Below are 57,671 nucleotides of genomic sequence, written 5' to 3'. Positions count from 1 at the left end.
TATGGCTCGTAAGATCAAAGCTATGGGCATAAAAATGGTTTTATCCGGTGAAGGTGCCGATGAAATCTTTGGTGGTTACCTTTACTTCCACAAAGCGCCTAATGCTCAGGAATTTCATGAAGAGACAGTACGTAAGCTAAGCAAACTGCATATGTTTGATTGTTTACGTGCCAATAAAGCCATGTCGGCATGGGGTGTTGAAGCTAGGGTGCCATTCCTGGATAAAACTTTTATGGACACGGCAATGCGCCTGAACCCGCAAGCGAAAATGTGTGTAGATGGCAAAATCGAGAAGCACATATTGCGCGCCGCATTTGAAGGGTATTTGCCAGAAGAAATCCTATGGCGTCAGAAAGAACAATTCTCAGATGGTGTTGGCTATTCCTGGATTGATAGTTTGAAAGAGCACGTTGAAGCTTTGGTGAGCGATCAACAGCTGGAAAATGCTCGTTTTAAGTTTGAGCACAACACACCAGATACCAAGGAAGCATACTTTTATCGCAGTATCTTTGAAGAGCACTTCCCGCTGGAGTCGGCCGCTAAATGTGTGCCTGGTGGCAAATCTGTTGCATGTTCAACGGAGGCCGCCCTTGCCTGGGATGAAAGCTTTAAGAACAACGCCGATCCATCTGGTCGAGCGGTATTGAGCGTGCATAACGAAAGCTACTAATTAACACGCTTGATGGATAATCGTAAAAAAGCCTGCGATTGCAGGCTTTTTTGTGTGCGTCGCGTGATGATTATGGTTAACCCTCATCATCATCTGGCTTTTGATCGAGTACACAATGTTCGGCGTAATCGGCCGCTTCATTGGCACTCCAGTCAGCTTTTGGCTTTTCTTTCATCTTTGCACACCACTCGTCCGAGCCCACTTTAGGCTGACAACCAACGATGAATAAGCCAGCAACCATTGCTAAAAGAATCTTTTTCATAATTAACCCTGTATCTCACAATTTGACGGTACGACAAACACTGCAATTTTCCAAATGTACGACAAAATCAATTAACAAAATTCACAGCCCTGATAAAACCTTAGCAGAATATATTTATAACGCTTTAATTCTGCTCACATTTAATTGCATATCAATAATCAAAAACCTCGTTACTTCCAGTCTTTTGGCGCATTCAAATCGCATTTTTTACAATTAATCCGAAAGCCAATTTTCCGCTTTCGTCCTTCATCGGTTATCACCCATGAACGATTTTGCCAAGGCGGATTATGCCTGACATGCTGATTATGGCCACAAGCAAGCTTAGCTAACCAGTGCTCTTCTTCATCAAGCAAAAAACCAACAATTGGTTGTTTCATTTACTACGTCTCTTCAATTGTTATTAACTTGGATAAATCAACGAAACCTATCCTCAAGATATTTTTTGGTCCCGTTTGACCCCTATAAGCTTAGTAAGCAAATTACAGAAATGTCGATAAAATGGAGGCAATTGTGATCTCAAGCCATAATTGAACCCATAGTGATGTTAAGACGCCCGATTGCTGGACCCTTGTTTTGAAAATCCTGTTAATTTTAGTCAGTTTGTTATTTCCCTGGGCAATCTATGCTGAAAACATTTCCCTGACCACGGAAAATATTGATGCGCAGCAGGCACAAAAAGTGACTACCTGGCTAAACACAGGTGTTATGGCGGTAGAAACGACGCTTACACCTATCCCCCACTCTCAGGTCAAAATCACCGTCAAAGGTTACCCCGATGCGATGGAGCCGGTGCCCTGGGGGCAAATATTGCGGGAGCAACCTATTGAAGTGTTGCTGTACGTGAATCCTAATATGCCATTAACCAGTTTCGTCGATGACTGGACCCTCTACCACGAGCTTTCTCACCTGTATTTTCCGTACCTGGATTACCAAAACTTCTGGCTAAGCGAAGGCTTCGCGACTTACATGCAGTATCTTTCTATGTTTCAGGGTCGGATCATCAACCAAAGTCAGTTTGTTGAACGCATCAAGCAAGGATTATTGCGTGGTGAGATGAAGACTCGGGAAAAGCCAGGAAAACTCAACGAAGTAAGTGCCGATATGTGGCAACAACGTGCCTTTAAACGAGTTTACTGGAGTGGCGCCGCATTTTTTATGGAAGCGGATTTACATCTGATAGCCGATGGCAACGACCTGACTGAAATCATTGGAAATTTTAGCCATTGTTGCTTGCAGCAAAGAATGACAGGGGAAGAGCTTGTCAACACGTTAGACAAGCTAAGCGACACTGATATTTTCAGCCAACTTCATCAACGGTATCGACATCGTTTGGATTTTCCAGCCATCAATCAGCAACAGCTAAGAGCGCTCGCCAAACACTATCAAAACAAACAACCTGTATCGGTCATGCGACAGCATTCGAAGGTTATTGCTGATTAAACCAATAGTGCGTTGGCTGGCTTTGCAACATAGCGTCAAACTGTTGGTAAAACACTTCCCATAGTGGCTGTTCATTTGGCGTTTGCACGAAACGGCCTCGCTCGATGATATCGTTTAACGGTACCCAAGTGATTTCACTGGTTTCATAATAGCCTGGATCGTTTGGTAAGTCGGCGCTGTAATAGCGTTGTAAATCAGGTAGTTCCTGTAACTCCACCAAAAAGGTGATGTAATCGCCCCTTGGAGTCGGATTAGTGTAGGATTTTGCGGATTGCACCTGAGTTAACAAAGAATCGGCATCTAATAGCATTCTCGACTCTTCAACGCTTTCACGCACCGCCGTTTGCTGTGGTGTTTCACATCCTGATGCCGATTCACTTAAATCCAGCTTTTTAGGACCACCACCAAAAGTACTCCAACCACGCCCTCTTTCGTAAGCCAGAAGCAGTGAAACGTTACCTTCAGCGTCCTTTTTAAAGACTGTGGTACCAGCGCCAATAAACCCGGGTGAGGAGCATTCGTCGCCATGCATCACATACCAGCCAATACCAGATGCGAGTAGTAAAAACGCTAGAGTGATGGAAGCTAATTTCATGATTCCTTTCCTTTAAAATCCTTTTAAGAGGTTCGCAAACAAAAACGGCTTCCTGAAATGAGAAAGCTGTTTTATATACCAATCCACATAAATATGTGAGCTAGTCAGAATGTCAGCCGGGGGAATTCTACAAGGCGTCGATATTTAGAAATGGCCATTCCATTTCAAATAGCGAGTACGCAGTAGAATTGCTTCACGGGCATTCCCGCATGGGCAAATTTGAATAAACGGCCTGTTCCATTAACCCAGTTTTGTACTAATAATATCTCATCAATTCGTTCATGACTTATAGCCTTCAGAAAATTTGCTGAGTGTTCAGAAATTAATGTGGCTTGGTATTTCATTAAAGTTCGTCAACGATACGTTTGATTAACTCCGGACCTTCATAAATAAATCCGGTATATACCTGAACCAGGGAAGCGCCAGCGGCCAATTTGGCCTTAGCAGCTGTTGCGCTGTTGATCCCACCAACACCGATAATCGGCATTTTGCCATCTAGCCGTTCAGATAAGAGCTTAATCACTTCCAGGCTTTTCTCTTGTACTGGAATACCACTTAAGCCACCCATTTCACCGCCGTGCTCAAGGTTTTCCACGCCTTCACGACTTAATGTGGTGTTAGTGGCGATCACCGCATCGATTTCATTTGTCATCAGACAATCGGCAATGCCCTGCACTTCTTCAGCAGTTAAATCAGGAGCGATTTTTACCGCTAATGGAATATATTTACCGTGCTTTTTGGAAAGCTCTGCCTGCTCAGCTTTTAAAGCCGCTAACAACTCGTTTAGTGCGTCACCATATTGCAAAGCACGTAAGCCAGGAGTGTTTGGAGAAGAAATATTTACGGTGATGTAATCGGCGTATTCATAGACTTTACGCATACAGTGGATGTAATCATCTTTGGCATTTTCTTCGGCAGTATCTTTATTCTTACCGATGTTAATGCCAAGAACGCCATTGAAACCGGCTTGTTTAGCTTTTCGCACTCGCTCAACCAAGTAATCAACGCCATGGTTATTAAAGCCCATGCGATTGATAATGGCATCCGCTTCAGGTAATCGGAAAATACGTGGCTTATCATTGCCAGGTTGTGGCCTAGGCGTAACCGTGCCAACTTCTACGAAACCAAAGCCTAATGCTGAGAAACCGCGAATACATTCGCCATTTTTATCCAGACCCGCCGCCAGCCCCACCGGATTGGGAAAATCGATACCCATCACATTAACCGGTTTGTCGGCAACTTTCGCACCATACAGGCCTTTCACGGCAGTCGCCGCTGGCGATTTAAACATGTTAATTACAACGTCATGAGCCTGTTCAGCATCTAGCTTAAATAAAAATTTGCGGGCGATGGAGTAAAGCATAATTCCTCGGATATAAAAAACTCACCTTAAAAAAGGTGAGTTTAACACTAATAGCAATTCTCACAAAGATTTGCGATGGATAGGGCTCATTATCCTGCTGATAATGAGCCCTACTTAAGTTATAGGTTTGGATCGCAGTGATGTGCCAGAAGCATCAATTCACGAAGCCCTACCGAGAACTTGGCAAATTCATGTACTTTGCTGGTTCTGAAATCTGCCAAGATCTGGTGCCAGCGCTCCAGGGGTTGCTCAGAACGTTTCTCCCAGTTATCAATCATGGCTTCAATATCAGACATGTCTGGGTTCATTTTCAGCACTACCGACGACAACGAACGTTGCTGCCAATCCAACTCTTCCCGGAATGACGCACGGGCCAATGCCTGCCAGTGGTTGTTAACCGGCTGCATGGTGATTTGCTCCAGGAACCAGTGCAAGTCTAAACGCACACCTAACGAGAAGTATAATTCCGCTACCAATTCGATATCCCGGGCATCCTGACAGGCTACCTGAGCAATATCCATGGTTGAGAACAAGGTACTCAATTGCGAAATACGTATTGCCAATTCAGCCGGAACATTCTCTTTCAATAGTTTTGACTGCAGGTCATTTAACTCACGAGCTTCTTTATCAACCAGGAAGGTTTCCAGCTTATCGCTCAACACATTGAACGTAGGCTGGTAGAAATCCAGTGCCTGCTCAATGCTCAGGTTTTTATTACGATGACGCAGGAACCAGCGTGTTGCACGACGTATGGTGCGACGCAGTTCAAATAACATTTCGCTCTGAACTTTTGCAGATACTTTATTATCAAGGGCTTCAATATTTTCCCAGGTAGCTTCCATTTCAAAAATGGCGCTTGCCATGGCAAAGCATTTGGCAATCTCAGCGACACCAGAGCCAGTTTCTTCCTGCATGCGATACACGAAGTTGGCGCCCATAAAGTTACACAACAAGTTTGCGAGCTGAGTCGCGATAATTTCTGCTTTTAGCGGATGCGATTGCATATGCTCAACATAACGGCTCTGTAATTGCTCAGGGAAGGCATCAATCAACAACTGGCTCAGATAGGAGTCATTGGTAATTTGTGGGTGTACAAGCTGTTCCTTTAACACCATCTTACCATAGGCAACCATAACCGATAATTCCGGACGGGTTAAACCGCGACCTTGGGCTAAGCGATCATTGATTTCTTCATCACTAGGCATAAATTCTAAGCCACGGTCTAGCTTATCTTCGCGCTCAAGATACTGGATGAAACGCTGATGCTCTTTTAACTTGCTACCACCACGCGATTCTGAAATTGAAATCGAGTTGGTTTGACGGTAACAATCTTCCAGTACAATTTTTTCAACGTCATCGGTCATATCGTAAAGCAGCTGATTACGCTGCTTCAGGGTCAAATCACCGTTGGTGACTAAACCATTCAGAAGAATCTTGATATTCACTTCGTTATCGGAGCAATCTACACCACCAACATTATCAACGAAGTCAGTATTCATGCGACCACCATTTGCGGTGTATTCGATACGACCCAATTGCGTACAACCCAGGTTACCACCTTCACCGATGATACGCGCACGGACTTCATTACCGTTTACCCGTAACACATCGTTGGCACGGTCACCCACTTCCAGGTGGCTTTCTTCGCTACCCTTAATGTAAGTACCAATACCGCCGTTCCAAATCAGATCTACCTGCATCTTCAAAGCCGTTTGAATGAGCTCATTAGGTGCCATTGATGCTTTTTTGGTGCCAAGCATTTTCTTCATTTGTGGCGTCAGTTTAATGGATTTCGCTGCTCTTGAGAAAACACCACCACCTTCGGAAATGAGGTCTGCGTTGTAATCTTCCCAACTAGAACCTGCTAGTTCGAACAAGCGCTGACGCTCTACATAACTGCTCGCTGCATCTGGTGTCGGGTCAATAAAGATATGCATGTGGTTGAATGCCACTTGCAAGCAAGTGTGTTTAGACAACAACATACCGTTACCAAATACGTCACCGGCCATATCACCTACCGCTAAACAAGTGAAATCTGTGTTCTGACAATCAATACCGATTTCACGGAAATGACGTTTAACCGATTCCCACGCGCCTTTTGCGGTGATCCCCATTTGCTTGTGGTCATAGCCAACGCTGCCACCTGAGGCAAACGCATCACCTAACCAGAAGTTGTATTCGTCAGAGATGGCATTAGCGATATCAGAGAATGTTGCGGTACCTTTGTCCGCAGCAACAACCAGATAAGTGTCATCTTCGTCATGGCGGACAACGTGCTCTGGATGAACAATTTCACCACCAACAATGTTATCGGTAATATCCAGAAGACCACGAATGAAGGTGCGATAACATTCTTTACCGGCTTCAAAAATTTCCGCTCGGGTGCCCCCAACCGGCAAACGTTTGCAGTAGAAACCACCTTTGGCGCCCACCGGAACGATTACGGTGTTTTTCACTTGCTGGGCTTTTACCAGGCCGAGTACTTCGGTACGGAAATCTTCACGTCTGTCAGACCAGCGAAGACCACCACGAGCGACTTTACCGCCACGCAGGTGAACACCCTCAACGTCTGGTGAATAAACGAAAATTTCAAATTTAGGTAATGGTTTTGGCATCTCAGGGATAAGCTCTGGCATCAGCTTAAACGAGATATACGGCTTTGTATTGCCTTGTGCATCCGGCTGGAAGTAATTGGTTCTCACCGTTGCGTTAATAATTTCTACATAACGGCGAATAATACGGTCATCATCAAGGCTGGCAACGTTATCCAAAGACGACTCGATTGTCTCCAGGACTTTGTTCAATGCTCGCTCTTTCGACTTATCGCTCGGTGTGAACTTCAATTCAAAGAGTTTAATCAATAGTTCCGCAAAGCTTGGATAACGGGAGAACGCATCTTCGATATAGCTCTGACTGAACGTAGAACCGATTTGTTGCTGATATTTCGCAAGCGCACGAAGAATAGATACTTCACGGCCGTCAATGCCGGCGCCAAGGATCAAGCGGTTAAAACCATCGTCTTCCAACTCACCATGCCAGACTTTGGCAAATGCATCCTGGAACAGATTTTGAACTTGCTCTAAATCGAACGCTTTTTCTGATGTAAGAAGCATCGAGAAATCAAGGATCCAACACATTTCGCCATCGGTGTTGATCACCGAGTATGGGCTTTCTCCGATGACACGAAGACCAAAGTTCTCAAGCATAGGCAGAACATCAGAAAGATGCAGTGGCTCACCTTTGTGGAATAACTTCAGCTTAACAAAACGGCTTTCGGCTTTTTCTTCAAGCGGTTGATAGAAAAGCATTTCCAATGGGTTATCAACGGTAACTTTTTCCAGTTTGTCGATATCAACGATTGCCGTACCCGGCAATACTTCATCTTTATATGCCTGAGGGAAATCTGCATACTTACGACGCAACATTTTACCTTTAGCTTCCCCTTTGTTTAAGTTCAGGGCGCTGGCCAGCTTGTCATCCCAACCGCGCGCTGCGGCGTTTAAGTTACGCTCTATTTCCTTCACATCTATATCCGCTTTGGTATCTTTTACTCTTACTATGTAGTGGGTGCGAGCCTGCACTGACTCAGAGAAGAAGGTAGTAAATTCTACTTCTTCATTGCTGCCAAACGCTTCTTTTAAAATCCGTTGAGTTTCAAGGCGCAACTGCGTGTTATAGCGATCACGAGGCACATAAACCATACAGGAATAGAAACGGTTAAATGCATCACGACGAACGAACAATCCAGTAATGTCACGCTCCTGCATTTGCAGAACGCCACGCACTGTATTTAATAATTCCCTTTCGCTCGATTGCAGGATCTCATCACGAGGATAAGTTTCCATAATATTAATCAGGGTTTTGTATGCGTGTGAGCTTGGCGCGTATCCAGATTGGTCACAAACCCGTTTTACCTTATCGCCGATTAGAGGCAGGTTTAAAGCACTATCGTTGTAAAATGCCGAACCGAACAAGCCAAGGAAACGCTCTTCACGAACGATATTGCCATCTTTGTCAAATTTTTTGATACCAATGTAATCAAGATGCGCCGGACGATGCACGCGCGAGCGAGAATTGGTTTTCGTTAAAATCAATAGACTTTGACCAACTGCGACTTCACGAGCGGTTTCGCTAAGGTCGGATAATAGCATTGGCTTGATTGACTTCGACTTGCGTAACAAACCTAATGATGAATCTAAATCGCCATCGATAGATACGTTGCCTTCAACACGGTTAATGTCATAAGCACGATACCCCATGAAAGTAAAATGGTCATTGGCGAGCCAGGATAACAATGCTTTTGATTCACGATAATCCTGAGCCGAAACTACGTCTTTAGAATCCGCCATTTCTTTGATACAGGCATCGAAACGCGTTTTCATTGGCTGCCAATCATCAACGGTTAACGATACATCCTGATATACCGAATGTAATTCTTCAGTCAACTGATCAATTTGTGCCTGTTCAGTAAGACGATCGATTTCGATAAAGAATACCGTCTCGGTGATGCTGTTTTTCAGCTTTTTAGCACTGGCATCGATATCGATAACCTGCCCCTTGTCATCACGGACAATGTTCATCGGACAGTTAAGTACCAGATGCGGGAACATATTAAGACGATTCAAAGCAATACGGGTGGAGTCAACCAGAAACGGCATATCCTTGATGATAACTTCAATTACGGTATGGCTGGATTTCCAACCATGCTGGGATACCTGAGGATTAAGAACACGAATGAACGCCTGGTCATCGACCTGGGCATTTAACGCTTTCCAAAGACTCAGTGTGGCACCGTACACGTCGCTTTCGTTGCGGCCTGCCAAATCTTCCTTGGAGATATTGGCATACAGCAAACTCGTAAATTTCTCTAGCAACGGGGCGGTATCGGATGGAACTTTGTCATGAATTAACGCTGACACATTTTTAAAAAGCACAGAAGATTTATTATCTAATGACGCCATGCTCAAGTACCCTCTGGTTTGACGAATGAAATTGACCACTAAAACTTACAGTAAAGTTGTCAATTCTCTTCTTATTTTTGTATTTAGAATAGTCTATTGCGCGGATTCTATTAGGAAAAAGAAGGGATTGCGAGTACTTTTTTAGAGTAAAAATACCAATTTAGACGGGGGCTGTAGGGCAAATCAGAGAATTATTCAGTCGCTATAAATAGAAAATGGCCCTAAGGCCATTTTCATGATTATTTATGCAACAAAATAAATTTGTCGGTTTTTATTTTTTCAGCTCATCTCGCCATAGGTAAGCGGAGATTGCCGGCAACAGGATAATCGCAGCTAACATATTGACCAGGAACATAAAGGTTAACATGATACCCATGTCTACCTGGAACTTAAGTGCCGAGAAAAACCAGGTGGAAACACCAATTGCCAGGGTCAGACCGGTGATCAATACCGCAGAACCTCGTTCTTTCAATGCTGCAAGATAAGCTTGAGGAACATTGTCCCCTGCCCGTATCCGCTGACTCATGGTGGACAAGATATAAATACCATAATCGACACCAATACCGACACCTAGCGCAATTACCGGTAGTGTAGAAACCGTCAGGCCGATATCCAGGAAGGTCATTAACGCCTGAGCTAGTGTCGAAACCACATACAGAGGTACAATTACCGCGATTGTTGCTTTTACGGAACGGAATGAAATCAGACACAGTAAAATTACGGCGCCGTAAACATAAAGCATCATTGGCGTTTGTGCTTCAGCTACTGCTTCGTTAGTTGCTGCCATAACCCCTACAGGACCAGATGCCAGTTTAAACTGGATCTTATCGGTACCAAGTTCGGCACGATACTCTTTAACGGCGGCAACAACACGATCGATGGTTTCGGCTTTGTGGTCTTCCAGGAACAGGATGATTGGCATCGCCGAACAATCACGGTTTAACAGACCACTGGTGGTTGGAACCCGGGCAATGGACTGCACTAATGATTGTTGGTTACGGGACAATACTTTCCACTTCTGGTTACCTTCGTTATAACCGGAGTTAACCACTTTAGCGATACTCGCTAACGATACCGCAGACTGAACTCCTGGAATGTTTTCCATGCGCCATTGCATGGTATCAACTACATCCAAGACATCATGATAAATACAAGAGTCTTCAAAGGTTTCCACGACAACCGACATATAATCGACACTGATTGCATATTTATCGGTGATCAGGAAGGTGTCCTGATTGTAACGAGAATCTTCATGTAACGATGGTGCACCAGCATGTAATTCACCAATCTTGAGTTTTTGCCCCTGATACTGACCCCAGAAGAATAACACCGCGGCAATCGCGATAATGATCGCTGCAGGTTTTTGCGAGGTTACGATTTCTGCTTTCTTCCATAACATGCGCGCCATTAATTTATGGTCTGCAGTTTCGACGATTTGCTTTTGCTCTTCCTGGTTAAAGCGAACAAACGAAACCAATACCGGCAGCAGGAATAAGTTGGTGAAGATGATGAGCGCTACACCCAGAGATGCCGCGATAGCTAATTCACGAATAATACCGATATCAATGGCTAATAACGTTAAGAAGCCCACAGTATCTGATAGCAATGCAATACCACCCGGGACCAATAGGCGCCTGAAGCTCAATTGCGCGGCTTGTTTCGGATTATTACCTTTGGCAACTTCCCGCGAAACCGAGTTGATCATCTGCACGCCGTGGCTCACCCCGATAGCAAAGACCAAAAACGGTACCAGAATCGACATTGGATCCAGACCAAAGCCTAACCAGGACAGCACCCCCATTTGCCAGACAACCGCGATAAGCGAGGTGGCAATTGGCAATATAGTTAAGGTGAATGAGCGACAGAATAGATAAACCATTATCGCGGTAATTGCGATAGCAATGGCGAAGAAGGTGACAACCCCTTTGGCTCCATCGGCGATGTCACCGACCATTTTCGCAAAGCCAATGATGTGGATGCTAATGCCATCTTTTTCATAAACGGTGCGAATTTCATCTTCAAGCTGTTTCGCAAGTTTCAGTGTATCCAGCTTTTCACCGGTTTGTGGATCAATTTCTAATAGTGACGTTTTCACCATAGAACAGGTGTAATCATCCGATACGATGCTACCAACAATACCGGCTTTTTCGATATTACCTTTGACAACCTGCAGGTCTTCTTTGCTACCACTGAAATCCGCTGGAATTACCGGACCACCGGCAAAACCATCTTCAACCACTTCAACAAAGCGTGTCGACGGTGAAAATAGTGAATTTACCTGAATACGGTCAACGCCAGGAATAAAGAATAACTGGTCGTGTACGCCGCGTAAGCTGGTAAAAAAGTCAGAAGTAAATATCTCCCCTTCGGTGTTACAGACAGAGATCAGAACATTGTTGGCACCACCAAAGTTTTTCTGGTGCTTAAGATAAGTCTGCATGTATTCATGTTGCAGAGGGATGTTTTTCTCAAACGACGCATCAAGGCGAATTTGGGTTGCGTAAACAAACAGGTAGGCAGTGATTACCAGAAACAGGCCAATTACCAGGAATCGGAATCGAAAGATATTTCTTTCTAAATGGTTATATAAGCTCTTCATTATAATTATTGACCTTGTACTACTTTAAACCCGACTTCCGTTGCCAAGATTAATTGTCCATTAAACCAAACCCCTGATATCAGGGCTTTACCATCTGGCTGAGTGGATTTTTCAAACCCATTGCCCCGGTCTTTGTTGGTTAACATCACACCTGAGTTGGCTAACACATAAATCGCATTATCCGGCCCGACAACAACGGCATTGAGCAATGCTTTGGTATCCAGCGGCACGCGTTCCCAGTTATTACCGGCATCATCGGAGACAAACAAGTTACCGCGTAATCCTGCTACAACAAGGCGGTCATCATTAGTAACATTAATATCAAAAAATGAACCCTGATAGATTTCATCAAGGATCTGCCATTGCTGGCCGCGATCACGACTTTTTGCCATCAAACCCAGTTCACCCACTAAGAACCATTCATCACCGATGATTTTTACACGGTTGAAGTGCGGTAAGATACTGCTAATCTCATCAAGGTAAAGCTCTTCGTCTTCTTGTTTTAGCTCTTCGAGATAAATTTGATCGTCTTCATATAACAGTTCGCCATGAAATTCCTGCTCCCAGGTTTTTCCGCCATCTGTGGTGCGAAGGAAGCGACCATAAGCGCCAACCGCAACACCTTCGGTCGCGCTGGTAAATAATATGTCGAATAACGGACGTTCCAACTCTGGTGCGAACATCTGGACTTCCCAGTTGTCGCCACCGTCTGTGGTATTTAATATCACCGAATCATGACCAACGGCCCAACCCAGGTTTTCATCGAGAAAAAACACTCGGGTTAATGTTGATACGGTAGGAACCAGCTTTTGTTGCCAGTCGATGCCATCTGTTGAGGTCAGAATATGACCGCGTTCGCCTACAGCGATAAGTTTGTTGTCACTGACTTTGGCGATATCCAAAATCAAGGATTGACTCGCTAAAGGGAGAATTTCAGAGAATTGAGAAGATTCTGGTTGACTTGAAGAATTTGATTGCGCCGTACTGGTTGCAGATATGGCCAACAAAGAAAACAAAATTAGTATAGTTCGCAACATGCGGTTTCCAATGGATCAAAATGAAAACGGTTGGCCTAAGCCAACCGTTGTTTACGTCGAAAAGAACGGTTAGCGGCGACCTTCACGTCTAAGTGCAGACGCAGTAAAGTCTTTCTCCCGTAATGGTGTTTGGAAGTCATACATTTTGTGTTCATTATCCAAACCCATAGCGATATAGCGACGGGATTGTAGATCGTGGAACACTTCAAGTGTAGACCATTGCGTTGGTACTTCGTAGTAGTTGATAGCATGTGCCATACCTACGCGGTATAACTCATTACGGTTATCATAAATATCTACCACAGAAACCTGCCATGAATCTTCATCAATGAAGAATGTACGCTTCTTATAAATGTGGCTGGTGCCAGACTTAAGGTTTGCCTCTACAACCCAAACACGGTGTTTCTCATAACGAACCAATTCTGGGTTGATATGACCTGGTTGCAGGATGTCTTTGTACTTAACCGAATCCGAGTGCAACTTGTAGTCATTGTAAGGAATCAACAACTCCTGCTTACCAACCAAAGTCCAGTTGTAACGATCCGGAGCACCGTTGAACATATCGAAGTCATCGGTAGTACGCAGGCCATCAGACGCTGTACCTGGTGCATCATACGCCACATTAGGTGCACGACGTACACGACGTTGACCCGTGTTATATGTCCATGCCTGACGAGGTGTTTTTACCTGGTCCATAGTCTCATGTACCAATAGCGCCGTACCTGCAAGACGAGCTGGAGACGTTACTTTCTGCTTGAATTTGAACAGAATGTTTGTCTTCTCAAGATCTTCATATGAAGCACCCTGCACACCGTAAGGTAAGATTAACGACTCGTCGAAGCCAAGGTAGGTGTAATCACCGCGTGAGGTTGGTGCTGCTTGACCACCCTCACGAGTAACCTGCTCGCCACGATAACGCAACGTGTGGTTCCAGATAACTTCAAGACCATTAGCTGGCATTGGGAATGGAATACCAACGGCTGCTTTAGAAATACCGTTACCACCCTCAATCAACTCGGTACGAGTGGCGTTTTTCAAGGTTTCATCATAAACGTGCTGCGGGTAAGACGCGCTGCGACGAGTTTGATAAACGTTCATTTTGAAGGTTTCTGGGTAAGTCTGAAATAACTTCTGCTGACCCGGAGTCAATACATCGGCGTAATCGCCAACATTGGCTGCAGTGATGGTGTAAAGCACCTTGTCGCCCGGGAACGGATCTGGGTGGTGGTCACCAACTTTATAGCCTGCAGGAGCTGCAGTAATACCGCCATCCCATGCCGGGATAGAACCATCAGCATTAGCTCCTTTCACAGCACCAAGTGGAGTCAATTCGGTACCAAGCTTCTTAGCATCTGCTTCGCTAACTTTTGCCGCTGCGCCCACTGACGTTAACGCCAGTGAAACAGCCATTGAAATAAATGCAATTTTTTTCATGTTATTGACCTTTAAATTGAATACTTGACGTTGAACGATACGAAGTCACGATCTTCTAACTGGTTGGTTGTACCAGTACCATCGAAGAAAGAGTTGTAGCTAATATCTGCTGACCAACGGCTCTGGTAGTCAAAACCAACCGAGAAGGACATAGATTTGCGATCTTCAACGAACAAGAACAATGGATCTGGAGTTACACCTTTCACGTCGTGAGAGAATACAACTCGTGGCGTAACATTCACGCCAGCAAATACATCGTTGTAATTAAGTATACCGACTACACGGTAACCCCAGGCAAATTCGGTCGGGAACATGTTGGTTTCCGTACCACCAAATAGTGGACCGATATAAGGGTTGTCTTCTGTAGACGTGCCAGAACGACTGGTATTAGGACCGTTCAAACGCAGAACATCTTCGTCTGGCATGTCCATAATGTTGATACCACCCACTTCAACAAGACCCGTAAACTGGCTGGCGCCGAATGTCGGACCAAATAAGTGAGTTAAGGTAACCTGTGCCTGAAGCGTATCTGACTCTACCCAACCTTGAGCGGTTTCACCCTGTTGGAACTCAGAGCCGTCGGCTTTCTTCATTTGCGAGATACCATCTAAGAATGGTGCAAGACCCGCGTTAGCCAGCTGTTGTGGTACCGCAGCAAATAGCAACTCAACGTCATCAATCTGCAGTGGCTCGTCCTGACGGTAAGAGATTTCACCAGCAACGGAAGTAATACCAACCGTGGTGTTAAAACTCAGACCGTAAAGAGCGATGTCTTCTGGATAGAACAACTGAGCTTTAGAGAACACACTCAAATCCGTTACGTCATCCATAGCGAAGTCTGGATTTGCAACCATACCGATATCTTGGGCAAGCATAGTATAATCAGCTGTTACACCAGAGATAACCGGACGGCGTGAGTGATAATTCATGTAATACAAGCTTAATTCCATGTCATTAAGCTCTGGGAAGAAGTAAGAGAAGCGAACACCGTACTGGCCGCCATCTTCTGGTGGTACGTTACCGTTAAGGCTGCCATCAGAGTTCATCGCCGAGTCGCCCTCGCCTGTTGCGCGAAGCGTCACAGAACGGCTTAAATCAACTAACACATTACCAGCATTGGCGGCATCGCCACTGCGCGCTAACTCACCAGCAAACTGCAGCATACCGTATAGGGTATCGAGGTTCATATCCGGTGCAGAACCGAATCCTAGCTGGATGTTGTTAGCATAACCGCCAGAACCGGCGAAATCGTTGGTTGAAAAGTAACTACCTGGAGCCGGTAGGATTGAGTTTTCCCACTCGTACTGATAATAAGCTTCAACGTTGAAGTTTTCAGTTACACCAAATGATGCCCAAACGGCACCGAATGGAATGAAAGCTTCTTTTAATTCTGCACCTGGTGCACGAAGACGGGCGATATCAACTGGGTTAATTTCACTAATACCGTGAGAAATCAGGGTAGATTCACCCCAGCTGATAACCTGTTGACCAACACGAACAGAAACTGGCGTATCGCCAATATCGAAATCCGCATAAAAGAAAGCATCAAGCAAACGAACGTCAGCACACACTTCTTCTTTAGCATCGTCATCGTCACAAGGATCATAAACGCTGCCGTCAAGCGGGTTAGAATAAGGACGGTCACCGTCCATTAATTCGAAGTCATAGAAATATAACCCACGCGCGAAGAAACCAAAGTCACCGTAGCGGACGTCTAGTTCGTGCGTACCTTTGAATACTCGGGAAAAGGCTTCGCCGGCATCGAAGTTTAAGTTACCTAGATCACCGTTGGTAGAATAAGAACCAGGTAATGCCCAGATTTGCGCAGGAGCATAGTCATTGTTGATCCAATCCAGGTTATTATTCAGGTTGTTGGATTTACCAATGTGATCGTCCCAGTTACGATTCTCAACGCGCCAGCTTTCACCGTAAGAAAACGTTGAATCAAAACTGATTTCAAAATCTCCCAGGTCAAAATTAACAGCATTGGCTTGTGTCACAGTTAAAGATAACAGTCCGGCAGCGATACCTTTAGCTACAGGACTCTTGCAAAATTTAACCAGAGCATTTTGCTTCATGTTTTCTCCCCAAATTAAATACGCGAGTAATTTTATTCTTCTTTCTACGTATAGCAGTTAAACAATGATTACATCATTTTTTCAACGTGGCAACCGTTAAAATAAATTACTACGTTACTCTATATCAATGATTATTACGCTTTTATCAAGCACCGGTACACCTAAGTTTAAAACAAGCGTTTCAAACTTAGGGTAATTGTAATTGGTGCGCATGATATTGGTTTTAAATCAGTGTATCGACTTTTTTACCAATGGTCTGACCACGTTTAAAGTAGATACTCTAGATTCCCTGACATTACTGAAAATTATTTTTCTCTGAGCCCTATTCGGCCAGTGCTGCGGCGATTTTTTCGCCGATATCGGCACTAATTTCCGCCATCGATTGCAAGCGCAGCAAACGCTGTTTCAACGATTGTTGAACTGTTTTGCTAAAACCCTGCCCCTGAATCAACGGCGTGATCAGTCTTGAAGCGACCTGTGGGTTTATTTTATCCAGGGTTTCAATCTGGCTGGTTAGCCAATCGTAACCGCGACCATCTGCACTATGGAAATATTTAGGGTTTTGAACCGCAAAACTACCAATCACCGCGCGTGCACGATTTGGATTTTGCATGGAGAAATCCGGATGCTCCAACAGTGACTGTAATCGCTGAAATACGCCTTCGTCCTGAACTTTGGCTTGGATAGCAAACCACTTATCCATCACCAGATTATCTTTTTGCCATTGCTTGGCAAAAGCATCACTCAAATCTTCAAATCCAGCTACATTATACTGAGCTGCAACATCCAATGCGGCAATCTGCTCAGTCATATTGGTAGCATCATGAAATTGCTGAGTTAGTTGAGATTCAAAGTCTTTATCAGCGGCTAGGTAATCCAGACAGGCATTTTTCAATGCCCTAAGGCCTGCAGCCTGAGTCGACTCTGTTGCCAGCGCTTGCGTGCACTGCTGATAGAGTGCCTGCAATTGCTCACGGTGCTGGTCAACAAGGTTTTGTTTAAATCCAGATAACGCCGCTAGCAATTGCTGCGGTTCAACGTCCTGAACAAATTCCGTCATTTCCGCAAAGCCTGGCAAAGTAATTTGCAGGGCTTTAAATGCCGGTTCAATATCTGCATTTAAGATATCGGCAAACGCCTGATGCAGGGTTTGAGGTAGATGATAATCACTATCTAGATACGCTTTACGGATGTTTTGTCTTATTAGCACCTGGCTTGCTTCCCAACGGGAAAAACCATCTTTGGCGGCAACCATAGTGGTAAGCAATGCTTGTTCTGATTGCTCAAACTCCAATTTTATCGGTGCCGAAAAGCCGGTCAGTAATACGACCACTGGTTCGTTTTCGATATCGGTAAAGGTGAAGCTTTGTTGACTTTGCTCCAGGGACAATACCCCATCCGCGATAACCTCACACGTTTTTGAGTCTATCAATTCGTAGCCAATCGGAATCAATAATGCCGGATGTTGCTGTCCTTTGGCGCTGAATTGCTGAAAATCTATCGTTAGAATATTAGCAATATTGTCATAATGAGTTCTGGCATTAACGACAGGCGTGCCGACTTGTGAATACCACAATGAAAACTGAGATAAGTCTTTGCCATTGGCATCGGCCATGGCACCGACAAAATCATCACAGGTCACGGCCTGACCATCATGACGAGAAATATACTCTTTCATGCCCTTTTGAAATCCCTGCTCTCCAAGCAAGGTGTGAAGCATACGAATAACCTCCGAGCCCTTTTCATAAACGGTAAGGGTATAAAAGTTATTCATCTCCACGACTTTTTCAGGTCGGATAGGATGTGCCATCGGCCCGGCGTCTTCAGCAAACTGGTGCGATCTTAATACCCGCACGTTATTGATTCGGGTAACATCGGCCTGATGCATATCGGCACTGAATTGTTGATCGCGAAATACCGTTAAGCCTTCTTTCAGGCTCAACTGAAACCAATCACGACAAGTAACTCGGTTACCGGTCCAGTTATGGAAATATTCATGCCCAATTACCGCCTGGACATTGAAGAAGTCATCATCGGTAGCGGTGCGCTCATCGGCAAGGACGTATTTCGAATTAAAGATGTTCAGACCTTTATTTTCCATCGCCCCCATATTGAAAAAATCAACGGCAACGATCATATAGATATCGAGGTCATATTCGAGATCAAAAACCTGTTCATCCCAGGCCATCGAATCTTTCAATGCCTGCATCGCGTAGTGGGATTTAAACAGATTGCCCTTGTCGACAAACAACTGTAAATCAACCACACGACCGGATTTAGTGGTAAAGGTATCGGCAAGCAGATCAAAGTCGCCCGCTACCAAAGCAAACAGATAACATGGTTTGTGGAATGGGTCATGCCAGGTTACCTGGTGTTGGTCGTTGCCAAGATCTTTACGTTCGATGCAATTACCATTGGCAAGCAAATAAGGATACTGGCTTTTGTCAGCGACAATCGTCGTCGTATAAACCGACATCACATCAGGACGGTCTAAGAAGTAACTGATGCGGCGAAATCCTTCGGCTTCACATTGAGAGCAAAATGCCCCACCAGACTTATAAATACCTTCCAGCGCGGTATTGGCCTTTGGGTTTATTATCGTTTCAATGATCAAAGTAAAAGCTTCCGGGACCTTACTAATGGTTAAGGTCTCATCGGTTAGCTGATAATCGGCATCCGATAACAGTTGCTCATCAATTTTTACCGACACTAATTCCATATGATGACCGTCTAACACCAGCGGATCGGGAGCTGCTGAACTGTCGGCCTTTTCGATTGTCATGATGTTACGCACCAAGGTACGTTCATCATCGAGTTCGATATGCAAGTTAACCGTAGGGATCCGATAAGCGGATTGTTGGTAATCTTTTAAATATATTGGCGTAAAATCAGTCATATTTTTCTTAACTTTCGAGCAAATTACTTTTGTGCGCTTACAGCAGAGGCAACGCCATCTTTAACCTTTCCTGACAAGGTTTTGATCTGGAAACCGATAAAGCCATAAATCACTGCCAGTACTGGATTAATCAAGTTAAAGAAACAATAGAAAATGTATTCCAGTGGATTAACTAACAGTACACCGCTCATGAACACACCACAGGTGTTCCAAGGAATTAGTGGTGAGGTTATGGTTCCTGAATCTTCCAAGGTACGGCTTAATACAACCGGGTGCAAATTACGTCGTTGGTATTCTTCTTTAAACATACGACCGGGCATCACAATCGACATATACTGGTCAGCGGTAATGATATTGGTGCTGATACAGGTTGCTACCGTTGATGCGATCAGCGCACCGGTAGATTTCGCAAACTTAAGAATACTATTAATGATCTTACTCAGCATACCCAAGTGTTCGAGTACAGCACCAAAGGTTAATGCACACATGATAAGCCAAACGGTGTTGAGCATGCTCGACATACCACCACGGGAAAGTAAGTCATCAAAGTTTGCATTACCGGTATCCAGTGAAATGCCATCAAAAAATGCGGTCCAAACCACTGTAACATTGCTGTCTACAGCACTCAGGCCCTCTGCGGCCAGAGACATAATAAATTCCTGTTGAAATAACACGGCCCACAGGGCACCAACAATGGCACCAATCGAAACTGCAAGAAACGCTGGAACCTTCTTAATGGCTAAGACTAACAGCACCACTAATGGGATCAGATTGACTACTGATATATCAAAATGTTGCAGCATCAATTCATTTAATTGCATGCCTTTTTCGCCAACATTAGATACGTCTTCGTTTAGACCTAACATGGTGAAAATGATTAACGCAGTAACGATAGAAGGTACTGTAGTCCAAAGCATATAGCGGATATGCTCGAACAACTCACTACCAGCAACCGCTGGTGCTAAGTTTGTGGTTTCTGAAAGCGGAGAAATCTTATCACCAAAGTAAGCGCCAGAGATAACCGCACCGGCAGTAATTGCCGGAGACATATCAAGACCACTGGCTACGGCAATTAACGCCACACCTATGGTTGCCGCTGTTGTCCAGGAACTACCAATAGACATGGAGACTAGACCACAGATCAAGCAGGTTGCCGCATAAAACCAGGAGGGGTTAAGCATATTTAACCCATAATAAATCATGGTTGGCACCGTACCCGAAAGTAGCCAGGTTCCGATTAATGAGCCCACAGCCAGGAGAATTAAAACCGCGCCTAATGAAATTGAAATCCCTTTGATAATGGCTTGTTCCATCGCCTGCCAGCGATAACCATTTTTAAAACCGATTACAATGGCAACACCTGTTGCCAAAAGAAGTGCGATTTGATTGGGACCGTACGATGAGTTGTCACCAAAATATTGAACGGCTGCGAATAATAAGCCAATCATGATGATTAACGGAATCGCAGCATCGATTGCACTGGGATCCCTTGGGGATTGTTGCGTTGTCATAAGAACCGTAACCCGTGAATTTATTTATTTGCTTTTGTTTTTGTTGTTTTGCATGGATTCAGCAATAGCTAGAGCCTTTGCAATGAATCTGAATTACACGCCAGTATAAAGGAAAAATATTTAAATTACCCTTTGCCAAGCCGATATAACTGCACTTTTATCGACGATATTATAAAAAAACCGCCAAAGTTGGCGGTTTATTAAACACTTGAATTTTACTGGTTATTTTTTGGCAAGTTTACCAATTTCCACCAGATCAAAGGTGATGTTCGCAGATTCATCAAGGAACGGATCTAACTCTGCTAGCTCTTCCGGAATATCATCAATGGAGGTGACTGGCTCTTTGTCCAACGCTTTTAAGCGTAAATTAGCTCTGGCCAGACGCTTGTCTTTGTTTTCCTCGCGCTCAGCTTTACGCTGTGCGTAATTTAGCGAAATCGACTTATCGTCTTTCTTTTCCTGATATTCGGCAATATCTTCCTGCAGATACTTGAACTCTTCATTACTCTTGATGCGCTCATCATGCAGAGACTGCAAGTAAGAAATATCCTGTGTGAAATCATACAGTGGGCGATAAGGTGCTTTTTTGATCTTATCCCATACTAGTGCATGCTCTTCCTGACTTTCACCCCATTCTTCTGGAGCAATTGCTGAAGGAAAAGCGATGTCTGGTTGTACACCTTTGTGCTGAGTACTACCGCCGTCAATACGATAGAATTTAGCAATAGTAAACTGAATGCTACCTAGTGGGTTCTCATATAAATCGTATACTCGACCTAAACCACGGTGCTGTTGCACGGTGCCTTTACCAAAGGTATTTTCGCCAATAATTACCGCTCGACCATAATCCTGCAACGCGGCAGCAAAAATTTCCGATGCTGAAGCACTGTAGCGATCGACAATAACTGTTAACGGGCCATCGTAATAGCTTAGGCCATCGGTGTCCTTGTTGATTTCAATGCGATCATCGATACCGCGTACCTGAACCACTGGACCTTTATCGATAAACAGTCCAGTTAGTAAGGTCGCTTCAGTAAGAGAACCACCACCGTTACCACGAAGGTCGATGATAATGCCCTGCACTTTGTCTTCTTTTAACTTAGCAATTTCTTTTGCCACATCGCGAGACAGTTTGTTGTAAAAGCTCGGGATGGTAATAACACCTAGCTTTTTAGCATTCGCCGCCACTTCGCCATCTGCACTTTTCTCAATGTAGACTTCTGACTTGGCCGCTCTGTCTTCTAGCTTGATCTTGTCGCGAACAATAGAAACCACCACAATTCGTGGATCATCTTCGCCTTTTTGAACCTGTAAGCGAACCGTTGTTCCTTTTGGCCCTTTAATCAAATCAACGACGTCATCAAGACGCCAGCCGACAACATCAACAAATTCTTCATCGCCCTGGGCAACCGCGATTACCTTATCTTTAGGCTTAATCTTTTTGCTTTTGTCTGCAGGACCGCCGGTTACCACACTTTGGATAACCGTAAAGTCATCTTCTGCACGCAACACTGCACCGATGCCTTCTAAAGACAGATTCATTTCCATTTGGAAACGTTCAGCGTTACGAGGTGAAAGATAAGAAGTATGCGGTTCTACGGTTCGCGAGAACGAATTCATCACAACCTGAAATACATCTTCACTTTCGCCCTGGCTCAGACGTTTAATCGCGTAGTTATAACGCTTAGAAAGGATTTCTTTGATTTTTGGCCACTCTTTACCGGCCAGTTTCAAATTTAACGCGTCGTACTTAACCCGTTTGCGCCAGATTTCATCAAGCTCTTCAGTGGATTTAGCATACGGAGCGTCTTCACGATCAAACTCGTAGCTTTCATCAACATCAAAATCGAACTCTTTCTCAAGAAGCTCTAACGCAAACTGATAACGCTCATATCGACGTTTCACATTAAGGTTGTAGATATCAAAGGCATCGGCAAGCTTGCCGGAAACAATCATATCGTCGAACTTGTTGCGGTACTTCTCCAAGTCATCAATATCCGACTGTAAAAATACCGCACGATTGTAATCCAGTTGCTTGATGTACAAATCATAAATTTGCGAAGACAGTTCATCGTTGAGTTCGAACTGTTTGTAATGGGAACGGGAGTATGTCGCGGTAATTCGTTTACTCGCAGTTTTATGCTGCATCTCTTGAGTTAGCTCGGGCAAACCATCGATATCAATGTTCGGCTCTTCGGCGAATACGGAAGTTGATGATAATGACAAAGAGAAGGCAACCGCCAGGGCTATTCGAGATACATTCTGCATAAAACTACTCCATTGGTTTATTTGGTAAAGATTTTATCCGCTCGAGTCTTGACTACCATGCCTGAGAATAACTGCACACTGACATCTTTACCCGCTACTTCTGTAATAGTAGCATCTATTGGTGAATTCCCAACTTGAACTAACACCTTCATTCCAGTTTTCAATGTGTTAGCTTCAGCTTGGACTAATTTAACGGCTTCTTTTTTAGGGGCTTTTTTCGCTCGTGCCGGCTTGTTTTTCGCTCGGCCTGGTATAGTAGAGCGTTTTTCTGCCGCTTTAGTTCCTTTATAGGACTTATTTTGCTTATTTTCAGCTTCTTTTTTGTTAGCAAATTTTTCCTGACTCTCTTTTAGCGCATTAGCAGCGAACTCTGCCTGGGCTTCATCGATCTCAGCAACCGCTTCCCCTAATAGGTTTACGCGCTGACTGCCTTTTTTGATCGATTTAAGATAACGCCAGCTTGACGTGTAGTGACGCAAGGCTTGTCGTAATTGCGTCTTACTCACTTTCTCGTCTTCTTGCAGGGCTTCAGCAAGTTCTTGAAAAATACCGACCTTTAATGGTTTTACCGCACCTTGAGAGGTAAAGCAAGCCGGGAATTTTTCGGCCAGATACTGAATGATTTCTTTGCTTGAGGTTTTCTTGGTTTCCATAATATTACTTCGTAATTTAATTGTTCTGAGCTTGTAGGTATTGATCACGGTTGGTCAATAAATGATGACACCAATCAATGATCTCGTCTTCTTCAATCTCAGCAAGATGTTCTTGCCCAATCCAGGTTTCCCAGACTAATTCCAGCAAGAAAGTTAATTGTTGAGGATCAATATCCTCTTCCGCCATTTGATAGACGGTGTGATAAATCAGGTTTATTTTTTCGGCAACGATTTCTTCCTGGCCATCCCAGTCGCCTACGACTTCTTCAGATACCAGAAAATCATGAATGACAACGAATTCTTTCATTAATGACTACGCTGTTGCAGGATATCAACGATTTGTTGCAAACCGATTGCATCCTGTTGGTCAAACTTACTAAAAACGGTACTGTCGATATCAAGAACAGCAACGCATTCTTCATTAACAAATACCGGGATTACGATTTCTGAATTGCTTGCTGCATCGCATGCAATGTGCCCACTAAATTGGTGCACGTCTTCAACCACCTGGGTTTTACCTTCAGCTACCGCGGTACCGCATACGCCCTTCCCTACTGGAATTCGGATACAGGCTACCTGTCCCTGAAACGGACCTAACACCAGCTCGTTATCGACCATGCGATAAAAGCCGACCCAGTTAACGTCATCAAGGGCATTGAAAAGAATGGCACTAATATTGGCCATGTTGGCAATAATATCGGATTCGCCAGCGGTAATCGCGTCTACCTGCTGAACCAGTGTTTGATAAAAATCGCGTTTATCCATATTTGCTTAGGGTCGCTTCGTTATGTGATTACCAGGGCCAGCATAAGTATCCGACAGTGGCGGCCAACAGCCCCGGGAAAAGCGCATAACATACCTCGTAACACCGCTAAGTTAAAGCATTAGTTTTAAATTATCGAATAAAGGCTAGTTTATCTCAAATATCAGCTGTACTTGTGCCGATATCTGTTGCTCTGCGGGCAGTGACTGATAGTTTGGCGCATCCGCTGTCATTCCATAAACCCGACGTGGCGCAAAACTCTCCGATTCTTTGAGATATTTTACCGGACCAAGAGTAACGTTGGCTTGTTTGGCCATGCGTTGCGCTTTCATTTTTGCGTCATCAATTGCAGCTTCCAGCGCCTGTTGATAAAAGAAATCGGCTCTGCTGACTTCGTACCTGAGGCGGGATACGCTGGAAACGCCAAGTTGAATGCCTTTTTCTAACAGCTGATCGTAATGATTAAAATTCAACAGGGTAAAGGTTATGTTGCGGGATACCTCAATAAGTGCCGGGCGTTGCTGTGGGCCGTTACCAGGCTTTTGAGGAAGATTTGAGGAGCTTGAATGTTCGGAAGCAAAGATAGGCCGAATACGTAATTGCGACGATTCAATATCTTTGTCGGCGATATAAAGTTTGTCAGCTAAGGACAGCAGTTCTTTCGATTTCTTATCCACCGAAGCCTTGGCAGCATTGGCCGTTTCTGCCCTGTCACTGATGGTGATAGTAAAAATAAACGTATCCGGTTTAACAATAACTTCGCCTTTGCCAATAACTTCAATACCGGCGGGTCGCTGCCGCTTCTCAGGTTGGGCCTGCAAAGCATTGGAAAAAAGTGCGGCGAATATCGCTAAAATCAGAAACCCTTTCATTTTTGCTCCTCACGTAAATAACGGATAAATTCCTGCCGTTCGGCATCGGTAGCCTGTTCCCACCAGTATTCGAGCATTTCCACGGCATCAGGCCCCTGCTCTCTGAACTCGGATGGGTCATCACTCAGGCTTTGTTGTACTACCTGCTGGCGACGCTGCTGTTCAATCGATAATAAATCTTGCTGATATTGTTTTTGAGTTAATTGCTGTACCTCAACTGGGTTACCAGCTTCTGTCATTAACTCAACTTGTGGCGACTTGGCAAACTGTCGCGCTTCATCAATACCGAGTTGCTCGGCATGGGTTAACTTAATGTCCTCGGTTGTCACATCAAAAATTAATACGAACGGCTGTGAGCGCACCGTTTCGTGGTGATCTTCACTATCGTGCTCGAACATTTCACTGTACTGAATTTCAATCACATGTTGCCCGGGCTCCAGGTCCAAAGTCGTGGATTTGGTGAAAAACGATTTACTCTGTTTCTCGCCATCGACTTGTAGTACTTCAAAGGTGTCGGGAATGTTTAATTCTGCGGCATTTGCCGACAAGGAAACCAGCACAATCAGGCTGCTTAGAAATGCTTTCATATTAGGTACATCTTGTTATTACTGTCTTCTTTCAATTTAGCTGAAAAACAACAGGATAGACAAGATAAAGGGGGAAAATAATGGGGAGAGGACGTTATCGGATTTGGCCATGGATGGCCAGTATGCCGAAAATGCACTAATACATGGAAGTATGTAGGTAGAATAACGCAGGAGCAGTTATCGAGGAGCAATTTTCTGTGAGGACGCTGTCGAGGGAGACGCCGTCGGTGAGGACGTTGTCGAGGGAGACTTCGTCGAATGCTTGAATTATTTGGGAACGTATCGCAAGCGATACTCCGGGAACGTGACGGAAAACGTCACTTCGGGTACACAATCAAAGATTGTTCCGGGTACGCGACAAAAAACGTCGCTTCGAGTGAGGTAAGCTTCGCTGAGGAAGGTGGGAGGTTTTGGCCAGGGATTGGCCTATATGCCGAAAATGCAGGAGCAATTTTCGGTGGAAGAATGTATCAAAAAACCTTGCGTCATTCCCTGATACTACAGGGAATCAAAGCTGAAGCCGCACGCAGTCATTTACGTTCATTGGATAAGTTGTAAGTAAAAAGTCAGTTACTCTTCAACAGGAAAACTATTATTTTCCAATATGTTCATTCAAGAATTCCACAACAGCGATACTGGCTTTTAATCTATTTTCCTGTTTTACAAAACCATGATATTCATTGTCGATATAAAGAGTTTTAACGGAATGCCCTTTTTCTTTCAGAGCCTCTTCCAACCTCTCAGTCTGGTCCATTGGGATTCTTTTATCGGCAGAGCCATGAATTAAAAGGACCGGCGCATTTAATTTGTCCACATGGTTAACAGGTGAGTTAAGTTTTAAAGTATCTACATCATTACCCAATACTTCATCTAAATAATCCCCCCCCCACAAACTATCGGGTATATCACCATCATCACGCATCTTAATCAGGTCATATACCCCTGACACACCGATTGTACATTTAAACATGTCGGGTTCAATCGTTGAGCTTTGTAACGCTGAGTAAGCTCCAAAACTACCACCGTAGATACAAATTCTTTCAGGATCTGCAACGCCTGATTTTATTGCCCACTCGGTTGCATCAATAATGTCATATTGCACTTTACTGCCCCAGTTTTTATCCCCCATATGCAAGATTTTTTCACCAAATCCTGAAGAACCTCGAAAATTTACTTGCAATACCGCATACCCTGACGCTGCTAATTGCTGAGCAAAAGGATTAAAGTTCCAAAAGTCTCTTATTCTTGGTCCGCCATGAGGCATAACCACTAAGGGCAAGTTTTCGTCAGCTTTGTTATTTGGTAGGGTTAAATAACCGTTTAATAAGATCTGATCGCGGGTTGTAAATTTAAAGGGTTCAACAGTTGCCAACTCAGATGGCTTTAGCCAATCTGCTTTACTTAATAGAAACTGTGCCTGTTTGGTTTCTTTGTTATACAGATAATATTTTCCGGGATTTCGATCGCTACTGGTAACTACAATCAACAGCTTACCATCTGCGGTTGAGTTTATAATATCTACTGAGTTGCCTTGGAAGGCCCTGTATAAATCTTGGTACAGTCTACTATGTTCAGCAGTTTCATCAAAAATAAGGTATTTGGGATAGTCTTCATCGATTCTAAATCCGAAAGGTATTCCCTGATAATTTTTCAACAGGTAGGTGATTTCCACAAATTCGTTATGATAAATTTTATTGGCTTTTCGCTTTATAAGATCATAGGAGTATAGAGTGCCAGTATCTCCATCGTTATAGACGATGATATAAACGGAATTATTGTCTTCGCTGAATCCTTCGATATTAATTTTAGAGTAGTCGAACTCTGGATTAAATTTCTGCCACTCTCCTTCGGGTTCACGATAGTAAATTATGTATTCATCAAAGCCGACTTCCCCCACAGAAAAACGGATTTCACTGTTATTATCAACAATTATCTTCCCTCCTCTCCCAGGTGATTGCATTATGCATTTCCACGCCCTCCACTGCCATTTCTCATCAATGTTAACTTTACATACAACCGCATGGCGTTTTTCTTGGTTGGCATGTCGAGATTGATGGGCTGCAATTAGAATATGATTGTCATCACCTTTTAACGTTGAGACTATTTCCAAGTAGCGGCTTTCTTTGTGCCCTAAAGTCACTTTCTTGCTACCGTCATAATTTATGGCAAACAATCTACCGGTATTATAAGTTTGCTTTATTGAAACACCTTGGTCGGAAAGTACCCTAACAACTAATCGTTTATTATTAATCCAATGATATTCACCGACACTTTTTTTCCCGCTGAAGTTTATCGTATTGATCACTTTTCTATTGTTAGTTTCGATAATTGCCAGAATGTTTTGGCCTTCGTGCTTAGTTCTGACAGCCAAGTATTTACCATCAGGAGAGATTTTAACTTGTTCATTCTGGAATTGACGGGTGTATTTTTCGAGATTTGAAGCCAGAATATTATGACTAAAGAGTATCAAGAAAATACTCAGTATGATGTTTTTCATTTCAAATTCATTATCTTATTATTTACAAATCATTCGGTTAATCGACAGGTAATTTTATCAGAGTGAGTGAATTAAAATCGTCACTTTATTGTGCCGTGCTTAATTGCTTTTACAAATAATAAGGTTTTATTTTCTAATTCTATATATTTGTTGGATAGTTTTGCGTCCGCTACAACTGACAACGACCGTTCACCGCTCAGTTAAACTGCCGGATTCTGATAACTGACGTCAACAGGCCAATATCAAGACAAGTGTTTGCGAGTAGGCAGAATTATGCGAAGAACGAGTTGCTTACAAAAAAGGCAGGAAAACCCTGCCTTTTGCAATCAATAAACGAATGGTGATTATTGGTTTAGTGTCTGGCCTGGGATACGAACCCAGCCTTCCATCAATACCCGGGCGCTGCGACTCATGGAAACGGAATCGACCTGCCAGGCACCATTATCCTGCATGGTTTTAGCGCCAACTTTTAAGGTTCCCGATGGATGACCAAAGGTAACTGACGATGAGGATTGTTGTTTAAGCGCATTTGCCACCATAGTGCCAGGAATTGCGGCTGCGGTGCCAATGGCAACAGCGGCCGTACCCATCATCGCATGGTGTAATTTGCCCATAGACAAGGCTCTGACGAGTACATCAATCGACTCACTCGCAATCGCTTTGCCGCTTGATGCCACATAAGACTCTGCTTCAGCGACAAACGCCAGCTTCGGCGTATGTTGTCGCACTTTCGCTTCTTCTAGATCCTTGATTAACCCCATTTTCATTGCCCCATGGGCACGAATGGTTTCCAGTCTTGCCAATAACGCTTCGTCATTATTGATATCATCCTGCAATTCCGTGCCAGTAAAGCCGAGCTGCTCTGCGGGAATGAAAATGGTTGGGATACCAGCATTGATAAACGTGGCTTCAAACTCACCAATATCAGGAACTTCTAAGGAATCACTGACATTACCGGTTGGAAATAACGACCCGTCTTTGTCCGCGGGATCGATAAAATCAATTACTACTTCGGCCGCCGGAAAGGTTACCCCATCCAGTGCAAAGTCGCCGGTTTCCTGTACCTTACCATCGGTAATTGGCACATGGGCAACTATGGTTTTGCCGATATTAGCTTGCCAGATACGAACCTCAACAACACCGTTATCCGGAATACGCTTAGCATCAACCATACCCTGTTCAATGGCAAAAGCACCAACGGCAGCGGTTAAATTGCCGCAGTTACCACTCCAATCGACAAAAGGTTTATCTATGGCTACCTGACCAAACAAGTAATCGACATCATGATCGGTTTTATCACTCGGCGACAAAATGACGGTTTTACTGGTACTGGAGGTTGCACCACCCATACCGTCGGTTTGCTTTTGGTAAGGATCCGGGCTGCCAATAACGCGCAGCAATATCGCATCACGAACCGGACCTGGTTGCTGTGCAGCTTCAGGTAAATCCGCCAGGTTAAAGAACACCCCTTTACTGGTGCCGCCACGCATATAAGTTGCGGGAATTTTAATTTGTGGAAGATGACTCATCCACCTCTCCTTTTATTCATGGGGCTGTTGCTCTTTTTATGCAGACTATGCAAAGCGCAACAAGCCCTAAACAACTAGCTATTGGCGCTTAGAAAATCCTGAGCGAATTTTTGCAGAACACCACCGGCGCTATATACAGACACTTCTTCGGCAGTATCAAGGCGACATTTAACCGATATTTCTACCCGTTCACCATTTTTACGAGTCATCACTACCGTCATTGGAGCGCCCGGTGCCGGGGTTCCTTCAACATCATAAGTTTCGCTACCATCAATGCCATAAGTATTGCGAGTTTCATTGTTGGTAAATTCAAGCGGTAACACACCCATACCCACTAAATTGGTACGGTGAATGCGCTCAAAACCTTCGGCAACAATGACCTGCACACCAGCTAGACGAACCCCTTTCGCGGCCCAGTCTCGCGATGAACCCTGGCCGTAATCGGCGCCGGCAATAATAATAAGCGGTTGCTCGCGGTCCATGTAAGTCTCAATAGCTTCCCACATTCTCGATTGCTGACCTTCCGGTTCGATACGCGCCAAAGAACCCTGGATAATCTCGCCATTCGCATCGCGAACCATCTCATTAAGAAGTTTCGGGTTAGCAAAAGTTGCACGTTGCGCGGTTAAATGATCGCCGCGGTGTGTCGCGTAAGAGTTAAAGTCTTCTTCAGGAAGCCCCATTTTCGCCAGGTACTCACCGGCAGCAGAAGATGCCAGAATCGCATTCGATGGTGATAAGTGATCAGTAGTGATGTTATCGCCAAGTACCGCTAATGGACGCATACCTTTCATGGTACGCTCGCCAGCAAGTGCGCCTTCCCAATATGGTGGACGACGAATATAAGTACTCATTTCGCGCCAGTCATATAAAGGGCTATCGGCATTATCGACATTGCGGATTTCAAACATAGGCTGATAAACCTTGTTAAATTGCTCAGGTTTTACCGAGGCATTAACAATGGCATCAATCTTTTCATCACTTGGCCATAAGTCTTTCAGACGAATGTCGTTGCCATCGTTGTCTTTACCCAAAACGTCCTGTTCAATATCAAAACGTACGGTGCCAGCGATAGCATAAGCAACCACAAGCGGTGGTGACGCTAAGAAGGCTTGTTTTGCATAAGGATGGATTCGGCCATCAAAGTTACGGTTACCGGAAAGTACCGCCGTTGAATATAAATCGCGCTCGATCACTTCCTGCTGGATTTTCGGATCCAGCGCCCCTGACATACCATTACAGGTAGTACAGGCATAACCCACGATACCAAAACCAAGTTTTTCCAGCTCAGGTAACAGGCCCGCTTCTTCTAAGTAAAGCTTGATAACCTTAGAGCCCGGTGCGAATGAGGTTTTCACCCAAGGCTTGCGCATCAAACCTAATTCATTGGCGCGTTTGGCAACCAATGCCGCGGCAATAACATTACGAGGGTTTGAGGTGTTGGTACAGCTAGTGATTGCAGCGATGATACAGGCACCATCCGGCATATTGCCCTGCCAGTTATCTAAATCCGGCTCTTGCCACTCTCCGGCAATTTCACGCTCCGCCAAGGCTGAGGTTGGTAAACGGCGATGTGGATTGGATGGGCCAGCCATGTTGCGAACAACCGAGGATAGATCGAACTCTAAAACACGCTCGTACTGAGCGCCTGTCATGCTATCCGCCCAAAGGCCGGTTTGCTTGGCATAGTTTTCGACCAGAGCAACCTGCTCTGGCTCACGACCGGTCAGCTTTAAGTAATCAATGGTTTGTTCATCGATATAGAACATACCCGCAGAGGCACCGAATTCCGGTGTCATATTGGAGATGGTTGCTCTGTCACCGATAGTCAGTTCGCGTGCACCGTCGCCGAAAAATTCAAGATAGGTAGAAACTACGCGCTCTTTTCGTAAAAATTCGGTGATAGCAAGAACGATATCGGTAGCGGTAATGCCCGGTTGGCGTTTACCGATTAGCTTCACCCCAACGATATCTGGAAGACGCATCATTGACGGTCTGCCAAGCATTACGGTTTCGGCTTCCAAGCCACCTACACCGATAGCAATAACGCCCAACGCGTCTACATGAGGCGTGTGGGAATCAGTACCAACACAGGTATCCGGGAAGGCTACGCCATCACGGGATTGAATAACCGGTGACATTTTCTCAAGGTTGATCTGATGCATGATACCGTTACCGGCTGGGATCACATCAACGTTTTCAAATGCGGTTTTGGTCCACTCGATAAAGTGAAATCTGTCTTCGTTACGTCTATCTTCAATGGCACGGTTTTTATCAAACGCTTCTGGATCAAAACCTGGCGCTTCGACAGCCAGGGAATGATCAACAATCAACTGCGTTGGCACCACTGGATTTACGTTTGCAGGCTCGCCGCCTTTATCGGCGATGGCATCACGCAGACCCGCAAGGTCAACGAGCGCAGTTTGTCCAAGAATGTCATGACAAACAACGCGAGCCGGATACCAGGGAAAATCAAGATCACGCTTGCGCTCGATTATCTGCAAAAGACAGTCGTTAAGGGTTTGTGGATCACATTTTCGTACCAGCTGCTCGGCCAATACTTTTGATGTGTAAGGTAAGGTGTCGTAACTGCCAGGCTTTAATGCTTCCACCGCTTCTCGGGTGTCAAAAAAATCAATATTTGCATTTGGCAATGGTTTACGGAATTGGTAATTCATAGCAATATCCACGAAATTTTTCAGATGCAGGGGAAGAAGTATTCTCTTCCCTTTAAAAGTTACGCTAAAACATTAGGGCATTAGACATTAGGGCATTAAGGCACTAATGCGTTAAGAGTGGGCTTACTTGCCCAACCCATAGCGTCTCGCCATTCATTCAATCTGATACTGACAGATTAACGCTCAGCGATTGGTGTTACCGTACGCGGCTCTGGGCCGATGTAATCCGCACTTGGGCGAATGATACGGTTGTTATCACGCTGTTCCATGACATGTGCCGCCCAGCCTGTTAAGCGTGAGCAAACAAAGATTGGCGTGAATAACTTGGTTGGAATACCCATAAAGTGGTAAGCCGAAGCGTGGAAGAAATCGGCATTACAGAATAGTTTCTTGGTATCCCACATGTATTCTTCACAGGCAACGGAAATATCATAAAGGCTCGAGTCACCAAACTCTTCAGCAAGCTTTTCAGACCAACGCTTGATAATAACGTTGCGCGGGTCGCTGGTGCGATATACCGCATGGCCAAAGCCCATGATTTTCTCTTTGCGCTCTAACATGCCAGCCATCTGAATTTTTGCATCTTGGGGCGATTTAAAGGTCTGGATCATATCCATCGCTGCTTCGTTAGCACCACCGTGCAATGGACCACGCAATGAACCGATAGCACCGGTGATACATGAGAACATATCCGATAAGGTTGATGCGCACACGCGGGCAGTAAACGTTGAAGCGTTGAACTCATGCTCAGCATATAGGATTAAAGAAACATCAATAACACGACGGTGCAATTCTGAAGGAGTTTTACCCGTTAGCAATTTCAGGAAGTGACCACCAATGGTGTCTTCGTCGGTAACGCAGTCAATTTCAACACCTTGGTGAGAATAGCGATACCAGTAAGTCATGATTGCCGGGAACGCCGCTAACAAACGATTGGCCGCACGGTTTTGCTCTGAGAAATCATTTTCCGGCTCTAAGTTACCTAAGAAAGAACAACCAGTGCGCATGACATCCATTGGGTGTGCGTCTTGAGGAATGCGTTGTAAAACCTCTTTTAACGCCTGCGGTAAATCACGCATGCCAGTTAATTCAGTTTTGTAAGCATCTAATTGGCGCTGATTTGGCAATTCGCCGTTAAATAGCAAATACGCCACTTCTTCAAATGTCGCGTTGTCTGCTAAATCAGAAACGTCGTAACCACAGTAAGTTAACCCGGTACCAGATTTACCAACTGTACATAGTTTAGTTTCACCAGCACTTTGACCGCGCAAACCTGCGCCACCTAATTTCTTGTCTACCATCATTATCTTCCTGTTCTTGGATATTCTTGTTGTGTAGAGCGTGTTGACCTTTGCAGGCCGAACTTTGTTCAATAAAAGTCGTCGATTGTAAAATTCTAGAACCCAATACCACGCGTAAGTTAAGAAACGTACCATTGAATTCTTCGAACAGCGTTTGTTTTGAACCTGACCTGCGTTTTTTCTAGTTACCGTACAATAAGTACGCTAAATAGAAAAAGCCTTGCCCATATCCCAAACAATTCACTGCAAAATTGACCTCGAAAGATAAACACGCTCTGGTTATTTAGCCTTTTACTCTGGCAAAAGGCGCTTTTAGTAATTTTTATTTGTTTTAGTTTTAGTTGTATTCGCAGAGATTACTTGTTTTTTCCCTCGGCAAATAAAGAGTCCAGCTTTTGTTCGTAATCGTGATAACCAAGATAATCGTAAAGTTCCATGCGAGTCTGCATGGTATCAATTACCGCGGTTTGATCGCCGTCGGCTAGAATGGTTTTGTAAACTAGCTCGGCGGCTTTGTTCATCGCACGAAATGCGGATAGCGGATAAAGCACCATGGCACAGCCCCACTCACCCAGCTGCTTTCTATTCCATAACTCGGTTTTACCAAATTCAGTAATGTTGGCCAGAATTGGCACATCCAGCGCTTCTGAAAACGCGCGATAGTGCTCTTCCGTTTGTACCGCTTCGGCGAAAATGCCATCGGCGCCAGCAGCAATGTATGCTTTGGCACGTTCAATCGCCGCTTCTAGCCCTTCCTGAGCGAAAGAGTCAGTACGAGCCATGATGAAAAAATCAGAATCAGTACGGGCATCGACAGCCGCTTTTATACGATCAACCATTTCTTCCGTTGATACGATTTCTTTATTAGGACGATGACCACAACGCTTTTGCGCAACCTGATCTTCAATGTGTACGGCAGCAGCACCTGCTTTTTCCATATCGCGGATTGTTTTGGCAATGTTAAATGCGCCGCCCCAACCAGTATCGATATCTACCATAAGTGGTAAATCACAAGCGCTGGTGATCCGTTGTACGTCAGCAATCACATCATTTAATGACGTCATACCTAAATCTGGTAAACCATAAGAAGCGTTAGCGACACCGCCACCAGATAAGTAAATAGCCTGATGACCTAATTGTTTTGCCATCATCGCACTGTAAGCATTAATGGTACCGACGATCTGTAATGGTTGGTTATCAACCAATGCCTGTCTGAATTTCGCACCTGGCGAAAGTTGCTTAGTCATTATAGTTTTCCTTCTTGCTGTAATTTGTTTTCGATGTTCTTTCGTGATGCGGCGATATGCCTGCGCATCAGCATTTCCGCCAATTCGCCGTCACGATCAGCAATGGCCGTTAAAATGGCCTGATGCTCGGTAAATGCGCGGCTGGCGCGAGGTGAATTCATGCCAAACTGACAGCGATACATGCGCACCAGATGATAAAGTTCACCGCAAAGAATATTGATAAGTTGTTGATTGTGAGAGCCCTGAATAACCCGATAGTGGAAATCCAGATCCCCTTCTTCCTGGTAGTAAGCCACACCCTGTTGAACCGATTGACTACTACCATGGGTGGTCAACACATCCTGGAGTGCAGAGATTTCTTCATCGGTCATACTGTTGGCGGCAAGTCGACATGCCATCCCTTCTAACGCTTCGCGAACCAGATATATCTCCAACAACCCCTGTACGGTGCATTCAACGACACGGCTACCGACATTCGGCTTACGATGAATTAAATGACATTTTTCGAGGCGATTAAGAGCCTCTCTAAGGGTAGATCGGGATACTTGATATTGCTTGGCAAGTTCCGGTTCACTGATTTTGCTGCCCGGAGAGATGTGTCCTTCAACAATGGCATGCTGAATTTGTTCAAACACTTTGTCGGCCGTGGTTACAGCCTGAGTTGAGGTGGGATTACTAACGGCTTGTAAAACGATGTCCTGTGTCAAAACCACTCCAATTGTCGACAATCCTTAAAGTGATGACGATTTTCAACCAGATAAACGTCGATGTCAAGGGGTTATAAAAATATTGTCGACAATTATTGTCGACAATTAGATGTCTTGAAATATTTAGAAGCGTAGAAATCCCAAGAAAACCTATATAACCATATGAATATAAGAAAATAAAATATAAAGAAACGATTCATTGACTTCAGCGGTCAGTTTATCTACCTGTCGACATTGTAGACAAGAAACTGGTCAACCAATTTGTGAATAAAATGTGCGTATTTTGTGATCTAGATCGTAATAACTACCGTAGGGATATTTTGTAACAGGTTGGAAAGATTGTAAACTCGTGATTTAGTATGTGTTTTGCAGTGTGGATAAAAAGTTTACAAAAAATTAGCATTATTCAAATAATGCACTATTCTTACTAATTCATGTTGCAAATTATTTATGAAATGGCTGAGTAGCGGTTTCACCAACAAGCAGAATTTATTAGCGCAGGCTCATTCCTGATGAGCCATTCCCCTGAGCCCGGAACGTTTATCGTCTCGGGCCTTTTTTTTGTACAGGGATATACTTAGTCGGGATATTGTCATCCCTGATATCCCGACATATCGTAAATCCCTTTACTAATCCTCCCGGACCATGGATGGTAGCAAGGGAGGGTTCGTACATGGATGGTGCTAGCAAGGGTACCTACATGAATACCAATCCCCCATCTGTGAACGAATACAATAGATAATTGTTGAACCTTTCTCCCCTACTCGGTATTTTGATCTAAGCTTTATTGAAAACAACAAGTTAAAAGGAAATACAGTGTCTAGTGCAGACATTGTGTCTATGAGTATTTGTAGAAATGTATTTGCGCTGTATCTAAATCGACTTACATCTTGCCCAGGCTTACAATGTGGCTTGTTAATGCTGTTGCTGCTATTTACATCAGTAACGGTGAAACTCGCATACGCTAATGAGCACAAAGGCTTTGTTGGCTCGCAAACCTGTGAATCCTGTCATCAGCAAGCCTATTCAGACTGGCAAGGCTCCCATCATGCAAAAGCCATGGCTCACGCCAGCGAAGACTCCGTGTTAGCGAACTTTGACAACGTCGAGGTTGTATTTAATGGCGAAACCTATCGATTCTATCGGCAAGAGCAAGATTTTTTCGCTCGTATCAAAGATAAAAACGGCGAATTTCAATCCTATCAAATCGAGTACACCTTCGGTGTTTATCCTCTGCAGCAATATATGGTGGATGTCGGTCAGGGGAAAATTCAATTAATCCCTTTTGCCTGGGACAGTCGCGAAAAACAGCTTGGCGGTCAACGTTGGTTTCACCTTTACCCTGAAGCACTGGATACCAAACACGAGTTCTTTTGGACCAATCAGGGACAAAATTGGAACTATATGTGCGCTGATTGTCATTCCACCAATATCCGTAAAAACTATAACTTGGAAGATAAATCCTATGGCACCACGTTTGCCGAAATCAGCGTAGGCTGTGAGGCTTGCCATGGCCCAGGGGAAAATCATCTGGATTTCGTCAATCAGAAAACGCAACCAGGCGCAGCAGAAAAGACACCAGACAATGCCGGTTTTGACCGCAGTTTGCATAAGCTGGTGCAACAGTGGCAGGCTCGCCCGGATAAATCGATTTTACAACCCGTGCTAGCAGATAATGCCGATGCAAGCCGACAAACCCTGGTCTGCGCCCAGTGTCATAGCCGACGCTTGCAACTCGGCAATCAGGATTTTATTAAAAGCAACGAATTTGCCGACACATACCTACTCAATTTACTCGAACCCGGCGCTTATCATGTAGATGGACAGATATACGATGAAGTTTATGTCTATGGTTCCTATTTACAATCGAAAATGCATCAACAAGGTGTTGTTTGCAGCAACTGCCATCAACCCCATAGCGCTAAATTACTGATCGAAGGAAACGGCTTGTGCAGTCAATGTCATATCGCTGAACAATACGATACTCCAGAACACCATCATCACCCAGACTCAACTCCCGGAAGTCAATGTGTTGATTGTCATATGCCACAAACTACCTACATGCAGGTAGATCCCAGACGCGATCATCGTTGGCTGGTACCAAATCCAAAACAATCCGCGGATTTGGGCGCTCCAGATGTTTGTTTATCCTGCCATGAGGCGGAATCGCAGCAATGGAGTATTGATACGGTAAGGACATGGCAGGGAGACAAAGAAAACCAATCTTTGGAATTTGGTCGTGCGTTCCTTGGAGGTGAAGTGGGCTACCCACAATCCGCTACCTGGCTTTCTAAGCTCGCCCAGGATATCAATAACCCTGACATTATTCGTGCTTCGGCCCTGCAACGTAGCGCTACCGTAGCCGATAAAAATTCCCTGGTAGCCATATCTCGAAGCTTAAAATCCAGTAATTCCTGGGTTCGCATCGGAGCCATTCGTGGCAGTGAAAATTTACCCGTTAGCGCCAAATGGCGATTACTGTCACCGTTAATTGACGATGCAGTATTGGGCGTTCGAATCGAAGTAATGCGAATGTTACTGGCAAACTGGCAATCATTATCGCCGGCCCAGAAGCAGCAATTAAAACCGGCGATGCAGGACTACATTAAAGTACAGGAGTTTAATGCCGACCGCGGGTTTGCGCTGGCAAATCTCGCCAACCTTTATGCCTATCAGGGAGATTACCCAAAAGCCAAAACTTACTATCTTAAGGCTATTGATACGGAACCCTATTACCCTAATTCCTACTTAAACCTTGCCGAACTCTATCGACAAATGTTCGATGAAAAACAAGTCATAGAAACGCTTAATCAAGGTGCTTCTGCGGTGGTGAATCCCGCAGCCCTTTATTATCAGGCAGGACTTTCCTATATCCGCCAGAAACGTCCTGACGACGCCGAGCAACATTTTGCTAAAGCGATTTCCCATGAGCCGGGCAATCCTCAATACCAATTTGTCTATGGATTGAGTGTCAAACAAAGCAACCCTAAACAAGCACAACAAGCGATGGCCGAAGCCTTCGCCTTAAGCCAGAACCCTCAGTACTTGTACGCACTTTGCGAATTACAAATCCAACAACAGGAATTTGCCGCGCGACAATGTATTGAGGAACTTCGACCGCTGGTTAATGTCGAAGTTATCAAACAGCTGGAGAATCAATTAAAACCCTAACGAAGTTGCTCTTGGGGGGCTATGAGGGGCACTAAGATTATCAAGGAGGAAGTGACAGCTGAGATCGTGAGCTTTGGCCCAAATACCCCTAAAAGGCGGCCAATTGCAAAGGATCACATATAACCACGGATTGGTATTATACTGAAACAACCGGGTTGCATAGGTTTGCGGTGTTCCCGAATACAAGGTCTTGTATTTAATACCATGTCCGTTAACCCGGCCGTCGTGTTCCGGCAATAACTGGACTGGTATCAACATTGTAAAGGTACCAATATGAGCCAGGCCCATGAGGCGATCATGTTGCTTAAGCAACAAATGCAAACGGTCGTTATCGGACAAGAAATTGTCATCGACACATTAATTACCGCGCTCCTAACCAATGGCAATGTGTTATTGGAAGGTTTACCGGGTACCGCCAAAACCCGCTCTATTAAGGCATTAGCGAAAACCCTGCAAGTAAGTCTTGGCCGGGTCCAGTTTACCCCTGACCTGCTGCCCTCAGATATCACCGGTACCGAAATTTACCAGGAAGTTGACTCGAAACCGACATTAACTTTCCAACAAGGCCCTATCTTCAATAATCTATTACTGGCCGATGAAATCAATCGTTCTCCCGCAAAAGTTCAGGCTGCGCTGTTAGAAGCCATGGAAGAAAGACAGGTTACCGTTGCCGGCAAAACTCACGTATTACCGAAATTATTCATGGTACTGGCCACCCAGAACCCTATCGAGCAAGAAGGTACTTATCCGCTTCCTGAGGCGCAAATGGATAGGTTTATTATGAAAATTAACCTTGAGTATCCAGATGATGAAGCCGAAGCAGGCATTATATCCCTGGTTCGCTCAGAAGAAATTACTGACGATAAAGCATTTTCCCGGGTTGATCCGGATCATATTTTCACTGCTCGTGGCGAGATTAATCAATTGCACGTCAGCGAAGAAATCATCAAATACATCGTTGCTTTGGTTATTGCAACACGTCATCCCGAACGATATCCGGATTCTCCACTCAAAGACTGGATTCAAGTGGGCTCCAGTCCACGGGCGAGTATCGCCCTGGATAAATGTGCCCGTGCCTACGCCTGGTTAAATCAACACGATTTCGTTGACCCTGATCACGTTCGAACCATGGCATATGGTGTACTCAGACACCGCCTGATTTTAAGTTATGAAGCGCTGGCTGAAGGGATTAATGCCGATCAGGTGATTGATGAATTAATCAAACAAGTCGCTAGCGCCTGAGGTTTTCATGGCCAGTAGTAATATTCATGTCACATTGCAGCAATTGGAAAAGCTGAAATATCAGGCTCGCTATTTTTCGTTCTCAGAACAGCAACCGGTCAATAGTGTGTTGTCCGGCAAGAATGCTTCCAGACTTCGAGGCCGAGGCCTCAATTTTGAAGAGCTTCGCCACTACCGCCCCGGGGACGATATTCGTACTGTGGATTGGAAAGTAACGCAACGTACCGGCAAAGCCCATGTGCGCGTATACACCGAAGAAAAAGAGCGCAATACTTACCTGGCCATTGATCAAAGAAGCTCAATGTTTTTCGGTAGTACTGGAAAAATGAAATCGGTTATTGCCGCTGAAGTTTCAGCACTAATCGCCTGGCAAATTAATGCCAGTGGCGACCGAATCGGTGCATTTATCTTCGGTGATTCAAAAGTAAAATCAATTCCCGCAAAACGTGGCAATGTTCATGTTTCCCAGCTGTTAAAGCAACTGACCATCCAAAACAATGAACTGTCTTGCGAGATAGCTGAACAGCAGCAGTTTGACTCGTTAAATACCATGCTGAGTAAAATCACCGCCTTGAATCAACATAACTCTCTGATAATACTCATCAGCGATGGTTACGGTTGGGATCCGAGGACGACCAGTTATATCCGCACCTTAAGACAACACAATGAAGTCATTGCCTGTCATGTTTACGACCCTTTAGAGCAGGACCTGCCGCGGATGCCGCAGATGATAGTATCTGATGGGAAATGGCAGATTCAGTTTTCATCACAAAACCCTAAAACCCAACGTTTGTTTCGTGAAGACCTGCAACAACAACTCGACCAATACCAGGAGTTTACTAATAAACATCGCATCCCATTAATTAACATAAATACGCTCGAAGATCCGGTAAAGCAGTTACGTCGCGCACTTGGGAGGGTATCGTGACCCCGCCTTTTGAAATGCCCTGGGGCAACTACCTGCTCAAAGAGCTGGTAGAGCCGACGCCTCCTGAGGCTATTGACTATTGGCCACAAACGCCAGGATGGTTTGTAATAGGAGCGCTATTATTAGCTTGGATTATTCGCTGGCTATATCACCAATACCTGCACTATCGACGTAACGCCTATCGACGAGAAGCGCTGCGGTTCATCAAAACCCTGCCTCGCGATACCGTAAACAGCCGTTATCAGATTTACCAACAGCTCCCGTCATTGCTTCGGGCGACGGCAATTCATGGCTACAGCCGCTCTGAAGTCGCTGGCTTAACCCACAAGCGCTGGGAAGCCTGGCTCGACAAACAGTGCAAGCAATCGGATTTTCTCGGTAACTGTCCCAATTACCTGCATGCCTTGGCCTATGGCCCGACAAACAGTTTAAACCCACACCAATTGACCAAATTGCTGCAGGAAATCCAACTTTGGATCCAATTCCACCCTGGAGGCATTGATGATTGAGTTTGTCCACCCCTGGTGTTTCGCGCTCTTACTCTTGCCGATTGCGGTTTACTACTTTTGGCCGGCGTACAAAGAGAGAAAGAGCTCGGTTAAAGTCCCCTTCTTCTCCAGATTAGTGGAACTCACCGGAGAAAAACCTGCCAGCGGTTCAGTCATTCTAAATCGCTACGTATTACAAAAACTTCTTTTAGTTATTGGTTGGATCTTCATCTGCATTGCCATGGCCAAACCTCAATATATTGGCAAGCCGATAACCCTGGATAAATCCGCACGGGATTTAATGATTGCTGTAGATCTCTCTGGCTCGATGACTGAAGAAGACTTTCAAACCTTGTCAGGCGAAAACGTTGATAGGTTCACAGGCGTACAAACCCTGCTGGCAGATTTCGCTAAACAGCGCGAGGCCGACCGTCTTGGTTTGATACTATTTGCTGATTCACCTTATTTGCAGGCACCTTTCACCAATGACCTGGAAACCTGGTTAACCCTGCTAAATGAATCTGAAGTAGGAATGGCGGGCCAATCAACGGCCCTTGGCGATGCCATCGGTCTGGCGATCAGTGTTTTCGAGCATAGCCAGACGAAAGAAAGGGTATTACTCCTTCTCACCGATGGCAACGATACCGGCTCAAGGGTACCCCCAAGAGACGCGGCACAAGTTGCTGCCAGCTATCAAATTAAGATTTATCCGATTGCCATTGGCGACCCGGAAACCGTCGGAGAGGAAGCAATTGATACAAAAGTGCTCAATTACATTGCCGACACCACAGGTGGAAAACTATTTGAAGCGGTGAATGCCAAACAGCTCAACGATATTTACGACACCATCAATACCCTGGAACCACAAAAGTATTCGTCACGCTCCTATCGCCCGAAAACCAGTGTCCATCATCTGCCCATCATTGCTTTACTGGTGTTGTACATGGGAGTTCTAACCCTGGTAGCGCTACGAAATATTTACCAATCAAGGCGGTTAAAGGCTGAGGTGAGTCATGATTGACTGGGCCGGACTGCAAAACTTTCATTTTATGCGCCCAGCGTATCTGAGCTTGTACTTGTTGCTTATATTTCTTTACCTGACGCTTCGCCAACGTGATAACTCGTTGCATTTCTGGCAACAGGTAATGTCTTTGGAAGTATTGGACCACCTGACGATAAAGGGCAGTAATTTTGAATGGTTTTCACCTTACAAGTTAATGCCGATTGCCGGCGCATTCGCCATACTGATCGCCGCAGGTCCGTCATTCACTCAGGTACCCTCACCATTCAATGAAGACAAAGCTGGCCTGGTTATCGCCTTGGATGTATCGGAAACCATGTTACAAAGCGACCTGGCACCCAACCGATTGCTTAGAGCCAAACAAAAAGTCAACGACCTGTTAGAAATTCGTGGTGATAGTAATACCGCCCTAATCGCCTATGCTGGCAGTGCTCATGTGGTGATGCCGTTAACTAATGATGGCAACATGATCCGCCAGTTTATTAAACCGCTGAGTCCGGCAATGATGCCAAAAGCTGGAAAAATTCCCGATAACATTTTGCCGCTAACCGCTGATCTGTTAAACCCAACAGAGGTACCTGGTACCTTACTGCTAATGACAGACGGTAGCTCCAGCGAGGCTGAGGAAAACTTTAAGCAGTTTTTCAACGAGCAACAGCATCAGTTGGTTATCTGGGCCATTGGCGACGATAAAGTAAAAGCGAAAGCAGGTTCTAACTTCCTGCCGCTGCAACTGAACTCATTAAAGCAGCTTACCAGCGCCAGCAATGGCCGTCTGGTGCAGTTTACGCATAATAAAGATGATGTCAGCACCATAAACAACTACGTCGAGAACAATCTGGTTATCGTCGAAGATGGCACTCGTCCGTGGCTGGATGCCAGTTATCCCCTGGTATTTGTCGTCGCCCTACTTTACGTATTCTGGTTCAGACGGGGGTGGACATTGCAATGGTAATTCATCCTCAGGCAAATTCAGAACAGGGCGTTCATTGGTTATTCGCTAAGTTGCAGCTCCATTGGCAACGATTACGTAAGTGGTTTATAAGCAACAAAAAAATCCTGAGTATTGTGATCTTGCTACTGGTGATCACCTACATCAGTTTGAAGCCACAGCAGTTTGTCGATCTCTGGCTTACGCCGGATCAACAAGGATCAATTCTGTTTAACATGCAAAAGTACCAGATGGCAGGAGAGCATTTTGCTGACAGTCGTTGGCAAGCCTACAGCTATTATGGTGCCGAGCAATTTGATACCGCTGCTAACCTATACAGCCAGTTTAATGAACCCCAGGATTTACTCGCACGCGGTAATGCCTACGCTCATGGACGCCGCTACGTCAGAGCCAGAGGCGTTTATCAGGCTATTTTGGAACAATACCCCGATTACCAGGCGGCACAAACCAATTTAGATATTGTTCAGGGGATCATTGACGAAGTTAATCGCATATCCGAAAGCCAGCAACAGGAAGATAGCGATGCGCCTAAAGAATTAGGCGATGACCCGCAAACAGCTGAGGGGGCTGAGCGCAAGGTTTCAGCTAAACAGTTAGAACAGTACAGTGCTGAAGACATCCTTCAGGACCCTGAGCTAGCAGATATGTGGATGCGGCAAGTACAAAAAGACCCAGCCAGATTTTTGGCGATTAAATTCGCCGTGCAATTGCAACAAGGCTCCGGCACCAGTGGTAAAGTTGCGGCTCCCCCTAAAAAAGAAGAGAGCAACAAGGAAGAGACTAATAAGGAAAAGAACAATGACTAAGGTTTTTATGTTCATTGCAATCTTCACAACTACCTTGGTCTCTCATTCGGTAAAAGCCAAAACCATTGAGGAATTGGTAAATTCGCAACAGCTGCAAATCACCATCCAGAAACAGAGTGAGGAAAACCCTATCGCCCGTCAGGCGATCAGTTATCAGGTGGAAGTCGCAACAAACCGATGGTTTTCCAGAGGCACCCGCATTGAAAACTTTGACTTAGAAAACGCTGTCGTGCTTCCCGTTGATGGCATGGCGTTTAACTCCTCAAAAACCATAAACGGTGAAACCTGGGCAACCCAGGCTCGGGATATTACCATTTACCCGCTCGATGAAGGCGATTATACCCTGCCGAAAATTAAAGTCTTTGTCTCAGTTAATAGTGCCAACGATGGCATTGTTGAGGGATATTGGCAATTAGATCCGGTTTCATTTTCCGTCACCCAACCTAAACAACTGGCGCTAATCGACCACTACGTGGTCACCGATACCCTAGCCGTTAAACAACGCAACGACTTTGATAAAAGCGCCAACTATCAGGTTGGGGATAGCATAACCCAAACCATTAAAATCAGCGCAGAACGAGTTCCGGCGATGATGTTACCAGAACTTACCAACATCGATGTAGAAGGAATTAGCGTATTTGACGAGCAGCCAATATTAAAAGATAACCGTTCCCGCGGCGACTTTAACAGTAGTCGTCAACAAACCCGTACCTATATCTTTGAACAGGCGGGTGATTATGTGATCCCCAGGCAAACCTTTTATTATTGGGATCCTAACCGGCAATCGCTGAAAAAACGTCATCTGAAAGCACTGAAAATTAACGTTGCCAGTGATCCAAACCAGGTGCAAAAACCCAAACAAAATGAGCAGGTTGACCCTATCGAGGAAATCCCATGGAATCTGGTATTCTGGATAGCTTTAGCGACAGCTTTGGTTATTGTTGTTTACCGAAAGCGAGATACGATCGCGCAAATCTATCGAAAGGTCTCAAGGCAGCAACGACGCCATTATCGAAGAGATTACCTGAAGGCCTGTAATCACGGGGAATATCGCCAGGCCTGCGAATCATTGTTTCGATTCTTACGAACCGGGAGTCGACAGCACCCTACACTACAAGAATATTTCCAGTTAGAGCCTCAGCGCACCTACCTACAGGAGCTAACAGCACTGGCATACGATATTAATGAACCGAATCGTCAGAAAAAACTGGTAACCCGTGGCAGTTTCGATAAAAACAAAGCGATAAGTTTGTTAAAACCTGAGCAGCTTGCCAAGGATAGCGTCTGGGAAAATCGCTCCTTGCTGGCGATGAATCCCAGGCACTTTTCTGAAAAGTAAAATCGTTAGAACGTTTTGGTGATTATCGGGTAACCAGAATACGTTTTATGATCACTTATTATGAAACAACCGCCAGTAGTTGGCACTGGATTGTTTAGCGATATCTTCCACCGACTGGCCACGAACTTCAGCAAGCAGCTGCGCAACATGCACAACATAAGCCGGTTGATTTTGTTTGCCTCGGTACGGCACCGGGGCTAGATATGGTGAATCGGTTTCGATAAGAAAACGATCGTCCGGCACCTTTTCGGCAACCGCACGTAACTCGCTGGCATTTTTGAAGGTTACGATGCCCGAAAAAGAAATATAAAATCCCATTTCCATTGCCGCTTCCGCCATTTCCCAGCTTTCGGTGAAGCAATGTAATACGCCACCAACCTGTTCTGCGCCCTCTTCTCGCATGATATCAAGAGTATCCTGGCGAGCGTCACGGGTGTGGATGATCAATGGTTTGTTTAAAGTTTTCGCAACTCTGATGTGCTTTCTGAACGAATCCTGCTGCACCGCTTTGGTCTCTGGTGCATAAAAATAATCCAGCCCCGTCTCACCAATAGCCACGACTCGTTGATCATTGGCTAATTGCTGTAAACGATTAATATCGACTTCGTCACCCTGGTTCAGTGGATGAGTGCCACAGGATATATCGACGTTGGGAAATGATGCAGTGGCTTCTGCCATCTTTGGAAATTCATCCAAGGTCACCGATACGCAAAGCATTCGAGTAACCTTGGCTTGTTCGGCCAACTCCACCACTTCGTTAATACCATTGGCAAACTCAGCAAGTTTTAAACGATCTAGATGACAGTGGGAATCAATAAACACAAAGGGCTCCGGCCATGAAAAAACCGAATTCTAGCATGTAACCTGAGTAACAGGCTACATCGTATAAGTAGGTTCTTTGGAGTTAAGCATACGGCCCAGAGTCGATTCAATCTGGTTTCGCACATTGAACTCATCATTTAGAAAAGCAACACCAACCCCTGGCTCAGTCCCATTGTGGGCGCCATGGGGGGTTATCCAGGAAACCTGTGTCTGTAACGACACATGCTCTTCCTGACCCGGTAACAATACCTGTAGTGAAATTTGATCACCGAGTTCAAAAGCCTGCTCGGTTTTAATAAACAATCCGCCTTGCTTTAAAAATGGCATGTAAGACAAATACAATTCTTTTTCGTTGGCAAATTCCAAAGTGATTTGGGTCATTTCTACTTCCTGTTAATGCGGACGTTTTTCTGCATTGTTACCGATCAATGCAACTAAATCAATAACCAAAGATTCAATCATAAACTTTTTATTTGCTTGTGGCAGTTGTTTAAGCTGTTGATTAATCGTATTAATTAGCTGTATCGAAGTATGTAATTGTTGTGGTTCAAATTGACTTAATGCGTCAATAACCGGAGATTTTCGTATCCCATGCCACCGATAAGAGCTGCGCATTGCTGAGGTTAGATGTTGCGTCAACCAGGACAATGCTAAGGGCTGTTCAATCAACTGCAGAGCAAGTGCTTCGCTGTCCGAGGAGTTTTGTAACCACTGTGTCAGTAATGACTCAAAATCTACAAACTCAGCTTCAATGTCAGCGTCTTGTAATTGCGCCAGATGACTCATATTGCTGTAATCGTCGATTAACCCGGAATTACCAAGACTTTGCTTTAACCCTTGTCCGATTGGTGGACGGATATCAAAGCGGGTGCACCTTGACTGTATGGTTGGTAACAGTCGATCGCTATCGTGGCTTATCAGGAATAGAAAACTAAATGGCGTGGGTTCTTCCAGAGTTTTCAACAACGCATTAGCAGCCGCCTCAGTCATTTGTTCCGCCTGCTCGATGATGACTACTTTTGCCTGACCAAGCTGCGCCTTGTTGACCAGAAATCGTGTAGCCTTACGAACGCTATCAACACCAATATGGGCTTTATCAGATTCAATCATCACTAAATCAGGATGATTTCCAGCCCTTAATAAAGAGCAGGATTTGCACCGGCCACACGCCGGTCCCCACAACCCATTCTCGGTACACAGAAGTTGACGAGATAACCAATAGCCGATATCTCTGGTACCACTGCCAGGATGTCCATGGAATAAAATGCCGTGCGGTAATCGTTGTTGCTCTAACAACTGACCAAGTTGTCCGGCAATGTCATTTAGCCACGGTTTTTGCGAAAAGGATTGCTCAATCATTCAACAACTAACCAATATTCTGCAGGTAATTGCGAAGTTGCGCTTCGATATCCGCATGGACTTTTGCCATATCCTGAGATGCATCTATCACTAAAATACTATCGTCCCGCTCAGCAAAACTTTTGTACTTGTCTCGCACTCGATAGAAGAAATCAATTTTCTCCTGTTCGATGCGGTCTAATTCGCCGCGATTAGCTGCCCGTTGCAAACCGATTTTAGGATCAATATCCAGGTAAAGAGTTAAGTCCGGTTTGAAGCCTTTCAAGGTGATATCAGCAAGGCTATCCAAAATGGCATCGTCCATGTTGCGACCGCCGCCCTGATATGCGCGTGATGATAAATCATGACGATCGCCAATGACCCATTTACCGTCGTTAAGTGCCGGTTTGATCACATTGTGCACCAGTTGAGAACGACTGGCATACATCAATAGCAATTCACATTCTGGCGTCAGAGACTCTTGCAAATCCGGCGATTTTACTAACGTACGGAGTGACTCGGCTAACGGCGTACCGCCTGGCTCTCGGGTTTTAACAAAATTGATGCCTTGCGCAGCCAATAATTTTTCTACTATCGCAATAGCGCTGGATTTGCCAGCACCTTCAATACCTTCAATGACGATAAATTTGCCAGATTGGCTCATGGTTTCCCTCTTTGATACTTATCTACTGCCCGATTATGATCCGCCAGGTTTTTCGAAAATATATGCTCGCCATTATTTTTACTGACGAAATACAGGTATTCACTATCTGCGGGATTGACACTCGCATCCAAAGCAGTTTTACCTGGCATGGCTATCGGTGTTGGCGGTAAGCCATTAATTTGATAAGTGTTGTAAGCAGTTTTTTCGCGAATGTTGGCATAGGTAATATCGCCTGTGTAACGATCACCCAGACCGTAAATAATCGTTGGGTCAGTTTGCAGGCGCATCCCCTTACGCAGGCGGTTGACAAATACCGCCGAAATCAAGGGTTGTTCGGCAACTACCGCGGTTTCTTTCTCGATAATTGATGCCATGATCAGCGCCTGATACGCATTGTCATAAGGCAATCCGGTTGCACGCCTTTCCCAGCTATCGGCAAGTTCTTTCTGCATTCTGTTGAATGCCTGTTTCAAGATGCTGATGTCACGAGTATTCTTAGAAAATTTGTAGGTATCCGGAAAGAACATACCTTCAGGATGCATAGCTCCGGGAAACAGTTCCTGAATTTGCTCCCAGCTTTTACCCTTGAGGGTATGCCTAAGGTTTGGATTATTGGCCATCTGCATCAGCCATTCTTTGAAGGTAGTGCCTTCAACAAAAGTGATTTTGAACTGATGCTCTTTACCATTTACCAGCAAATTCAGGAGCTGATAAAAAGTCATATCCGGCGTTAATTGGTAGGTACCAGCCTTCACTTTTGTAAGGTCAGAATTTAGTTTGCCATAAAGCTTTATCAACCATACGGAATCAACCCAGCTCTGCTGCTGTGCATGCTGAAGAAGACTGTGAAAGCTACTACCTTTGGCCAGGGTATAGAGCTGAGGATTGGAGAGAGCAAGCGGTTGTTGCACCGATTGTTGAACTTTGATGTAAAGTCCGGCAACACACACTGCACCGATGAGAACAAGACCTGTTATCCAGCGCCACATTAGAAAAATTCCTTTACTTCCCGGCTTAGTGTTGTTGATAGCTGCCTATCCAAAAACTGGCTTACCGGGGCAATGCGCAACAGGGCGTTACATATGAACATGGAATCGGCTTGCTGCAATTGCTCGATTGTATGTCTGACGATTTTAACGTTTCCAAGTTGGTTTAACAATCGTTGACTTGCTAAGCCCTGAACCCCAGATTCACTCAAATCGGCGGTGTGCCAGATGCCATCTAATTGCCAAAACAGATTACAGCTGCTGGTTTCAACCACATAACCATTGATATCACAGACAACTAAATCTTCATAACCGGATTGTTCAAGCTCCCTTCTCACCAATACCTGCTCAAGACGATTTAAGTGTTTGATGCCAGAAAGTTGTGGATTCAAGCCAAGCTGAGTTTCAGCAACGCCCAAGGTTATCCCCTCTTCTCGCCACTTCGGATAATGCCCTGGGTAATCGCTAACGATAACAATGACGTTCGGTTTAACTGACGGGCTGCGAGCATAGCCGCGACCGGAGTTGCCTGTAGTAATAATGACTTTCAATACCGCATGTTTGAACGGAACGCATACCTGTTCCAGGTGTGTCTTTAATTTATCAAAGTCCGGACTTTCTATATAAAGGCGGCCGCAGGATAACTGCAAACGTTCGATATGCTGCTCTAACCATTGCACTTTGCCATCGATAATCTGCGCCGTGGTAAATACACCATCACCAAACGCTAAACCACGATCCTGTATCGAGATTTCAGACTGAGGGAAAAAATTAACCGAGCTGTATAACATAACAAGAAGGTAAAAAAATAAGCCTGTTTACAGCTAGTAAACAGGCTTATCATTTTAAGTGCAAGGGTTTAATTAAATAAACAAATTATTTAGCTAAACCTTTTTGAAAAGCAGTGAACCATTGGTTCCACCAAAGCCAAAGGAATTACACAATGCATATTCTAAATTGGCGTCACGGCCTTGATGCGGTACATAATCCAAATCACAACCTTCACCAGGGTTATCCAGATTAATGGTTGGTGCAATTGCCTGGTTGGCCAATGACTGAATGGTAAATATGGCTTCAGCGGCACCGGCGGCACCCAGCATATGACCTGTCATTGACTTGGTAGATGATACTGCCATCTTATAAGCATGATCACCAAACACCGATTTCATACCATTGGTTTCGGCAATATCACCAGCAGGTGTCGATGTACCATGGGCATTAATGTAACCCACTTGTTCCGGATTTACTTTCGCATCGCGTAATGCATTACTCATGGCTGCGGCACCGCCACTACCATCTGCAGGTGGTGAAGTAATGTGGAATGCATCGCCACTCATACCAAAGCCTGCAAGTTCTGCATAAATTTTCGCTCCACGGGCTTTCGCATGCTCATACTCTTCCAGCATGATAACGCCCGCGCCATCACTAAGAACAAAACCGTCACGGTCTTTATCCCAGGGCCGAGAAGCCTGCTGAGGTGCTTCATTACGAGTTGACAAGGCACGAGCTGCGGTAAAACCGCCGATACCTAAAACCGTAGAAGCTTTCTCCGCTCCGCCCGCTAGCATCGCGTCTGCATCGCCATAAGCAATCATACGCGCCGCATGACCGATATTATGGACACCAGTAGTACAGGCAGTAACAATGGAAATGTTTGGTCCCTTTAATCCATGCATGATGGATAGGTGGCCTGAGATCATATTCAAAATCGTTGCCGGACAGAAAAATGGTGATAGTTTTCTGATGCCACTATTTAATACTTTTTCGTGGTTTTCTTCGATTAAGCCTAATCCGCCAATACCAGAACCAACGGCGACACCGACCCGAGGGGAATTTTCGTCGTTAATTTCCAGACCTGAATCGGCTAATGCCTGATTACCGGCTGCAATTCCGTATTGGATAAACAAATCCATTTTACGGGTTTCTTTTTTGGCAATGCCAAAGGACTCTGCATCAAAGTCTTTGATCAAGCCAGCAAACTTGGTAGGAAAAGTGCTTACATCAAAATGTTCAATTGGGCCAATACCACTGGTACCTGACATCAGCTTCTGCCAGGTAGATTCAGGGTCGTTTGCCAACGGACTTAATAAACCCAGTCCGGTTACCACAACTCGGCGCATAACGAATCCAATCTCCGTTTGAAATGAATAAAAACAAAAAAGGCGGTAAAAACCGCCTGTTTCGAATCAATGCTGATTAGCTGTTTGCTGTAACGTAATCGATTGCAGCTTGAACAGTAGTAATTTTTTCCGCTTCTTCGTCAGGAATCTCAGTGTCGAATTCCTCTTCCAGAGCCATAACTAGCTCAACGGTATCTAAAGAATCTGCACCTAAATCATCGACAAAAGATGCTTCATTTTTTGCTTCTTCTTCTTTAACACCTAATTGCTCAACAATAATCTTCTTAACGCGTTCTTCGATAGTACTCATTTTTTTTCCTTTACTAAAATTAGCAATTATAAAAATTGCCTGTAGTTTATTCCCCAAGAGTTAACCATGCAAGTATTTATCGGTAAATTACAGCTGGTCAAACCTCATGGCTAATCAAATATTTATCGCTTAAAGATACGCGTTTTGCAAGTGAATTTTTTTCACGGCCACGTATCTCAGTAGCGGTTTAAGGAGAAGCCTTTCAGGCTCCGCCCGGTTTAAGCTCAAAGACCTGAAGCCTTGAAATTAAATCTATACAATCAACAGGTTAAACTAAAAACCTGAAGAAAATTGACGTCAACTTAATCGCTTAAGCGATTAAGCCATATACATACCGCCGTTTACATGAATGGTTTCACCGTTAATGTAAGCAGCAGCATCAGAAGCCAAAAATACCACGGTGCTAGCAATTTCTTCTGGTCGCCCTAAGCGATTTGCAGGAACTTGAGAGAAAATGGCTTGTTTTTGTTCATCACTTAACGTCTGGGTCATATCGGTGTCGATAAAGCCTGGTGCTACCGCATTAACGGTGATGCCGCGAGAAGCGACTTCTTTGGCCAATGACTTAGTGAAACCTAGCAGGCCGGCTTTTGCTGTTGCGTAGTTAACCTGACCAGCATTACCCATAGAACCAACAACAGAACCAATGCTAATAATCCGACCAGAACGGTTTTTCATCATTGGACGCATTACCGCTTTGCTTAGTTTATATAAAGAAGAAAGGTTGGTATTGATAATGTCATCCCATTCTTCATCTTTCATGCGCATCATCAGGTTATCACGAGTGATACCCGCATTGTTTACCAAAATATCGACACCGCCAAACTGCTCTTTGATCGCAGCAAATAACGCATCAACGGATTCTTGGGAGGTTACATTTAACGCGAAACCTTTGCCGTTATCACCAAGATAATCGCTGATCGCGCTGGCACCAGACTCAGAGGTGGCGGTACCAATAACCGTTGCGCCTGCAGCTGCTAGTTGTTGTGCGATTGCTTTACCAATACCTCGGCTGGCACCGGTAACCAGTGCCACTTTGTCATTTAAATTAAATAATCCAGACATAATACTTCCTTATTTCTCAAGTGCGGCATCAATACTACCGCTAGTATTAATCGAGGCACAAGATAATGATTTGTTTATACGCTTAGTCAGGCCCTGTAATACTTTACCAGGTCCTGCTTCAACTAAGGACTCAACGCCTTGCTCTGCCATCTTATTAACTGTCTCGGTCCAACGAACCGGGCTGTATAACTGACGGATCAGCGCATCTTTGATTTTTTCACCGTCGCTGTAGGCTTCTACATCGACATTATTGATTACTGGAATTTGCGGTGCATTAAAGGTAATTGCCTTTAAATCTTCAGCAAGTTTTTCTGCAGCACTGCTCATCAACGCACAATGTGATGGCACACTTACCGGCAACGGTAGGGCTCGTTTTGCGCCTGCTTCTTTACAAAGCTCACCAGCGCGCTCAACCGCTTCTTTATTACCGGCAATTACCACCTGACCAGGCGAATTGAAGTTAACCGGTGATACAACCTGACCTTGTGCTGCTTGTTCACAAGCCTGCTCAATCGCATCATCCGCAAGACCGATAATGGCGAACATCGCACCAGTACCTGTTGGTACGGCCTGTTGCATATAATTACCACGGCTTTCAACCAATTTCACCGCAACAGATAAGGTCAATACGCCGGAACAAACTAATGCAGAATATTCACCTAAGCTATGACCAGCCAATACGGCAGGAGTGTCACCACCCTTTTCCTGCCACACGCGCCACATCGCAACACTGGATGTTAACAATGCAGGTTGAGTAATTTGCGTTTGATTTAATTTTTCAGCCGGACCTTCCTGAATAAGTTTCCAAAGGTCATAACCTAATGCTTCAGAAGCTTCGGCAAAAGTATTCTGAACCGTTTCGTTGTCGGCAAAGTCTGCCAGCATACCAATTGACTGTGAGCCCTGTCCCGGGAACACAAATGCTAAATTCGTTTGCATAATAATTCTCTTTAAAAACGTACCAAAGCTGAGCCCCAGGTAAATCCGCTACCGAAGGCCTCCATTAGAATGATTTGTCCGCGTTTGATGCGGCCGTCACGTACGGCTTCATCGAGAGCGGTAGGAATGGTTGCTGCAGACGTATTACCGTGCTTGTGCAGGGTAACAACAACTTGATCCATCGACATGGATAGTTTTTTCGCAGCAGCAGAAATGATTCGTAAGTTTGCCTGATGCGGTACTAACCAATCAATATCCGATTTTTCCATATTATTGTGAGCTAGTGTTTCTGTCACAATTTCACTTAGGCGAGTTACGGCAAATTTGAATACTTCATTGCCTTTCATGTAGATATACGCTTTTTCTTCGGTTAGCAGATCGCCGCGTTTTGGCGAATCGGCACCAAGCAATGCACCATATTCTCCGTCGGCGTGCAGATGCGTAGAGATAACGCCTTGCTCTTCACTGGCTTCAAGAATAACAGCGCCAGCGGCGTCGCCAAACAAGATGATGGTGCCACGGTCATCGGGATCACACATGTGAGATAATGCATCGGAACCTATGACTAAAACCCGTTTGGACATGCCTGATTTGATAAATTGATCAGCAACACTCAGACTGTAAATAAAACCAGAACAGGCCGCTGCGACGTCAAACGCAGGGATATTAGGCACATCCAGGTATTTTTGAACATGGCATGCGGCGCTTGGTAGATCGACGTGAGAACTGGTGGTTCCCATTACGATCATATCGATGTCTTTTACATCGAGGCCAGCCATATCTAGCGCCTGCTTGGCTGCTTCCGCCCCCATATAGGCAACATTTTCTTGCTCATTGGCGATACGGCGCTCTTTAATACCGGTGCGTTCAGTGATCCATTGATCGGTCGTATCGACCATTTTTTCCAAATCCGCATTGGTGCGCACTTGCTCCGGAAAATAACTTCCCGTCCCAATAATTTTTGAATACATAAGTTTTGTTAAGACCTTTTGATTAATCCCAGTTCAACTTTATTTTTAATTTTCTCAGGAACTTGCCTTTCTACTTCTTTGACTGCCTCTAAAATCGCATTATAGAAAGCAATACTATTGGCATTACCATGGCTCTTAACCACAATGCCACGTAATCCTAACAGACTTGCACCGTTATACTGGTCGGGGTTCAGTCGTTTTAGGATTTTTTTTAAGGTTGGATTTAACAAAACACCCAGAAAACGGGTAAAAGGACTTTCATTGACGATTTTTTTGACCTTGTCGATGACCATGTTCGCAACACCTTCGCAGGTTTTCAACGCAACATTGCCGACGAAGCCGTCACAAACGATCACATCGGCTTTTCCAGTGAAGATGTCATTACCTTCGATAAAACCCACATAATTTATGTAGTCGCTGGCCTGTAAAAGGGTTGCTGTCTGCTTGATATGATCGCTACCTTTAATGTCTTCTTCGCCCATATTTAACAGCGCCACTTTTGGCTCTTTAATGCCATCGACCTGCTCGGCCATGACGGAACCCATTAAGGCAAATTGAAATAAGGTATCAGAATTACAAAAGACATTAGCGCCCAAATCGAGCATAAAAACATGAGAATCGCTGTCACTGATTGGCAGGTGTGACACCAAAGCCGGACGTTCTACGCCAGGCAACATTTTTAAGACAAAATGAGCAATTGCCAGAAGCGCACCGGTATTGCCTGCACTCACGCAAGCCTGAGCATCGTCATCACGAACCAAGTTTAGCGCTTTACGCATTGAAGAATCTTTCTTACAACGCAGAGCTAAGGCTGGCTTTTCATCCATGTTTATGGTTTCGGAGGCATGGACAACGGAAAGTCGGGGATGATCGGAAATATGAAGTTTTTTGAGATGGGATTGGATAATCTCTTCATCACCGCAGAGAACGAGATGAAGGTCGGGCAATGTTTCGATTGCCATTTTTGCCGCAGGCAAAGTTATAAGGGGGCCATTATCGCCCCCCATAACATCTAACGCTACCGTTAGACTCACCAAAGTGTTCTCGCTTATTTAGCGATAACTTTGACACCTTTGTAATAGCCATCGGCTGTTACGTGGTGACGACGATGAGTTTCACCAGAAACGCTATCTACTGATAAGTTTTCTGCAGTTAACGCATCGTGTGAACGGCGCATGCCACGTCTTGAACGAGACTTTTTACTTTTCTGTACGGCCATTACTTTACTCCTAAAATCACAAGTTACTTGAGTTGTTTCAATACATCAAATGGATTCGGTTTCTCAAGCGTATCCGGTAACTTCCCCCAAGTACTGTCGGCATCTGCCGAGCAATCTTCGAGTTCATGTTTCGGGATTAGCGGAATCGCAAGGATTAACTCATCTTCCACTAAATCGCGTAAATTCACTTCACCATTTTCATCTAATTCTACGGCGTCATAATACGAAGGTAACTGACCAGCAGCTTCTTCGTTCTTCACAGGAGAATAACAGAATTCAACCTTCAATTCCTGTGAAAATTCTTCATTACAACGCTGACATGTTAAAGACACTGATGCTTCGCCGGTTCCTGATATAACAATCAGGCCCTGTTCATCCACATCAAAGGTGACCTTTACATTTACCTGCTCACCCTGACCTACTGTCACGACGTGCAATCGTTCTAATCCGGATAACTCAAAAAAGCCTTCACATACCAGGCGACGTTGCGCACTTTTATATGGGTCTATGGTTATCGGAAGTTTAAGGTTCTGCATAAGGCGCGCATGATAAAGGCTGATGGCCCTTGTGTCAAAAGAAAATTAAGCATAACAAGTGCATTCGCTTAATTAATGACACATTTTAACACATTGCTACTATTTGTTATAACTCAAAGGCGCTTATAAGCACTTTCACTTTAGAATGTCAGGCTATTTGCTTGAGCAACTTTCTCTTGTCATTCAGGTCAGGTAAAATTGCCCTATTGTCTCCATTAATCACGCCTTAACGTTATGAGAACTCTTGTTTTAAGCTCTACGTCGGTCTTTCGTAAAGCCATCTTAGAAAAGCTAAACCTTCCCTTTATTTGTGACAAACCAAATATTGATGAAGCGCCACTGGCAGGTGAAACCCCTGAACAGTTAGTCGAACGCCTGGCCGTAAGCAAAGCCAGGAAAGTTGCCGACAATCATCCTGATGCTTTGATTATTGGCTCCGATCAGGTTGCTGTGCATCAGGGCGATATATTAGGTAAACCGGGAAATGAAAAAAATGCGATTGCGCAGTTGATGAGGTTTAGCGGTGATCATGTCACCTTTCTTACCTCCTTGTGCCTTTATGATAGTGCATCGAAAAACTACGAAGTTATCGTTGAGCCGTTTTCCGTTTATTTCAGAGAGCTGACGTTACAACAGGTAAGTTCTTATGTAGAGGCAGAACAACCGTTAAATTGTGCCGGTAGTTTTAAAAGTGAAGGTTTAGGGGTCTGTCTGTTTGAACGTTTGCAGGGGGACGACCCGAACACGTTAATCGGCTTGCCGCTGATCAGGTTAACAAAATTACTCGCTAATCAGGGCATTGATGT

48 protein-coding genes (2 of these 48 running past the window's edge) are annotated in these 57,671 nt (G+C 44.7%); 11 read left to right on the top strand and 37 right to left on the bottom strand.

The genetic code is table 11. The features are described 5' to 3' along the window. On the top strand, positions 1–670 hold the end of the coding sequence (asnB, locus tag FNC98_RS07365; protein WP_143580632.1) for an asparagine synthase B. The gene continues 995 nt to the left of window position 1, outside the view; only the last 670 of its 1,665 coding nucleotides appear in the window; its start codon lies beyond the left edge, outside the window; the stop codon is at positions 668–670. 76 nt (positions 671–746) lie between these two features. Here asnB and FNC98_RS07360 read toward each other — a convergent pair whose 3' ends face one another. Next, positions 747–932: a DUF3012 domain-containing protein gene (locus FNC98_RS07360; protein WP_143580631.1), complete on the bottom strand. Its 186-nt coding sequence runs from the start codon at positions 930–932 to the stop codon at positions 747–749. Positions 933–1,102: 170 nt separating this feature from the next. Next, a complete protein-coding gene (locus tag FNC98_RS07355; RefSeq protein WP_143580630.1) occupies positions 1,103–1,309 on the bottom strand; it encodes a DUF3565 domain-containing protein in 207 nt (68 codons plus the stop codon). A gap of 196 nt (positions 1,310–1,505) precedes the next feature. On the opposite strand from FNC98_RS07355, the gene FNC98_RS07350 reads away from it, so the two are divergent. Continuing rightward, positions 1,506–2,372 carry a M1 family metallopeptidase gene (locus FNC98_RS07350; RefSeq protein ID WP_143580629.1) on the top strand — a complete coding sequence of 289 codons (867 nt, stop codon included), beginning with the start codon at positions 1,506–1,508 and terminating at the stop codon, positions 2,370–2,372. Here the strand turns inward: FNC98_RS07350 and FNC98_RS07345 are convergent. From FNC98_RS07345 to FNC98_RS07245, 21 genes are all read right to left on the bottom strand, one after another. Then, a complete protein-coding gene (locus tag FNC98_RS07345; protein ID WP_143580628.1) occupies positions 2,359–2,967 on the bottom strand; it encodes an NUDIX domain-containing protein in 609 nt (202 codons plus the stop codon). The genes FNC98_RS07350 and FNC98_RS07345 overlap by 14 nt on opposite strands. Positions 2,968–3,310: 343 nt before the next feature. Then, on the bottom strand, positions 3,311–4,330 hold the full coding sequence (pyrD, locus tag FNC98_RS07340; protein WP_143580627.1) for a quinone-dependent dihydroorotate dehydrogenase: 1,020 nt from the start codon (positions 4,328–4,330) through the stop codon (positions 3,311–3,313). Positions 4,331–4,449: 119 nt separating this feature from the next. Then, on the bottom strand, positions 4,450–9,291 hold the full coding sequence (locus FNC98_RS07335) for an NAD-glutamate dehydrogenase (RefSeq protein ID WP_143580626.1): 4,842 nt from the start codon (positions 9,289–9,291) through the stop codon (positions 4,450–4,452). Positions 9,292–9,562: 271 nt separating this feature from the next. Then, positions 9,563–11,890, bottom strand: a complete 2,328-nt coding sequence (locus FNC98_RS07330) for an efflux RND transporter permease subunit (RefSeq protein WP_143580625.1) — start codon at positions 11,888–11,890, stop codon at positions 9,563–9,565. A gap of 5 nt (positions 11,891–11,895) precedes the next feature. Continuing rightward, positions 11,896–12,927: a WD40/YVTN/BNR-like repeat-containing protein gene (locus tag FNC98_RS07325; RefSeq protein WP_143580624.1), complete on the bottom strand. Its 1,032-nt coding sequence runs from the start codon at positions 12,925–12,927 to the stop codon at positions 11,896–11,898. A 69-nt stretch (positions 12,928–12,996) separates the two neighbouring features. Continuing rightward, on the bottom strand, positions 12,997–14,361 hold the full coding sequence (locus FNC98_RS07320) for a DUF1329 domain-containing protein (protein ID WP_143580623.1): 1,365 nt from the start codon (positions 14,359–14,361) through the stop codon (positions 12,997–12,999). Positions 14,362–14,372: 11 nt separating this feature from the next. Next, the gene (locus FNC98_RS07315; RefSeq protein ID WP_143580622.1) at positions 14,373–16,439 is read right to left on the bottom strand and encodes a DUF1302 domain-containing protein; all 2,067 of its coding nucleotides are present in this window, start codon (positions 16,437–16,439) and stop codon (positions 14,373–14,375) included. 322 nt (positions 16,440–16,761) lie between these two features. Beyond that, a complete protein-coding gene (gene pepN / locus FNC98_RS07310; protein WP_143580621.1) occupies positions 16,762–19,335 on the bottom strand; it encodes an aminopeptidase N in 2,574 nt (857 codons plus the stop codon). 23 nt (positions 19,336–19,358) lie between these two features. After that, complete coding sequence (gene nhaC, locus FNC98_RS07305) at positions 19,359–20,846, bottom strand: Na+/H+ antiporter NhaC (protein ID WP_143580620.1); 1,488 nt, start codon at positions 20,844–20,846, stop codon at positions 19,359–19,361. A 222-nt stretch (positions 20,847–21,068) separates the two neighbouring features. Then, positions 21,069–23,114 carry a carboxy terminal-processing peptidase gene (gene prc / locus FNC98_RS07300; protein ID WP_143580619.1) on the bottom strand — a complete coding sequence of 682 codons (2,046 nt, stop codon included), beginning with the start codon at positions 23,112–23,114 and terminating at the stop codon, positions 21,069–21,071. Between the two features lie 17 nt (positions 23,115–23,131). Continuing rightward, positions 23,132–23,767 (bottom strand): RNA chaperone ProQ, encoded by a 636-nt coding sequence (gene proQ, locus FNC98_RS07295; protein WP_143580618.1) that lies wholly within the window; start codon positions 23,765–23,767, stop codon positions 23,132–23,134. Positions 23,768–23,783: 16 nt separating this feature from the next. Then, the gene (locus FNC98_RS07290) at positions 23,784–24,074 is read right to left on the bottom strand and encodes a hypothetical protein (protein ID WP_143580617.1); all 291 of its coding nucleotides are present in this window, start codon (positions 24,072–24,074) and stop codon (positions 23,784–23,786) included. After that, entirely contained in the window at positions 24,074–24,532 is a 459-nt protein-coding gene (locus tag FNC98_RS07285; protein WP_143580616.1) for a GAF domain-containing protein, read from the bottom strand. Before FNC98_RS07285 ends, FNC98_RS07290 begins: the two co-directional genes overlap by 1 nt. A gap of 144 nt (positions 24,533–24,676) precedes the next feature. Beyond that, a complete protein-coding gene (locus tag FNC98_RS07280) occupies positions 24,677–25,402 on the bottom strand; it encodes an SIMPL domain-containing protein (RefSeq protein ID WP_143580615.1) in 726 nt (241 codons plus the stop codon). Then, positions 25,399–25,989 (bottom strand): DUF2057 domain-containing protein, encoded by a 591-nt coding sequence (locus FNC98_RS07275; protein WP_143580614.1) that lies wholly within the window; start codon positions 25,987–25,989, stop codon positions 25,399–25,401. Before FNC98_RS07275 ends, FNC98_RS07280 begins: the two co-directional genes overlap by 4 nt. A gap of 592 nt (positions 25,990–26,581) precedes the next feature. After that, positions 26,582–28,486: an alpha/beta hydrolase family protein gene (locus FNC98_RS07270; RefSeq protein ID WP_143580613.1), complete on the bottom strand. Its 1,905-nt coding sequence runs from the start codon at positions 28,484–28,486 to the stop codon at positions 26,582–26,584. 344 nt (positions 28,487–28,830) lie between these two features. Then, positions 28,831–30,015: a 2-methylaconitate cis-trans isomerase PrpF gene (gene prpF, locus FNC98_RS07265; RefSeq protein ID WP_143580612.1), complete on the bottom strand. Its 1,185-nt coding sequence runs from the start codon at positions 30,013–30,015 to the stop codon at positions 28,831–28,833. 74 nt (positions 30,016–30,089) lie between these two features. Further along, complete coding sequence (acnD, locus tag FNC98_RS07260; protein WP_143580611.1) at positions 30,090–32,693, bottom strand: Fe/S-dependent 2-methylisocitrate dehydratase AcnD; 2,604 nt, start codon at positions 32,691–32,693, stop codon at positions 30,090–30,092. A 176-nt stretch (positions 32,694–32,869) separates the two neighbouring features. Then, complete coding sequence (gene prpC, locus FNC98_RS07255; protein WP_144035495.1) at positions 32,870–33,994, bottom strand: 2-methylcitrate synthase; 1,125 nt, start codon at positions 33,992–33,994, stop codon at positions 32,870–32,872. 356 nt (positions 33,995–34,350) lie between these two features. Next, positions 34,351–35,241 carry a methylisocitrate lyase gene (gene prpB, locus FNC98_RS07250; protein WP_143580610.1) on the bottom strand — a complete coding sequence of 297 codons (891 nt, stop codon included), beginning with the start codon at positions 35,239–35,241 and terminating at the stop codon, positions 34,351–34,353. Next, a complete protein-coding gene (locus tag FNC98_RS07245) occupies positions 35,241–35,948 on the bottom strand; it encodes a GntR family transcriptional regulator (protein ID WP_260680544.1) in 708 nt (235 codons plus the stop codon). Before FNC98_RS07245 ends, prpB begins: the two co-directional genes overlap by 1 nt. An 816-nt stretch (positions 35,949–36,764) precedes the next feature. Here FNC98_RS07245 and FNC98_RS07240 point away from each other — a divergent pair. The 8 genes from FNC98_RS07240 (at position 36,765) to FNC98_RS07205 (ending at position 45,895) form a co-directional block, all read left to right on the top strand. Beyond that, a complete protein-coding gene (locus FNC98_RS07240; protein WP_143580609.1) occupies positions 36,765–39,119 on the top strand; it encodes a multiheme c-type cytochrome in 2,355 nt (784 codons plus the stop codon). Between the two features lie 273 nt (positions 39,120–39,392). Continuing rightward, positions 39,393–40,361, top strand: coding sequence for an AAA family ATPase (locus tag FNC98_RS07235; RefSeq protein ID WP_143580608.1), 969 nt, complete (start codon positions 39,393–39,395; stop codon positions 40,359–40,361). A gap of 7 nt (positions 40,362–40,368) precedes the next feature. Next, entirely contained in the window at positions 40,369–41,289 is a 921-nt protein-coding gene (locus FNC98_RS07230) for a DUF58 domain-containing protein (RefSeq protein WP_143580607.1), read from the top strand. Then, complete coding sequence (locus tag FNC98_RS07225) at positions 41,286–41,798, top strand: DUF4381 domain-containing protein (protein WP_143580606.1); 513 nt, start codon at positions 41,286–41,288, stop codon at positions 41,796–41,798. The genes FNC98_RS07230 and FNC98_RS07225 overlap by 4 nt, the downstream gene beginning before the upstream one ends. Next, on the top strand, positions 41,791–42,798 hold the full coding sequence (locus FNC98_RS07220; RefSeq protein WP_143580605.1) for a vWA domain-containing protein: 1,008 nt from the start codon (positions 41,791–41,793) through the stop codon (positions 42,796–42,798). The genes FNC98_RS07225 and FNC98_RS07220 overlap by 8 nt, the downstream gene beginning before the upstream one ends. After that, positions 42,791–43,753, top strand: coding sequence for a VWA domain-containing protein (locus tag FNC98_RS07215; RefSeq protein ID WP_143580604.1), 963 nt, complete (start codon positions 42,791–42,793; stop codon positions 43,751–43,753). Before FNC98_RS07220 ends, FNC98_RS07215 begins: the two co-directional genes overlap by 8 nt. Continuing rightward, positions 43,747–44,556, top strand: coding sequence for a tetratricopeptide repeat protein (locus tag FNC98_RS07210; protein WP_143580603.1), 810 nt, complete (start codon positions 43,747–43,749; stop codon positions 44,554–44,556). The genes FNC98_RS07215 and FNC98_RS07210 overlap by 7 nt, the downstream gene beginning before the upstream one ends. Beyond that, on the top strand, positions 44,549–45,895 hold the full coding sequence (locus FNC98_RS07205) for a BatD family protein (protein ID WP_143580602.1): 1,347 nt from the start codon (positions 44,549–44,551) through the stop codon (positions 45,893–45,895). Before FNC98_RS07210 ends, FNC98_RS07205 begins: the two co-directional genes overlap by 8 nt. Positions 45,896–45,946: 51 nt before the next feature. Here the strand turns inward: FNC98_RS07205 and FNC98_RS07200 are convergent, their stop codons facing one another. The 14 genes from FNC98_RS07200 to yceD form a co-directional block, all read right to left on the bottom strand. Next, positions 45,947–46,717 carry a TatD family hydrolase gene (locus FNC98_RS07200; protein WP_143580601.1) on the bottom strand — a complete coding sequence of 257 codons (771 nt, stop codon included), beginning with the start codon at positions 46,715–46,717 and terminating at the stop codon, positions 45,947–45,949. 54 nt (positions 46,718–46,771) lie between these two features. After that, complete coding sequence (locus tag FNC98_RS07195; protein WP_143580600.1) at positions 46,772–47,098, bottom strand: PilZ domain-containing protein; 327 nt, start codon at positions 47,096–47,098, stop codon at positions 46,772–46,774. Positions 47,099–47,110: 12 nt separating this feature from the next. Further along, positions 47,111–48,076 (bottom strand): DNA polymerase III subunit delta', encoded by a 966-nt coding sequence (gene holB / locus FNC98_RS07190; RefSeq protein WP_143580599.1) that lies wholly within the window; start codon positions 48,074–48,076, stop codon positions 47,111–47,113. Between the two features lie 7 nt (positions 48,077–48,083). After that, positions 48,084–48,719 (bottom strand): dTMP kinase, encoded by a 636-nt coding sequence (tmk, locus tag FNC98_RS07185; protein WP_143580598.1) that lies wholly within the window; start codon positions 48,717–48,719, stop codon positions 48,084–48,086. Beyond that, the gene (gene mltG / locus FNC98_RS07180; protein ID WP_143580597.1) at positions 48,716–49,708 is read right to left on the bottom strand and encodes an endolytic transglycosylase MltG; all 993 of its coding nucleotides are present in this window, start codon (positions 49,706–49,708) and stop codon (positions 48,716–48,718) included. Before mltG ends, tmk begins: the two co-directional genes overlap by 4 nt. Continuing rightward, entirely contained in the window at positions 49,708–50,496 is a 789-nt protein-coding gene (gene pabC / locus FNC98_RS07175) for an aminodeoxychorismate lyase (RefSeq protein ID WP_143580596.1), read from the bottom strand. The genes mltG and pabC overlap by 1 nt, the downstream gene beginning before the upstream one ends. Positions 50,497–50,589: 93 nt before the next feature. Beyond that, positions 50,590–51,825: a beta-ketoacyl-ACP synthase II gene (gene fabF, locus FNC98_RS07170; protein ID WP_143580595.1), complete on the bottom strand. Its 1,236-nt coding sequence runs from the start codon at positions 51,823–51,825 to the stop codon at positions 50,590–50,592. Positions 51,826–51,901: 76 nt separating this feature from the next. Continuing rightward, positions 51,902–52,135 (bottom strand): acyl carrier protein, encoded by a 234-nt coding sequence (gene acpP, locus FNC98_RS07165; RefSeq protein WP_136735294.1) that lies wholly within the window; start codon positions 52,133–52,135, stop codon positions 51,902–51,904. A gap of 318 nt (positions 52,136–52,453) precedes the next feature. Continuing rightward, complete coding sequence (fabG, locus tag FNC98_RS07160) at positions 52,454–53,200, bottom strand: 3-oxoacyl-ACP reductase FabG (RefSeq protein ID WP_143580594.1); 747 nt, start codon at positions 53,198–53,200, stop codon at positions 52,454–52,456. 9 nt (positions 53,201–53,209) lie between these two features. Then, the gene (gene fabD / locus FNC98_RS07155) at positions 53,210–54,139 is read right to left on the bottom strand and encodes an ACP S-malonyltransferase (protein WP_143580593.1); all 930 of its coding nucleotides are present in this window, start codon (positions 54,137–54,139) and stop codon (positions 53,210–53,212) included. Between the two features lie 11 nt (positions 54,140–54,150). Further along, positions 54,151–55,110: a beta-ketoacyl-ACP synthase III gene (locus FNC98_RS07150; RefSeq protein ID WP_143580592.1), complete on the bottom strand. Its 960-nt coding sequence runs from the start codon at positions 55,108–55,110 to the stop codon at positions 54,151–54,153. 8 nt (positions 55,111–55,118) lie between these two features. After that, complete coding sequence (plsX, locus tag FNC98_RS07145; RefSeq protein WP_409574567.1) at positions 55,119–56,147, bottom strand: phosphate acyltransferase PlsX; 1,029 nt, start codon at positions 56,145–56,147, stop codon at positions 55,119–55,121. 11 nt (positions 56,148–56,158) lie between these two features. After that, positions 56,159–56,329, bottom strand: a complete 171-nt coding sequence (rpmF, locus tag FNC98_RS07140) for a 50S ribosomal protein L32 (RefSeq protein ID WP_136735298.1) — start codon at positions 56,327–56,329, stop codon at positions 56,159–56,161. 23 nt (positions 56,330–56,352) lie between these two features. Beyond that, positions 56,353–56,865: a 23S rRNA accumulation protein YceD gene (gene yceD, locus FNC98_RS07135; RefSeq protein WP_143580590.1), complete on the bottom strand. Its 513-nt coding sequence runs from the start codon at positions 56,863–56,865 to the stop codon at positions 56,353–56,355. Between the two features lie 234 nt (positions 56,866–57,099). Here yceD and FNC98_RS07130 point away from each other — a divergent pair, with 234 nt between their 5' ends. Next, positions 57,100–57,671, top strand: partial view of a Maf family protein gene (locus FNC98_RS07130; protein WP_143580589.1) — the 5' portion only. 19 nt of this gene lie beyond the right edge of the window; the window shows 572 of its 591 coding nt (coding positions 1–572); the start codon lies at positions 57,100–57,102; its stop codon lies off the right edge, out of view.

The organism is Thalassotalea sp. PS06, assembly GCF_007197775.1.
Lineage (GTDB): Bacteria > Pseudomonadota > Gammaproteobacteria > Enterobacterales > Alteromonadaceae > Thalassotalea_A.
Note: the sequence above shows the minus strand (reverse complement) of the source record. Positions and strands in the feature narration are given on the sequence as shown.

What these genes read in the sequence shown, in the direction of transcription:
- proQ (WP_143580618.1), bottom strand. Translation starts at nt 23,767, where the DNA reads ATGGAAACCAAGAAAACCTCAAGCAAAGAAATCATTCAGTATCTGGCC.
- acnD (WP_143580611.1), bottom strand. Translation starts at nt 32,693, where the DNA reads ATGAATTACCAATTCCGTAAACCATTGCCAAATGCAAATATTGATTTT.
- FNC98_RS07220 (WP_143580605.1), top strand. Translation starts at nt 41,791, where the DNA reads ATGATTGAGTTTGTCCACCCCTGGTGTTTCGCGCTCTTACTCTTGCCG.
- FNC98_RS07215 (WP_143580604.1), top strand. Translation starts at nt 42,791, where the DNA reads ATGATTGACTGGGCCGGACTGCAAAACTTTCATTTTATGCGCCCAGCG.
- FNC98_RS07320 (WP_143580623.1), bottom strand. Translation starts at nt 14,361, where the DNA reads ATGAAAAAAATTGCATTTATTTCAATGGCTGTTTCACTGGCGTTAACG.
- pabC (WP_143580596.1), bottom strand. Translation starts at nt 50,496, where the DNA reads ATGTTATACAGCTCGGTTAATTTTTTCCCTCAGTCTGAAATCTCGATA.
- FNC98_RS07270 (WP_143580613.1), bottom strand. Translation starts at nt 28,486, where the DNA reads ATGAAAAACATCATACTGAGTATTTTCTTGATACTCTTTAGTCATAAT.
- FNC98_RS07150 (WP_143580592.1), bottom strand. Translation starts at nt 55,110, where the DNA reads ATGTATTCAAAAATTATTGGGACGGGAAGTTATTTTCCGGAGCAAGTG.
- prpB (WP_143580610.1), bottom strand. Translation starts at nt 35,241, where the DNA reads ATGACTAAGCAACTTTCGCCAGGTGCGAAATTCAGACAGGCATTGGTT.
- FNC98_RS07360 (WP_143580631.1), bottom strand. Translation starts at nt 932, where the DNA reads ATGAAAAAGATTCTTTTAGCAATGGTTGCTGGCTTATTCATCGTTGGT.
- FNC98_RS07355 (WP_143580630.1), bottom strand. Translation starts at nt 1,309, where the DNA reads ATGAAACAACCAATTGTTGGTTTTTTGCTTGATGAAGAAGAGCACTGG.
- FNC98_RS07205 (WP_143580602.1), top strand. Translation starts at nt 44,549, where the DNA reads ATGACTAAGGTTTTTATGTTCATTGCAATCTTCACAACTACCTTGGTC.
- fabD (WP_143580593.1), bottom strand. Translation starts at nt 54,139, where the DNA reads ATGCAAACGAATTTAGCATTTGTGTTCCCGGGACAGGGCTCACAGTCA.
- FNC98_RS07325 (WP_143580624.1), bottom strand. Translation starts at nt 12,927, where the DNA reads ATGTTGCGAACTATACTAATTTTGTTTTCTTTGTTGGCCATATCTGCA.
- prc (WP_143580619.1), bottom strand. Translation starts at nt 23,114, where the DNA reads ATGCAGAATGTATCTCGAATAGCCCTGGCGGTTGCCTTCTCTTTGTCA.
- pepN (WP_143580621.1), bottom strand. Translation starts at nt 19,335, where the DNA reads ATGACTGATTTTACGCCAATATATTTAAAAGATTACCAACAATCCGCT.
- FNC98_RS07345 (WP_143580628.1), bottom strand. Translation starts at nt 2,967, where the DNA reads ATGAAATTAGCTTCCATCACTCTAGCGTTTTTACTACTCGCATCTGGT.
- FNC98_RS07290 (WP_143580617.1), bottom strand. Translation starts at nt 24,074, where the DNA reads ATGAAAGAATTCGTTGTCATTCATGATTTTCTGGTATCTGAAGAAGTC.
- FNC98_RS07280 (WP_143580615.1), bottom strand. Translation starts at nt 25,402, where the DNA reads ATGAAAGGGTTTCTGATTTTAGCGATATTCGCCGCACTTTTTTCCAAT.
- fabF (WP_143580595.1), bottom strand. Translation starts at nt 51,825, where the DNA reads ATGCGCCGAGTTGTGGTAACCGGACTGGGTTTATTAAGTCCGTTGGCA.
- FNC98_RS07335 (WP_143580626.1), bottom strand. Translation starts at nt 9,291, where the DNA reads ATGGCGTCATTAGATAATAAATCTTCTGTGCTTTTTAAAAATGTGTCA.
- FNC98_RS07315 (WP_143580622.1), bottom strand. Translation starts at nt 16,439, where the DNA reads ATGAAGCAAAATGCTCTGGTTAAATTTTGCAAGAGTCCTGTAGCTAAA.
- tmk (WP_143580598.1), bottom strand. Translation starts at nt 48,719, where the DNA reads ATGAGCCAATCTGGCAAATTTATCGTCATTGAAGGTATTGAAGGTGCT.
- yceD (WP_143580590.1), bottom strand. Translation starts at nt 56,865, where the DNA reads ATGCAGAACCTTAAACTTCCGATAACCATAGACCCATATAAAAGTGCG.
- FNC98_RS07285 (WP_143580616.1), bottom strand. Translation starts at nt 24,532, where the DNA reads ATGGATAAACGCGATTTTTATCAAACACTGGTTCAGCAGGTAGACGCG.
- prpF (WP_143580612.1), bottom strand. Translation starts at nt 30,015, where the DNA reads ATGAGTCATCTTCCACAAATTAAAATTCCCGCAACTTATATGCGTGGC.
- pyrD (WP_143580627.1), bottom strand. Translation starts at nt 4,330, where the DNA reads ATGCTTTACTCCATCGCCCGCAAATTTTTATTTAAGCTAGATGCTGAA.
- FNC98_RS07210 (WP_143580603.1), top strand. Translation starts at nt 43,747, where the DNA reads ATGGTAATTCATCCTCAGGCAAATTCAGAACAGGGCGTTCATTGGTTA.
- acpP (WP_136735294.1), bottom strand. Translation starts at nt 52,135, where the DNA reads ATGAGTACTATCGAAGAACGCGTTAAGAAGATTATTGTTGAGCAATTA.
- FNC98_RS07195 (WP_143580600.1), bottom strand. Translation starts at nt 47,098, where the DNA reads ATGACCCAAATCACTTTGGAATTTGCCAACGAAAAAGAATTGTATTTG.
- prpC (WP_144035495.1), bottom strand. Translation starts at nt 33,994, where the DNA reads ATGGTAGACAAGAAATTAGGTGGCGCAGGTTTGCGCGGTCAAAGTGCT.
- FNC98_RS07330 (WP_143580625.1), bottom strand. Translation starts at nt 11,890, where the DNA reads ATGAAGAGCTTATATAACCATTTAGAAAGAAATATCTTTCGATTCCGA.
- nhaC (WP_143580620.1), bottom strand. Translation starts at nt 20,846, where the DNA reads ATGACAACGCAACAATCCCCAAGGGATCCCAGTGCAATCGATGCTGCG.
- FNC98_RS07230 (WP_143580607.1), top strand. Translation starts at nt 40,369, where the DNA reads ATGGCCAGTAGTAATATTCATGTCACATTGCAGCAATTGGAAAAGCTG.
- fabG (WP_143580594.1), bottom strand. Translation starts at nt 53,200, where the DNA reads ATGTCTGGATTATTTAATTTAAATGACAAAGTGGCACTGGTTACCGGT.
- FNC98_RS07275 (WP_143580614.1), bottom strand. Translation starts at nt 25,989, where the DNA reads ATGAAAGCATTTCTAAGCAGCCTGATTGTGCTGGTTTCCTTGTCGGCA.
- FNC98_RS07235 (WP_143580608.1), top strand. Translation starts at nt 39,393, where the DNA reads ATGAGCCAGGCCCATGAGGCGATCATGTTGCTTAAGCAACAAATGCAA.
- rpmF (WP_136735298.1), bottom strand. Translation starts at nt 56,329, where the DNA reads ATGGCCGTACAGAAAAGTAAAAAGTCTCGTTCAAGACGTGGCATGCGC.
- holB (WP_143580599.1), bottom strand. Translation starts at nt 48,076, where the DNA reads ATGATTGAGCAATCCTTTTCGCAAAAACCGTGGCTAAATGACATTGCC.
- mltG (WP_143580597.1), bottom strand. Translation starts at nt 49,708, where the DNA reads ATGTGGCGCTGGATAACAGGTCTTGTTCTCATCGGTGCAGTGTGTGTT.